The organism is Maridesulfovibrio zosterae DSM 11974 (assembly GCF_000425265.1).
Lineage (GTDB): Bacteria > Desulfobacterota > Desulfovibrionia > Desulfovibrionales > Desulfovibrionaceae > Maridesulfovibrio > Maridesulfovibrio zosterae.
In genome coordinates this window covers 1-50,298 of the sequence record NZ_KE384343.1, presented here as the reverse complement: position 1 = coordinate 50,298, position 50,298 = coordinate 1, and the positions used below count along the sequence as shown (strand labels likewise).

Sequence of the window (50,298 nt, the reverse complement as noted above, 5' to 3'; positions counted from 1 at the left end):
CCCACATAAATTGTGCCGTCGCTGCCTATCGCAGGGGAAGATTGTACAAAACCACCTGTTAGAAAACTCCATTTTGTACTGCCGTCTGGGTTTATTGCGTGTAATGACTTCGTATAAGATGCCCCTATATAAATTGTGCCGTCGCTGCCTATCGCAGGGCAAGCTGGTATATCTCCACCTAAAGTAACTACCCATTTTTCTTTCTTCAAAGCTGCCTCTGAGAAGGAATAATTTGAAAGTATTAAAAACATAGCGAAAATACAGAATAAAAATTTAAAAACAGATTTCATTTATATATCTCCGCAAAACATGATTTTATTTGTATATTACAATGAAGACGCTATTACACCTACAGTAACTACACACTCCCCCCTCTACTACTAGAACACAAATCAGTCAAACATAGTGTCACTAATTATCATTAAGAAGGTTGTTACGACAATTATATGCTGCATTCAGATAAAAAAATCCCCCTCCCTTGAATCAACAAGAGAGGGGGCAAATCCAATATTCTAAGAAAGTTCAAACGAACCTAAGCAACATGCTCCCGAAAAGCCTGAACAGTATTAATAAGTAACAGTGCAATAGTCATCGGCCCAACTCCACCGGGAACTGGAGTCATTGCGCTGGCAACATCTTTGCCGGGATCGACCAGCTCTAATCAACGCAGGCTATTGATGCATAAGTTTTAGTTTTAAGAAGAAATTTAAGAAAATATTAGTTGTAATGAGAAGTTACCTCTTTCGTTTGTTCGAAGGAGGGGATTTTTTGGATATGCGCTTAATAACGTTTCATAAATTTCTCATAAAAAGCTCAAAAAAAACGACTTAACAATGTTTTTTATTGCGAGATATTGACAGGGTTTATTATTTGAATAATATTACCGAAAACGTTTGCGGTTTCGTTTGCAAAACATATTTGCATTAAACTGAGGACTACTTTTACTACGAAGATATATTAACAGACCAAGACAGATGACTATGAATAACAAGCTTCAGGATCTACCTCATAAGCGTTTCAATCCTCTGACAGGTGAATGGGTACTGGTTTCTCCTCACCGGACAAAACGTCCATGGCAGGGTCGACAGGAAAAGGTGCTGATTCATACACTGCCGGAACATGATCCCGACTGTTATTTATGTCCCGGCAACACCCGCAATCAAGGTCTGATCAATCCAAAGTATACCGACGTTTTCGTTTTTGACAACGACTTCCCATCCCTACTTGATACATCTGTTAAGAAATCATGTGACAGCGACGACCTTTTTCGGGTTGAACCTGAAAGCGGAACCTGCCGCGTTATATGTTTTTCTCCACGCCATGATCTAACTCTGTCCCGCATGAAACCGAAAGCGGTACGTAAGGTAGTTGATATATGGTGTGATCAATTCACAGAACTCAGTGCTAGAAACGATATCGGCTACATCCAGATTTTTGAGAATAGGGGCGACATCATGGGATGTTCCAATCCACATCCCCATGGGCAGATCTGGGCTACCCGTTCAGTTCCGATGATCCCGGCTAAAGAAAATCTCAATCAGCAGGACTACCTCAAAGAAAAAGGTACATGTCTTCTCTGCCGCTATACTGAGCGAGAACTTGAGTCAGGTCAGCGAGTAATTTTTGAAAATGATTCGTTTGTTGCACTGGTTCCTTTCTGGGCTGTATGGCCTTTTGAAACTATGCTGCTGCCAAAAGTCCACATGGGCGCAATAACCGACATGAACGAAAAACAAAAAGATGATCTTGCAGAAGCACTGGTGCGAATGGGTATATGTTTTGATAATCTTTTTGAAACCTCGTTCCCCTATTCCATGGGCTTGCATCAGCGCCCTTCAACACACGAAAATTATGAACACTGGCATTGGCATATCCACTACTATCCACCACTTCTAAGATCAGCCAGTGTACGTAAATTCATGGTAGGTTATGAAATGATGGCTATGCCGCAACGTGATATGACAGCCGAGAACAGTGCCAGACGCCTGCGGAATGTACCAAAAACTCATTTTCAAGATAGGGTCTAGGAGTATGTTTTCTATTAAAGATCATCATAATTATCTTGCTGCAGGTGGCTTTGATACTGATCTTATTGCTATGCATTCACGATCCAGATTCGATGAGTCCCGTGCAAGAATCAGTAAGCTTCTGGACTGGATGAAAGACTCGTTCAACCCTGAAAAGGTGGGAATCGCAAGCGCACCGGGAAGAACAGAACTTGGCGGAAATCATACAGACCATAATAATGGAAGAGTTCTTGCTGCTGCGATTAATCTTGACTGTCTGGCTGTTTTTTCAGCATCAGCCTGCGAGAATGAGCAAACAGTAACTATTCTTTCTGAAAATTATAAGAATCCCATAGTTGTGGACCTTTCCGATACTTCTCCCCGCACTGCTGAAGAAGGAACCAGCGAAGCCATTGTTCGCGGAGTTGCAGACGGTTTACGTGAAGCCGGATTGAAAGTATCCGGCTTCAATGCCTGTATTTCAAGCACTATTCCTGCAGGTTCAGGTCTCAGCTCCTCAGCAGCTTTTGAAGTATTGGTAGGCCGAATATTCAGTGCTTTATTTAATGAATCCCAAATTGACCCTCTGACTATTGCCCGAGTTGCACGAAGAGCTGAAAACATTCACTTTGCTAAACCATGCGGTTTCATGGATCAGATGGCTTCCTCATTTGAAGGAATTTTGAGCATTGATTTCTATGAACCGGAAACCCCTGAGGTCACTCGTGTAAACTCCAGTTTCGGCAACGCTGATGATAGCGGATTCTATGGTACTGGATACCGTCTCTGTGTAGTTGATACAGGAGGCAGTCACGCTGACCTGACGCCTGAATATGCGGCAATTCGTCAGGAAATGCATATGGCGGCAAAGTGTTTCGGACGCAATGAAGCCCGTGATTTAAAGCTGTCTGATGTGCTGGAAAATATGGGAATGCTCCGAAAAGAAGCCGGAGACAGAGCGGCTCTCAGGTTACTCCATTTCATAGGAGAAGATGAACGAGCAGTTAGGCAGGCTGAAAAACTCAGTGCTGGAAAAATGAATGAATTTCTAAACCTTGTCTCTGAATCAGGGCGTTCATCCTGCCAACTGCTACAAAACTGCTACAGCACAACAGATCCATCTGAACAACCTATTCCGATGGCTCTTCATCTGACCGGTCTTCTTCTCGGATCAAAAGGAGTCGGACGGGTTCATGGCGGAGGATTTGCCGGAACCATACAAGTTTATGTTCAAGACTCCTGTTTTGATAAATACTGCCTGACAATGGAAAAACTTTTCGGCTCGGGTTCAGTAATTGAACTTTCTATTCGGCAGCCGGGGCATGATTTCCTGACTATTTCTGAAGCAAAGGCAGCAGAGAAATAATATGACACAGATAACCCTGAAAGACCTTGCCCGCAAATTGGGTATATCAGCTTCAACAGTATCCAGGGCTTTGCACAACCACCCAGATATTAGCATAAAAACAAAACAGTTAGTCATTAAAACCGCTGAAAAATATGGTTATCAGCCTAATCCCATTGCGCAGAGTCTAAAGAAAAAAAGCAGCAACACAATCGGGGTTATCGTACCGGAAATTCGCCATAATTTTTTTGCCACAGTTATCAGCGGTATTGAGGAAGTAGCCTATGATGCTGGCTATATTATCATGGTCTGCCAGTCCAACGAAACCCTGAGCCGTGAAATTATAAATACCAAGGCCCTTGCAGCTAATCGTGTTGCCGGAATCCTGATTGCTATCTCTCTGGAAACAACTCATTGCGATCACTTAAAAAGTGTTATTAAACAAGGTGTTCCAATTGTTCAATTTGACAGGATAGCAAATGACCTGAATACCAGCAAAGTAATTATCGATGACTTCCGCTCTGCTTATCGCATCGTTTCACATCTTGTTGACAGCGGGTACAAACGGATCGGCTTTCTTGCCGGACGTGAAGGAATTGCTTTGAACCGCCTGCGCTTCAATGGATATTTACAAGCCCTGAAAAATCACGGACTGCCATATTACCCGGAACTGCATGTAAACATAGCAGGATGTAGAGAAGAGGATGGACGCTTAGGGGCAGAGTCTTATCTCGAGATGTCCAGCCTTCCTGACGCCATTCTGGCAATAAATGATCCTGTTGCCGTAGGGGCATTCTCCCGTTTTCGTGAAGAAGGAGTCCGCATCCCGAAAGACGTTGCCCTTGCCGGTTTTTCTGGGTCACCCGAAGCATCTCTAATTGAACCGGCCTTGACCACTATCGCGCAACCGGCACTGGAGATGGGCCGTAAAGCAGCTTCACTGCTTCTTAAGGAGCTGGAAGATAAAGATCATTTTACCCCGAAAACAATCACTCTGGAAACAGACTTACTAATACGTGGCTCAAGTAAACCGGAGGATACGAAATGAGTCACAATAAAAAATGCTGGGGTACAACAGAACAAGGAGTGGATGTACACCTGCACACCATCAGCAACGAGGGAGGTTTTGAAGCCTGTGTTGCAACATATGGAGCGACCCTGACAAAGCTTAAAGTACCGATGTCAGAAGGCCGCAAACTTGATGTAGTTCTCGGGTTTGATCAACTTACCGGTTACCTGCAGGATAAAAACTATATTGGCTCAACTATAGGCAGAACCTCAAGCCGTATATCCGGTGCAACCTTTAACCTACTAGGTAAACAATATTTCCTCGACAGAAATGAAAGAGACAATCACCTGCATGGTGGAGAGAAAGGCTTCAACAGCCGCATATGGACAGAATCTACTACAACGGCATCAAGCAATCAGACTATTAAACTCAGCTATGAAAGTCCGGATTCAGAAGGTGGCTACCCGGGGAATCTGAAAGTATACGTAACTTACACTTTAATCGAAAATGGACTGCGCATTTCATATAAAGCAGAGACAGACAAGCCAACACCGGTGAACATGACCGCTCATCCTTATTTCAATCTGGACGGAGACGGAAAAGATGCCGGTAATCATGAACTGAAAATTTTTTCCGACCACATACTTTATTTTGATGAAAATCTCATCCCGAACGGTGAATTTATTCCTGTTGCCGGAACAAATGCGGATTTTTCTGAATTTTCTCCTTTGAATTGTTCAACGACAAACACTTCAGGGCATCCTGTTAAACATGACTGCTTTTATCCATTAAATTCTGGAAAAGATAAGCTATCGCTGGGCGCGTTAGCCAGAAGTCATTCTTCCGGACTGGAAATGGAAATTGCGACTACTCAGTGCGGGATACAATTGTATTCCGGAGACTATCTTTCTAAAAATACGGTTGGAAAACAGGGATGTATTTACGGACCTCGCTCAGGTTTCTGTCTTGAGCCGCAGACACATCCAGACGCCCTGAACAGGCCTGAATTCCCATCCATTATTTTACATCCCGGTAATATATACGAGCATATAACAGAGTACAGGTTCCGGAAATTCAGTAAACGGGACTAAAACAGATAGAGGCAGGAGAAACATGGCAAACGTAGAACTTAAAAATGTCATTAAGCGGTATGGCTCAGTTGAAGTCATCCACGGAGTTGATCTTTCTGTAAATGAAAACGAATTTATTGTTCTTGTCGGCCCTTCAGGATGCGGCAAATCCACCCTGCTGCGTATGGTGGCGGGGCTAGAAAATCTCAGTGGTGGTGAAATTCATATCGGAGATCGGGTGGTTAACAATGTTTCACCCAAAGATCGTAACGTAGCCATGGTTTTCCAGAACTATGCCCTGTATCCACATATGACTGTTGGCGAAAACATGGGTTTCTCACTCAAGATGCATAAAAGAAGCAAAGAGGAAATTGAATCCAGAGTTAATGAAGCTGCCAGAATACTCGAGCTTGAACCATATCTTCACCGCAAACCGGCTGAACTTTCCGGTGGTCAGCGTCAGCGTGTTGCCATGGGCAGAGCCATGGTCCGCAACCCTGATGTATTCCTCTTTGATGAACCTCTTTCAAATCTTGATGCTCAGCTCAGAACGCAAATGCGCATGGAACTCAGAAAAATGCATTTGCGACTTAGAACTACAACCATCTATGTCACCCACGACCAGATCGAAGCCATGACCCTTGCTGACCGCATCGTCATCCTTAAAGATGGATATATTCAGCAGGTAGGCAGTCCGGTTGAAGTCTTTGAAAAGCCTAATAATGTTTTTGTTGCTAAATTTATCGGAAATCCCCCCATGAACATTCTGGAAGGCGTATGCAAAGTAATTGACGGCAAACGCTATGTGGTTATCGGTAAAACAAGATTCCCTATTCAGGATGGAGTGGCAAAAAGCATTGTTGACGGATCTCCAGTACTTGCAGGACTCAGACCTGACTCTATCAAAATGGGACAGAACATAGAACGCCTTCCTAAAGACTGGTGGTGTCATGGTGAAGTTGTTGTTTCTGAAATTTTAGGAGCCCACTCCCTGCTTGAGATCGTCATTGACGGAGAAAACGAACTTATTGCTGAAGTTGAAGGACGAATTATTGCCCATCCAGGTGAAACCGTTCCTATTGGATTTGAATTTGACCGCATGGTCCTTTTTGACCCGCAAACGCAAGAGGCGCTTTATTAGAGTTAAATCTAACAAGCGACAGTTATAAACGGTGTGAGTGTGAGTAGATTGTTTAACACTTTAGGAGGAAACATGAAAATGTCCTTGGCAAAGTTATGCTTGGTTTTTGCCGCAGTCTTACTGCTGGCAGTTCCGCAGGTCTCACAGGCCAAAGAGCTTAGCGGCGATCTTGAAATTTTTTCCTGGTGGGCAGGCGATGAAGGTCCGGCTCTGCAGGCTTTGATCAAACAGTATAAAGCGCAGAACCCCAAAGTTAACGTTATCGACGCAACCGTCAGCGGTGGTTCCGGTGTTAACGCAAAAGCTGTTCTTAAAACTCGCATGCTCGGCAACGAACCTCCGGACAGTTTTCAGGTTCATTCAGGTCAGGAACTCATCGGTACATGGGTTAAAGCAGACCGTATGGAAGACCTTACTTTTCTATTCAAAGAACAGGGCTGGATGGATGTTTTTCCTGAAGGACTGATTAAACTCATCGGTACAGACGATGGAATCTGGTCAGTTCCTGTAAATGTACACCGCTCCAACGTTATGTGGTACATTCCTGCAAATCTTAAAAAATGGGGAGTTGAAGCTCCTAAAACATGGGCTGAATTTCTTAAAATTGCTCCCAAGCTTCAGAAAGAAGGCATAGTTCCTCTGGCACTGGCTCAAAACTGGACAGCAAACCACCTCTGGGAATCAGTTGCTCTGGCATCGTTAGGTTCTGACAAATGGAACGCTCTCTGGTCAGGTAAACTGAGATTCGACAGCCCTGATGTTGTAAAAGCATGGGAGCTTTTCGGCAAAGTTCTTAAATACACCAACTCCGACGCCTCTTCTCTGTCATGGCAGCAGGCTACTGACATGGTGATTGACGGTAAAGCAGCTTTTAACATCATGGGTGACTGGGCAGCAGGCTATATGTCCACAACCAAAAAGATGGTTCCGGGTAAAGACTTCGACTGGTCGGCATCTCCTGATACCACTGGTGAATTCATGTTCCTTGCAGACTCATTCGGCCTGCCCAAAGGAGCACCGAACCGTGACAACGCTATTGCATGGCTTAAAGTCCTAGGCTCTAAAGAAGGCAGTGATACTTTCAACCCCCTCAAGGGTTCGATCTCCGCACGCAAGGACTCTGATCTCAGTAAATACAATGTCTATCTTCAGTCCGCAGCTGCTGACTTCGGTAAAGACATCGTTGTTGGTTCTCTTGCTCACGGCGTAGCAGCGAATGAAACATTCATGGGCGGTTTTGCACAGGTCATGGAAATGTTCCTTAAAACCCATAATGCTAAAGCTGTTTCCAAAGCCTGCCAGCAGCTTGCTGACAAAGCTAAAATCGGTAAATAAAAATTGTCTGTAAAAGCTTAACCGCTTTTCTACAATCAGCTTAAGACAAAGGGAGCCGTGCTGAATTTTCAGTGCGGCCCCGATAAAGATAAGGTAGCGGGATATGAGGGAAGCTTCACGGGACAGACTGCAAGCATTTTTAACGCTTCTGCCTTCCATCATTTTAATCGGGATTTTTGTCTACGGTTTTATAGGCAACACCATCTGGATTTCCATGACCAACTGGGGCGGCGACGGAGCGCTTGCTCTTAATCCTGAGATGCAATTTGTCGGTCTGGAAAACTATATCGATCTTTTCACCGGTTTTTTATCCAGTGGATTCAGACAGGATCTGGTCAACGCCGTATATTACTCAATTATGCTGCTGGCCGGAGCCATAAGCCTTGGCATGTTTATCGCTATACTGTTGGACCAGAAACCAAAAGGTGAAGACCTGCTGCGCACCATTTTTCTGTATCCCATGTCTCTGTCCTTTATAGTATCAGGTACAATCTGGCGCTGGCTGCTGGCCCCTCAGGGAGGAGTTAATATCCTTCCCACATACATAGGGCTGCCGGCCCTTGATTTTAAGTGGACCTCCAGCACCAGGGCAGTGCTGGAATTCAACTGGCAGAACCTGCTGCAAATATTTCTATATATTGCCGCCTTTGCACTGATTCTCATCGGTCTATGGATTCTTAAAAGCAATCCGGATCGGGCAGTTAAACGCTGGCTTGGTCCGGGAGTAATAATAGGACTTTGCGCATGGCTGGGCGGCAGTCTTCTGCCGCAGGCTCTGTTCATGGAAGAAACCCATGGTTTCAACCTTGCAACACTTGGAATCATCATTGCCACAGTATGGCAGTACTCAGGTTACACTATGGCTCTATACCTTGCCGGATTTAATGGCATCTCGCAGGACCTTCGTGATGCGGCCATGCTGGACGGAGCAAGTGAAACGGCTTATTACCGCCACATAGCTATTCCCATGCTTAAACCTATCACCATCAGTGCTGTGATCATTCTTTCTCATATTTCATTAAAAATGTTTGATATTATCTTTGCCATGACAGGGCCGGACAATGCTCAGACCGGACATCCGGCTTTAAGCATGTACATGACAACTTTCAGGGCCAACGACTTTGCCAGAGGTGCGGCTATAGCCATAGTTTTGTTCATGGTTGCAGCCTTGTTCATTGTCCCTTACGTGGTCAGCCAGTACAGACAAAGGGCTAGAGGTTAATAATATGAACACTACGAACTCAACTAAAGCGGGAATAATAACACCCCGATCAGTTCTTCTCTATGGCCTCCTCTTTTTGATGGCTCTTTTCTTCCTCATGCCAGCATATATGGCAATAATTACAGCTCTTAAACCACCGGCAGAAATTAATCTCTCAACAGCTTGGGAGTTGCCTGCTAAGTTTCACTGGTCCAGCTTTCCAGAAGCACTTAGACTTTTGAAACCTAATATTGTCAGTTCCGTTATTCTGACTGTCTGTGCGACTGTCCTGTCAACGATTCTTGGATCATTAAACGGATATGTTTTTTCAAAATGGAAATTTAAAGGCAGTGAACTAATTTTTACTCTCTTTCTCTTTGGAATGTTCATTCCCTATCAAGTCATCCTGATCCCTCTTTTCCAGACTCTTAGAGCTATGAATCTATATGGAGGTCTGCCCGGTCTTATACTGGCTCACGTTGTATACGGACTGCCGATCACTTCGCTCATTTTCCGTAACTTCTATGCCCAGATCCCTACGGCGCTGGTTGAATCGGCAAGACTTGACGGGGCGGGATTCTTTTCCATTTATACCCGCATTGTTTTTCCTCTCTCCATACCGGGATTTGTAGTTACCAGCCTGTGGCAGGTCACTCAGATATGGAACGAATTTTTATGGGGAATATGTTTAACCCGCCATGCCGACAATCCCATTACAGTGGGGCTGGCCCAACTGGCCGGAGGACAGGCTGTAAGCTGGAATCTGCCTATGGCAGGATCAATCATGGCCGCAGCGCCGGTACTGGCAATTTATATTTTCCTTGGACGATACTTCATCCGAGGTCTTCTGGCAGGCTCTGTTAAGGAGTAAGAATTATGATTTGGGGTGGATTCAATTTTTAAAATTAATTTTTGGAACTTTCTACCGAAAAAGACAAAAAGAGTTCATTCTAAATTTTTAGGATGAACCCTATTTTCATTACCATGAGAATGCAAAATTATACCAGCATTGAATATTACCGCAAATTGAGCAAAAACAGCCGACTCGATTAAAAATTGCACATTCCGTAAAATTTTCTATAAAACCATATTTGGAAGATAAAATAAGAATACTCACAAAAAAGTAAATCAAGACTATTAAACCAGCAATCTGACTCCAGCTCTCCTGGCTACTCCACGAACATGTTCTTCCATTGCTTTACGGGCTTCAACAGATTTACGTTCGGCTATACACTTCATTATCATTTCATGTTCATCAACCGTTTCTTTCACACCGCTATCTTCAGTTTGCGGTATTTTCTGACTCTCAAAAAACAAACCTAGAAATGGAGCCATAGCTTCTATAAAAAACCTATTATTTGCAGCTTCTATCATTTGAGAATGAAAGGTGAAGTCAAGTTTAAAAAATCCAACAAAGTCCTCTTTCTCAATTGCTCTAACCATTGCTTCAACGACAACAGTCATATCCGCAATCTGAGCTTCAGTTGCATTAAGCGCAACAAGACTGGCAATTGCTGGTTCAATTGCATACCTAAATTGGTACATTTGTGAACCATGGCCGGAAAGCCCTGACCGCTCTACCATACGCTCCAAAGAAGGAGGTTTAACAACAGGAGTGGCACTGTGTCCTCCTGAAACGAAAACCCCCTTTCCGGGCTGAATCACCACGCTGCCCAAAGTCTCCATTGCCACAAGCGCCTCGCGCACTGTTGGGCGGCTGAACTCAAGCGTCTCAGCCAATGATCTCTGTGATGGCAGTTTATACCCTCCGCCCCAGCCATTATCCATAATCATGGAGGTAATGGCCTCGACCGCTTCATCTGTACGGGACATACGGCCACCAGTATTTTTTTGATAAGTAAACAAGGCACTTGAATTCATAAATAATCCTTAAAAAACAATTATAGCTGCAGATCAATAACATCAAAAAGGGTAGAATCACTTTCTAACTGGTCTTACCAGTACATTTATTTACCCCTAAAATCAACTTTGCTAGTAAGCATAAAAAACTGTCATATCTTTTTTAAATGACATTTTTGTACGACATTTATCAATTTTGTCATTTTTAAATTATTTAAATTTATTTTTTAGATTAGAGTTGACAATAAACGCAATTTATACCACCTAAAAACTTACCGGTATGACCGGACTGCCACTAAGCTGTAAACTTGCAACCCAATCAACTGGAGAAACCATGAAAAAAACTCTGAATTGTACATTACGGATTATCGCAACAGCTCTGATAATGAGCACACTGTTCATGACTACCATAGCCGGAGCAGATACAGACGTTCTGACTAAGATCAAAACAAGCGGAACTCTCAAGGTCGCTGTGCCTCAGGACTTCCCCCCTTTTGGATCAGTCGGACCGGACATGAACCCGGTAGGTTATGACATCGACATGGCTACACTCATTGCAAGCAAACTGGGTGTAAAAGTAAAGCTGGTCCCTGTAACCAGCACAAACAGAATTCCTTACCTGACTACTGGAAAGGTTGACCTTGTAATTTCTTCTCTCGGTAAGAATCCCAAAAGAGCTGCAGTAATAGATTTTGCTGATGCATACGCTCCATTCTTCAACGGAGTGTTCGGTCCTGCAGAATCTAAGGTATCAAAAGCCGCTGATCTTGCAGGCAAGAGCATTGCTGTAACACGCGGTTCTATTGAAGATCTTGAACTGACTAAAATTGCCCCCTCATCTACTTCAATCAAACGCTTTGAAGATAACAGCTCAACAATTGCCGCATACCTCTCAGGTCAGGTTGACCTCGTAGCAACAGGAAACGTTGTTGCTGCTTCCATCAATGAAAAAAAACCAAACAAAATGCTGGCTACAAAATTCATGGTTAAAGACTCTCCATGTTATGTAGGCCTTGCCAAAGAGCAGCCTAAATTGATGGCAAAAATTAACGAAATTATTGCCGCTGCCAAAAAAGACGGATCTCTTGAAGCTATTTCTGAAAAATGGCTCCATAACCCACTCCCCGCGACTCTGTAGTAATTTTAAGGGCGGACGTACCCCGTCCGCCCCATAAGGGCTGAACCATGGCATACGTATTTTCAATAGACCCCATTATAGACAACTGGGAGCTTTTTGCCCAAGGGGCGGCAATGACATTACTCCTAACAGCTCTAGGCTCCACGGTCGGTATAGCAACAGGTATTTTAGGAGCTGTTTCAAGAGCATGGAAACTTCCTATCCTAAGCCCCATTTATGCAATTTATGTAGAGTGCATCAGAAACACTCCATTTCTGGTCCAATTATACTTTATTTTTTTCGGATTGCCGAAAATGGGAATTAAACTGAGCGGAGGGGAAGCATCTTTTCTGGCAATGGCTCTAAACCTCGGAGCTTACTCAACTGAAATCATCCGCGCGGGAGTAATGTCCATCCCAAATGGACTTATCGAAGCAGCAGAATCACTGGCATTGAACAAACGACAGACATTCAGGCATGTTATTTTACGACCGGCACTTAAAAATGTCTGGCCGGCCCTTTGCAGCCAGATAATAATCGTTATGCTCGGCTCAGCTGTCTGCTCACAGGTGGCAACACAGGAACTTACCTATGTTGCAAACCTCATCCAGTCCCGTACTTTCAGGGCTTTTGAAATCTATGCTTTCAGTACTCTTATGTATCTTGTACTCGCAATAATTGTCCGCAAAGCACTCACTCTTTTCGGCCGCTATGTCATCGTAGGGAGGGCTTCATGATTGAATTCACTCTCTGGGATATTATCCATCATCTCCTTATTGGAGCAGGATGGACAATAATGCTGTCATCCATTGCATTTGTACTGGGAGGAATAGTCGGACTGCTGATACTGTTTGCCAGAATTTCATCCCGCCCGGCTCTGCCAACATTCGCAAAACTGTACATTGAATTTTTTCAGGACACCCCGTTGCTTATGCAGCTTTTTCTGATTTTCTTCGGTGTCGCACTGCTGGGAGTCGATATATCTCCACTACTGACTGCAACACTTGGACTTACCTTTTTCACCAGTGCGTATTTAGCTGAGATATGGCGAGGCTGTGTTGAGTCCATCTCTACAGGACAATGGGAAGCAGGTGAATGCCTGGCTCTCAGTCGCTGGCAGCAAATGCGCTTTGTAATTCTTCCGCAGGCAATGCGCATTGCCATCCCCCCCACTGTTGGCTTTTCAGTTCAGGTCGTTAAGGGGACGGCTGTCACATCAATTATCGGGTTTATGGAAATAACCAAAACAGGGTCCATGATCTCTAACGCAACTTTCAAACCTCTGCTGGTCTACTCGTTAGTTGCTCTTGGTTATTTTATAATATGTTTTCCACTGTCGGCTTTTGCCCGGCGAGTAGAAAGGAGGTTCCATGTCGCTGGTTCTCGTTAAAGATATCTGTAAAAGTTTTGGTGAACTTGAAGTTCTCAAAGGTGTAGATTTTAATGTTGAAAAAGGAGAAGTCGTTGCCATTATCGGACGAAGCGGCTCAGGTAAATCTACTCTCCTCCGCATATTGAACGGCCTTGAAAGTTTTGATTCAGGATTCATGGCTATAGAAGGAACAAGAGTCACCGGACTTGAACCTGATCTGCGCCCCTTACGTCTGAATGTCGGCATGGTGTTCCAGCAGTTCAATCTGTTCCCGCATTTAACTGCCGGAGAAAATGTCATGTTGGCACCGCAGCAGGTAAAAGGCGTTCCCAAAAAAGAAGTTAAGGATCTTGCTGTAAAAATGCTCTCCAAAGTAGGCCTTGCTGATAAATTTGAATCCTACCCGGACCAGTTATCTGGTGGACAGCAGCAAAGGGTAGCAATTGCCCGTTCGCTGGCTATGGAACCCAAAGTACTGCTTTGTGATGAAATAACCTCTGCTCTTGATCCGGAACTGGTCGGCGAAGTTCTTGAAGTTGTCCAAAGCCTTGCCGCAGATGGCATGACCCTTGTCATGGTTACGCATGAAATGCGCTTTGCCCGTGAAGTAGGAAGTAAACTTATCTTCATGCATGAAGGAAAAGTCCATGAAATGGGCAATCCTAAAGAGCTTTTCGCAAATCCATCAACACCTGAACTGACCTCATTTATCAGTTCCATTCACTAAACACCCAGCAGGTAGAACATAAAATGGAAAAACTTCACACTAACCCTGAAAGACTTAAAAAATTCTTAACAGAGATTGCTGTTTTCGGGGCAACAGAAAATAATGGGGTCAGTCGCCTTGCCCTCAGCGATGAAGATAAGGGAGCCCGTGACCAGCTTGCCAAATGGTTCAAAGAAGCAGGCTGTGAGATGGAAATTGACAGGATGGGAAACATGTTTTTTATCCGTCCGGGAAAAGACCGCTCTCTTCCTCCGGTCATGACCGGTTCTCATTGCGATTCTCAGCCTCAAGGAGGAAGATTTGATGGAATTCTAGGTATTATTACCGGACTGGAAACTGTTTGTGCATTAAATGATGCAGGAGTTCAGCTTGAACGGGATTTCATTGTCGTTAACTGGACTAACGAAGAAGGAAGCAGGTTCACTCCCGGTACCACGGGGTCCGGTGTCTTTGCCGGTGAACTGGACATGGAAGAAATGTATGCTCTGACTGATCGCAACGGATGTACTTTCGGTGAAGAACTAAAGCGCATAAACTATATGGGCAAAAAAGATTTCAACCCGCAGCCTCTGCATGCAAACTTTGAATGCCACATTGAGCAGGGTCCTGTTCTGGAAAATGTAGGCAAACCTATCGGTGTTCCCAAAGGGATTGTCTGCCTGCGCTGGTATGATGTTGAAATTCAGGGCGTACCAAATCATGTCGGCCCCACCCCCATGAATGACCGTAAAGACGCTCTTTATGCTTTTTCCTGCATGAACCAGAGGATATTCGAGCTGGGTCTGGCGGCAGGAAATGTTGTGGCGTCTGTGGGAGAAGTTCACGCAACTCCGAACTCACGCAACGTTATTCCCGGTCATGTGAAGTTCACTATTGATATCAGAGGATGGGATGAACCGCTGACAGATCAAGTCTGTACGGATATTGAAGAAGCCATAAATTCCATCAGCAAAAAATTGGGTATGAGCGTTAATATCCGCTGTGTATGGAAAGTCAGACGGGCTCCTTTCTCGCCGGAACTGGTCTCCATGATTCATGAGACTGCAAAAGAACTGAATCTTCCTGCACATGATATGGTTTCCGGAGCCTCTCATGACACAGTCTACATTAACCAGTTATCTCCAAGTGCCATGATTTTCGTTCCCAGCATCGGAGGCCGGAGCCACGCCGAAGTAGAAGAGACCTCTTGGGCGGACTGCGCTGCAGGAGCAGATGTACTTCTTAACTGCGTATACAAAACAGCCAATGATCCGGCAGGAACAGCCTACACTTTAGGCGAATAAATTTCCCACAAAAACTAAATAAGGATTTAATATGAGCAACATTGAATTTGAAAAGATCTATCGCGATGAAGATGTAGACATGTCAGTTCTTGACGGAAAAACTGTAGCTGTTATCGGGTACGGAAGTCAGGGCAGAGCACAAAGCATGAATATGCGTGAAAGCGGTGTAAAAGTTATCGTTGGAGCCGGAGACCGCACCCGTCATTCCAGCTGGGACAAGGCCGAAGCGGACGGGTTTGAAGTTTTTTCTATTGAAAAAGCCGTTGAGAAAGCGGATATCGTTCACATTCTGCTTCAGGATCCGGCGCAGCCTCCTGTTTACTATGAATCCATCCACGCCAACCTGCGTCCGGGGCAGACCTTAAGTTTTGCGCACGGTTTTGCTATTCTCTACGGGACCATTCGTCCTCCCAAAGATATCGATGTTGTACTCTTTGTTCCCAATGGACCGGGCCCGGTAACCCGTCAGAAATACAAAGACGGTTCCGGAATATGGGGCTGCGTAAGCGTTGATCAGGATGTCTCAGGTCATGCACAGGAAACCGCTCTGGCCATTGCCAAGGCAGTCGGTTCCACCAGAGTTGGAGCTGTTGCCATGACTTTTCAGCACGAGACCGAAGGTGACAATTACGAAGAACAGGTTCTATACGGCGGAACAATACATCTCATGCGTACCATGTATAATATTATGGTCAAAAACGGATACCCACGTTCTTTTGCATACGCTAAGGCAATCCGCTCCATCCGTTCCATCATTGATGATATAGATGAGGTGGGTATCGAATCTTATCTTACCAGTCGTGCCAGTCGAACATGTGAATTTGCTGTACGTCACAGTGGTCCTAGAGTTATCAACGAAGAAGAGATGGAAAAAATATTCGAAGAGACAGAAAGCGGAACATTTGCCAAAAACTGGCTTCAGGAATTTTCCCTTGGCATGCCGACCCTGAACAGAATCAGACGTACATGGGCTGAATCAGACATGGAACAGACAGGCAAAATCTGGCGTGAAAAATTTGGGAAATAGCTAACCGCTTCCCTATATTTAATGGTTGGTCTCGCAGAAAAACATTTTCCTCTATGTACTGCGGGACCGGCTATATTTAATTTTTATAATATTTTTCAGGAGAAAAATAATGCCTTATCCAGATGGTTTTCTAAAGAACCGTTCTGTTATTGAACCTCACAAATATGCAGTGATCACCCCTGAAGGCAGAGTTAACAATGTTATTCCAGGCATTGAAGACTGCCAAATGACTATTCTGGCCTCTCCTAAACTTGGAGCAGGTTTTGTGCAGATGGTCGGCACAGTGGGTAATGGTGGAAAAACAACAATTCCTTATGCGAAAGAAGAAAATATTGAATCACTTCTCTTTGTCATAGACGGTGAAGGTTCACTCACAGTCACTGTAGACGGACAGAAAGAAAAGCTTTCCCATGGCGGATACATTTACGCACCTCCCGGAAAGGGAATTGAGTTCATCTCAAGCGGTGAAGGAGAGGTTCGCATCCTTCTTTACAAGCAGAAATTTATTCCACATCCGGACCCGAAAATGGAAAAACCATGGATTGTTAAGGGCAGCATAAAAGAGATTGAAGAAAGCTTTTATGATGGCATGGACAATGTGTTTGTGCGGGACCTGCTTCCGGTTCATGAAGCCTTTGATATGAATTTCCATACGCTGGCCTTTCTTCCCGGTGGATGCCACCCATTCGTGGAAACTCATGTGCAGGAACACGGTGCTTATATCTATGAAGGCCAAGGTTTATACCTGCTCGACAACGAATGGATTCCTGTTGAAGCTGAAGACTTCATCTGGTTTGCTCCATTTTGTAAACAGGCATGCTATGGAACAGGCTTAGGCCGCATGGAATACATTTATTCCAAAGACTGCCACAGAGATGAACATCTGTAGCAATCATCAGTAAAGATTTCAAAAAAAAAGAAGGTCTTTGGTAGTTCGTACCAAAGACCTTTCTGCATTGATCGTCCAATTAAAACTTATCTGAATACCGCAAACTGTCAGTTATTCTTTTTCAGATATTTACTTACCGCCTGTCTGGTGACTCCTACCAACTGAGCAGCCGATGACTGGTTGCCATTAGTACGCCGCAGAGCTTCATCAATCAGTTTAGCCCGGGCCTCCTGCAAGGTGGGCAATCTGGCTCCGAAAGAAATACTCTCTCCGGAAGCGGCGATAGTTCCACTTGGAAAAAAATCTCCGGGGGCTGAGAGCAGTTTCTTAAAATGCTTAGGAGTCAAGTCACCATGACCGCAGATGCTGGCTCCATCATGGACCAGATTCTGCAATTCCCTGATATTTCCCGGAAAGGAATAATTATTCAAAAAATTAGCAATATCATGAATATTTACATTTAAATCCATGCCTGCTTCAGTCTGCACTTCATCTACAAAATGGGAAATCAAAAGAGGTAAATCCTCAGTGCGTTCACGAAGAGGAGGTATCTGAAGCATGTGACCTCTCAGCCTGAAAAAAAGGTCTTTACGAAACTTCCCCTGTTCCTGCATTACTGCAATAGACTGATGAGTTGCAGTAATAATTCGTGCACTTGAGCGCTTAGCCATATCAGACCCCAATGGCATAAATTCGTGTTCCTGCAAAAGGCGTAAAAGTTTAGTCTGCGACGTAGGACTGAGGTCTCCGATCTCATCAAGAAAAAGAGTTCCATTCTTAGCTTTTTCAACAAGGCCGACTCTTGCTTGTGTAGCACCGGTAAACGCGCCTTTCTTATGACCGAATAATGTATCTGAGAGAATATTATCATCCAGTCCGGCTATATTGACAGCAACAAAATCTCCCTTACGACCACTGGCATTATGTACTGCCCGCGCCACTAATTCTTTCCCCACTCCTGACTCTCCGGTAATGAGTACAGGACGTGCTGTTTCTGCTATGGCCTCGATATATTTAAAAATAGCCAGCATATCTTTGTGAGCGGTAATGATTTCAGAGAACAATCCAGGTCTATCAGGACCATTCATGAAAAAACTTTGCTGCAATGATGTGTTTTCATGACGCAACTCAAAAATTTCAATAGCATGCCGCACACCTGAAATAAGAGTATTACGTTCTTCTGTTTTTACAATAAAATCAAAGGCTCCTTTGCGGATACAATTTACCACGGCTTTTATTTCATTAAGACCTGAAATAACCAGTACTGGCAGCTCCGGATGTTCTTCCACAATCTTAGGTATCAGCTCTTCACCGGTTATTCCCGGCATTATCAAATCGACCGCCACAGCACAGAACTTCCGCTCTGCAAGAGTCTCCATAACCTTTGTGCCGTCATTCAAAAGCACTACATTATCGATCCCCTGTGAGCGTAAAGTTGCTTTAAAACTGTAAAGCCAAGAATCCTCATCATCAACCAGTAACAGTGGATATCTTGGTGTAAGACCTTTAGTCCTTTCCATTTCAAGCCTCACTTTCAGCTACAGGAATTGAAAATATGGCGATGGTTCCCCCGCCTGGATTGGCTGAAAATTTCAGATATCCACCATGTTCCTGAACAATTGTTGAGGACACGGACAATCCGAGTCCGGTTCCGCCGCATTCCCGCTTAGTTGTAAAAAAAGGATCCATTATCTTTTTAAGATGTTCTTCTGCAATGCCAACACCTTCATCACGGACAATTATTTCAATTTTCTTTTCAGACTCAATATACTCTGAAGAAAGAATTATTTTCTGATTTCGATCAGTCAGAGCTTCACAGGAATTAACCAATAAATTAATCAGTACCTGTGACAGACGCTGTGAATTACCAAGGACTGTCGGCAATGTCTCGGCAAGTTTCAACTCAAACTTGCTTGTTTTATGACTTATCAGATTTTCCAAAAGTCGTAATGAATTTTCAATTACATCAGTAACTTCAACTTCCCACATCAACTCTCCCGGCTGTAAACGGGAATAATCTTTAAGACTATTAACAATTCCACTGATACGACTGACACCCTCCTGCATTCTGGAAAGCAGATCCGGCATGAAAGACCTAAGCTCAGAATATTCAAGCCCCCCGGCTAAAAATTCTCCATTCTCGTGGTAGTAGTCATCTAAAATGGGACTGATATCACTCCAGATTTCTTCCACCAGAGGAAGATTCAGTGTCATGAAACTGTTTGGATTGTTAATCTCGTGAGCCATACCGGAAACCAGCACTCCGAGTGAAACCATTTTATCAGCCTGAATCAGCTGCTGTTCTTTTTCTTTTGCCTGCCGTTCTGATTCCACTCGCTCGGTAATGTCACGAATTGCGCACACCCCGACCTTCTCGCCCTGAAAAATAATATCACGCTGCTGAATTTCACACATAAGCATTCTGCCATCTCTGCAACGGAAACAGGCATAAAAACGAGCCATCATATTCTTAGAAGTATAAGTTTTTACATCTTCACGATAATCAGGATCAGCCAGATCATCGATATTAAGACAGTTAAACTCTTCATAGGAATAACCGAACATCAACTGACCGGCTTTGTTTGTCTCCAGAATTTTACCTTCATGATGAATAAAAATAGCTTCAAATGTAGCCTGCGAGAGTTGCCTAAATCTTTCCTCACTTTCTCTTAAAGCCAATTCGGCTATCTTTCTTCTGGCTATAGCCTGAGCTTGCAGAAAATTCTTTCTGGCTAAAATAGAAATCTGATTTGCAATGAGACAAAGGACATTACAGACACTCAAAAACTGTTCACGGGACATAACCGGAACTTCTTTGAGTGCATCCATAAATTCATCCTCATCTGCACCTATTTCACGGGCATATGATTTAATCCGCTCATCATTAATGGGTGGACAGCGAACCTGACCTATAATCCAGTTAGCAATATGACGATCGCCTACATAAAAACTGGTCCCCCCGTCCCACAGCCCACCGCTGAGGCAAGGACGCATAATTGGTTCCAGGGGACTCTTGGTACTGAAAGAAGCGTCAGACCGCATGCAGTTCTTAAGCCCCTTTGGAGTTTTACGAATCACATCATTGCAGAGTTTGCAAAAACGGCTGGGCCTGGTTATCGGCCTTCCGTCAAGATCGGTGATGATAGAAGACACTTTAGTTGCTTCGGAAAATGCATCCTGTATTTGCTGAATAGCATCCACATCGAAATAATCTTCAAACCGATGTCCTCTTTCCAAATGAGAAGATTCAGAAGAACCTGCGGAAAAATTACAGTCCCTACCAAAACCGCCGCAAGGCGTCCGTGATGCTTCCAGTTCTGCAACTCGCCCTCGTAAAGTATTTATCTCTTCAATTACATTTTCCGGACAGACATCCGCTTTATTTGAAATTTTTTTTCTTAAATCCATATTGCTTCTTATACATCCATTCTAATCAAATTTATGTTCGCACTAAATACAGATAAACACACGTACCTATTCCTATCTTTAAGCATGATCAATGCCACTTTCAGCATCACCATTCTTATGAAAAAAAGGATATCATGAAACTCTCAATAATCTTTTTCAATGTTATTACAGACTGATACAAATTACGCAAATCTCCAGCAGTTAATAACGGCCCCGAAAAGTCCAGTATTAAATAGAGTGTCACTTTAGAGATGACAACCTCTGTAAAGATTATGTCAACCAAATTAACATCACTTGCGAAATGACCGTTATTAAAGTCTTTATTCAGTAAACTTGCAGACTACAATATTAGAAATGTCAACTATTGCTGACAGTCATATTCTATTCGATTTAAACACCAATAGCTATAAAATCCAGTAAGCATCTGCAATACTTTACATAGTCATTCATGGCATACTTTTCTCTTAATGCTCTCAAAGCAGTAACAAAGTATGCGCGCTACGACAGTACTGCAGTAGGAAAAGATCACATATATGAATTACTTGCTTTAAGGACGTGGTGGTTATGGACACTTTCAGCAGACAATATTCATTATGTACTTTTCAAAATATGATGGTCGATCTCAGGATGAATTTTTCATTTATAATTGCGGGCTGATGGTTTTGACTGAACGTGAGAAGTACTGACAGCGATAATGTGGACACTCAAAGTAGTGCTGTCAGTCAACTTTCCAGCAATCAGCCATCGGTAAATAAAAGGAAGTTTTATGCCAGTAACAGCAAAGATAGCGCAGCAGATGATTGCTGCAGCGGAGAAGAAAGCAAACGAAATTGGAGTTCCCATGGTCATTGCTGTGGTTGATCAGGGAGCCAACCTTGTAGCTCAGTTGCGACAGGACGACGCCCTGCTGGTCAGTATAGATCTGGCCTGGAACAAAGCATACACTGCCGTAGCTGTAAAAATGTCTACAGAAACACTGGGCACTGTATCACAGCCGGGCGGACCTCTTTATGGTATTCATACTGCACATAATGGACGGGTTGTCATTTTCGGTGGAGGTCTTCCCATTGAAGAAAATGGAACTGTCATCGGCGGCATAGGAGTCAGTGGCGGCAGTGTTGAGCAGGACATAGCTTGTGCGGAAGCCGGTCTTGCTGCTTACAACCAATAAGTTCTTTAAATAAACTTTCAAAAAAAGGAATGGAACAATGACCAAGAACAAACCTAGTGTAGAAATCCCCAAAACAGTTAGTGCCTCAAAACGTGTTGAAAAAACTCTTGAACGTTTTCTGGAAACGACTCCGGCAGTCTGCGCTGAGCGTGCCGTGCTGATCACTGATTCATATAAAGAAACTGAAGGGCTGCCTATGCCCATACGCCGTGCCAAAGCTCTGGAAAAAATTCTTTCAAACATGTCGATTTTCATTCAAGATGATGAGCTAATTGTCGGTAACCAGTGCTCTATGCCTCGATCCGCTCCTATTTTCCCTGAATTTTCCTGCAAATGGGTGGAAGAAGAACTTGATCGTCTGGAAAAAAGAACTTCTGATGTTTTCCTTATCTCTGAAGATGTTAAAGAAAAACTCCGCACTGCTTTCTCCTACTGGGATGGAAAAACAGTAAACGAAATTGCCAGTGCAATGATGCCTCCTGAATCACTCGAAGCACACAACGAAGTCGTATATACCGTTGGTAACTACTTCTTTAATGGTGTCGGTCACATCTCAGCTGACTACAGCAAAGTCCTCAATCAGGGCTTAAATGCTGTTATTGCTCATGCTGAAGAAAAACTTTCTGAAATAGACTTTTCTGATGCTTCCCAGCTCAACAAAATGCATTTCCTAAAATCAGTAATTATGGCGAACAAATCAGTTATCGCCTTTGCAGAGCGTTTTGCAGAACTGGCCGAAAAACTTGCTGTCGCGTGTGAAGATTCCACCCGCAAAGCAGAACTCAATGAAATTGCACGTATATGCCGCAAAGTTCCTGCACAGCCGGCAGAAACATTTCAGGAAGCACTGCAGTCTTTCTGGCTCATCCATCTGGTTATTCAGATTGAATCAAATGGTCACTCCATCTCCCCAATGCGCTTTGACCAATACATAAATCCATTCCTGCAGAAAGACTCCATCTCAGTCGAAGCAGCTCAGGAAATGCTGGATATGCTCTGGATCAAATTCTCTGAACTCAACAAAGTTCGTGACGAAAATTCATCCATGGCTTTTGCAGGATATCCGATGTTCATGAACCTGATCGTTGGCGGTCAGAAACGTGATGGTTCAGATGCAACCAACACTATGTCATATATGGTTCTGCAAGCCAGCGCCAACACCAAACTTTATGCTCCTTCACTCTCAATCCGTATCCATGAAGGAACACCCGATCCTCTTTATAAAAAAGCTGCTGAACTCAGCCGTATGGGAATGGGATATCCTGCATACTATAATGACCGTGTAATCGTTCCTGCCCTGCTTGCTCGCGGCCTAGAACGCGAAGATGCTCGTGACTACGGTATAATCGGTTGTGTTGAACCTCAGGTTGGCGGTAAAACCGAAGGCTGGCATGATGCAGCATTCTACAACATGGCAAAAATTATTGAGCTCTGCCTTAATGACGGTGTAGACCTGCGCACAGGAAAACAGCTCGGCCCTAAGAGCGGAAGTATGAAGACCTTCAAAACCTTTGAAGATGTCATGGATTCATACACTCAGCAGACTGCTTATTTCGTAAAACTTATGGCTGCCGCAGATAACGCAGTAGACATGACTCACGGTAAACATTGTCCACTTCCATTCCTTTCATCTCTTGTTGACGATTGTATTTCCGATGGTCTGTCCTTGCAGGAAGGTGGAGCGCACTACAACTTCACAGGTCCTCAGGGTGTTGGAGTTGCAAACGCAGGTGACTCTCTTACCGCAATCAAAAAAATAGTCTTTGATGAGAAGTCACTGACTCTTGAGCAGCTTCAGGAGGCACTTGCCAATGACTTCGAAGGTCAGGAAGATCTTCGCCAGATGCTGGTAAACCGCGCACCTAAGTACGGTAATGATGATGATTATGCTGACGATATTGCTAAAGAAGCAGCGCTCATTTATTGCAACGAAGTTAACAAGTACACCAACCCCCGCGGCGGTAAATTCCAGCCGGGCCTGTATCCTGCTTCTGCTAACGTTCCTTTAGGTTCAGTTGTCACAGCAACTCCTGACGGAAGAAAAGCATGGACACCTCTGGCAGACGGCGTTTCCCCAATATCCGGTTACGATTCATGCGGTCCAACTGCATCAGTACTTTCAGTTGCTAAACTGGATCACGAAATTGCATCCAATGGAACTCTGCTTAACCAGAAATTCCACCCATCCGCCATTGAAGGCGAAAAAGGATTGGAAAACCTTAAAGCAGTTACTGAAGCATACTTCCAGAATGGCGGATTCCACGTGCAGTATAATGTCATCAGCCGTGATACCCTTCTGGATGCTCAGGCCAACCCTGACAAGTACAAAGGGTTGGTTGTCCGTGTTGCAGGATACAGCGCATTCTTCACAGCGCTCGACAAATCCCTGCAGGACGATATCCTTGCCCGTACTGAACAAAAATTCTAAGACTTGCATATGATTGAGGCCTTCGGCATTTAGCCGGAGGCCTTTTTACTAAAGAGGTTACGGTCTTCAAACAACCAGAGAATCATTTTGAAAAAATTCTCCAGCCTCTCATTAACTTTTCATATGCTGCGCATTCTTCGAAGTAAGTATTCAGTAGACGGAAGTTAGAGCTTTTACGCAGGATTAAATACATTTTCAGCCAAACCAGTTTTGCCATATGAGCACTGCATAGAACAAATAAGTGAGTTATAAAGATGAGATGGAAGGAACGTCAGCATAAGTTCAGTTTAGATGATAAGGACAAGGATCCGCTCACCGGACTGGTATTTGATATTCAGCGTTTTGCGGTCCACGATGGCGGCGGCATCCGCACTCTAGTTTTCCTTAAAGGCTGTCCACTACGCTGTAAATGGTGTCAGAATCCTGAATCAATGAGCACCAAGCCTGAAATTATGCGCATTCCCCACCACTGCATAAGCTGTGTAAAGTGCGCAACTCTCTGTCCAGAACAGGCGATTGCAATTAAAGAAGATTTCAAAGTCGAGATCGATCGCGACAAATGTACGTATTGTGGCGAGTGCATTGAAAAATGTTACGCTGGCTCTATGACCATTGTTGGTCGCTATATGACCGTTAATGAAGTTATTGATGAGGTAGAGAGAGATAGGGCATTCTACCATACCTCTAATGGAGGCGTAACTTTTTCAGGAGGCGAACCGACCCTGCAATCCAGCTTTCTTATCGCTGCTTTGAAAAAAGCTCATAAGAATGGGCTGCATACAGCAATAGAAAGCTGTTGTCTTTGTAAGAAAGAAACATTTGCCGAAGTTCTAGAACATACCGATCTTGTACTGACCGACATCAAGCACATGGATTCTAAAAAGCACGAAGAGCTTACAGGTTCTCCTAATGAGCTGATTTTGAGCAATATAAAAATGGCAGCTGAAATGGGTAAAACCCTGCGTATCAGGATTCCACTGATCCCGGGATGTAATGATTCAGATGAAAACATCACTGCTACAGCCAAATTTGTAGCGTCTTTAGGCAATGCGGTTGAAGGACTTGATATCCTGCCGTATCACCGTTTAGGTGAACCGAAATGGGAACAACTTGACAGAGAATATACTCTGCATGGTGTGAATCCACCTGATCGTGGACATGTTTTGGCTCTGAAAGATCTGGTTTTACCTTATTGTCCTGAGGTCTCGGTCGGGGGATAATCAACTTGCTCCTTCTGCTATGCAGAATTACTTGATCTGATAAATCCAAATAGCTTTCATGCAGACTTGCATGAAAGCTATTTTTCATTTTAATGAAAATTGATCATTGAAATGGACTCAGTATGGATATGAAGTTATGTAGTTAATATACTTAATATGGAAGGCAGCCATTTTCTTCAGTACATATAGTAAAAATGAAAACTGAACACTGTTTATGAAATGAACCTAAATAATATATAACCATCCCCCTACCTTAAAAACAAAGGACAGATAATAATGATTCAGCCGGTAATTCTTTGTGGAGGAAAGGGCAGTCGTTTATGGCCTCTTTCGCGTGAATCATACCCAAAACAGTTTTTAACTGTCGGAAGTGAAAAAACTCTATTCCAGGAAACAGTATTGCGGGCTGCCGCTCTTGGCAACATGGCCCCCCCTGTTGCCATGTGCGGCGAGGAGTTGCGTTTTTTAGTTGCAGAGCAACTGCTTGAGCTTGAGGTAAAAGGAGACATTGTTTTAGAACCGGAAAGCAAAAATACAGCTCCGGCAGTGGCAATAAGCGCCTTGCTAAAAAAAGATAAAGACCCTCTGCTTTTGGTTATGCCGGCAGATCACATCATCAAGGACAAAGTAGCCTTTAAAAATTCTTTCACTAAAGCCGTTAAACTAGCGGAAAAAAACTTTCTCGTTACCTTCGGGATAATTCCTGATCATCCGGAAACCGCCTTTGGATACTTACACCGGGGAACACCTGTTGATGAAGGTTTTCAGGTTCTTCGGTTTGAGGAAAAACCTACTGCTGAAGTTGCAGCTCAGTATTATGATTCCGGTGAATATTTCTGGAACAGTGGTATATTCCTTTTCCGCGCCTCTGCTTTTCTGCGTGAACTTGAAAAATATGCTCCGGGCATGCTCACCGTATGTGAAAAAACTCTTGCAGAGAGTTTGCATGATTTAGATTTTTTCAGACTGAGTCCTTCAGAGTTTGCAAAATGCCCGGAAGATTCTATAGATTATGCAGTTATGGAAAAAACTGACAAGTGCGTTATGGTAGAACTGGACGCAGGATGGAATGATCTTGGAACATGGTCATCACTTTATCTCGCAAGCCAAAAAGATGAGAATAATAACGTTCTTCATGGAGATGTCATATCCAGTGACACACAAAACTGCTACCTTCACTCTGAGAACAGACTGCTTGCAGCAATTGGTCTAAAAGATATTGTTGCCGTTGAAACATCTGACGCTGTCTTTGTGGCTCACATGGACAAAGCCCAAGATGTCAAGAAAATGGTTGAATCATTAACTGCGAAAAAACGCCACGAAGTAATCCACCACCGCAAAGTATACCGCCCTTGGGGGACATACGAAAGCACCGATACAGGCTTACGTTATCAAGTGAAATGCATCACCGTTAACCCGGGACAAATTCTTTCATTGCAGATGCATCACCACCGCGCAGAACATTGGGTTGTGGTGCATGGAACAGCTAAGATAACGAATGGTGAAAAAGAATTCATGCTAACAGAGGACCAGTCCACATATATTCCTGTAGGAACAAAGCACAGACTTGAAAACCCCGGAAAAATACCATTAGAATTAATTGAAATCCAGACAGGGGCCTACTTAGGGGAAGATGATATAGTTCGATTTGAGGATCTGTATGGACGCTATGAGAGCTAAAAAGTTTAAAAAAACTGTTTAATAAAATACCACAGCTAGTTTCATAAAAAAGCTGATTCTGGGCTCAATTATAACTTAATCCTGCTGCATGGCTTTCGAGGATTAAATTATATTTTCATTATACGGATCCAGATCGTGATGCTTTAATTAATACTTCAGTTACGAACTTTGCATCGTTGCGAGTGGTCCAGTAGTCAGTTACATACCTTTCATATGATTGTTTACTTAAGTTATAAGCATTATTAACTGCCCAGCGGCGCATTTTATCATAAGTAGAGTGAATGCTTTCATGAGGCCCTATGTGATAGCAGGAAGCCATCATTTCCCCCCCAAAACGATAAGTATTTTCATCGCTGCATGATAGAATTGTTTTTTGCAGCATCTTAATTTCCTGCTCGTTATTCTCCAGCCGGTCATCTATAGATGAAAAATTGATAATTACAGGACCTGTGATCTCATTATTCAAGTCTTCTACATGCTTAGTAAATTCAAGGTTGATAATTGAATCTCTGATATCATTTTTATAAATCTGATCCTGGAAGAGAAGATCGGCTGAATCTATAAACTTTATGGAAACATCGCGAATATCGTTGTCGATAGCCATTTCTGCTTCAAGAATAAGTTCATACCAATCCCTGACAGATACATGTTTCCTGCGTATCTTTTCTTGCTCTTCTTCAAGTTCATGTATTTTGGTGAGAAACGATTTTTGAATAGATTTAAAAACGTTAGTGCCGCTACCTTCAATGAATTCTTTCATCTCATCAAGGGTAAAGCCCATTTGTTTATAATATTTTATTACTGGGACAGTCAGAAGAGCATCGTATGTATAATATCTGTAATTATTGTAATCGTGTCTATGAGAAGGAATAAGATTAATCTTGTCGTAGTAGCGAAGAGCCTTCTTTGAGAGATTACAGATCTTGCTCATGTCTCCTATGAAATACCTGTTTTTATACTCCATAGTGATTTCCTCCTGTGAGCCTTTCAAAATTTTATATATCCCTGCCCCTCACAAGCAATAACCAGAAACAACCTATACAAAACTGGGGAGCGCCTCATAGTGAGGCTGCTCCCCATATAGCGATGTGTTTCTGTCAGGTCAATTCTTGATATATTTATTAATAGTTTCGGCTCCTTCTTCATGAGCTCTGTAATAAACTCTCAGCTCTTGGTTGGAGTCCATATCAAACCTTGATTCTTCAAGAAGTCCGTTGGCTTCTGCAGTCATAAGCGCATTGACTATAGAATGCTTTTTAAAAGCCTTAAAGTGACCGTACTGTGCTTTAAGAGCATCCATAACGCAATCAGCGCATGCTTCATCAGTAGTAGTGAAGAATTTCAGAATTGCATAGTTAAGAGGGATCATGCTGCCTCCTGATCATTTTTTTTGAACATATCCAAAGGATTCATTGCGATGATAAAAATACCTATAACCATAACAACTGCTGCAGCCCAGGCGATAGGAGGCATGGACCAACCTTCAAATCCAAAAACAACACCCAGAATAATCCAGCAGCAGAATGGTCCCCAGAAGGAGAAGGTTCCGTTGCAGGACATACCAAGAGCAGCTCCGCACATGGCATTACCTTTATACCAATACATGAATGCGCCATATGCACTCAGCCCAGCCAAAGCAAACCAAAGAATAGCTTCACTGTCAGTAAAGGACTGAACTACCATTGTGAAGCTGTCAACATGAGCGATCATGCCGAAAAGGGGAACCAGAATAAGAAGATTTGAAAGTCCGGCTGTGACCTGACGGATGGTAATACCTATTTCAGGGTCAATCATAGAAGTTCCGTATCCGCATACGCATCCTTCAAGTCCCCAGAATAAAGCTGCGATGAAACCAAAGAAAAGGCCTAAAAGCAAATTGTCGGGGACATTGTCTCCAAGACCGGTACTGCCGATCATAAAACTGGCGATAAAACATATAGCGATCCCGAGCACCATGCGCGAATTCAGTTCCTGCTTAAAAAGAATGCGCCCCAGAATTGCGCCAATGGCAGGACAAAGAGCAGCAATCGGAACTACAAGAGAACCGGCAAGCTGAAGACCTACTACATATGCGGTACTGGCCAGCGGACCACCAATAATTGCAGCAGCAACCATGACGAGGCCGGGTTTTGTTTTGATGCAACGGAGGAAATCGGTAAAACGTCCTCTTACTCCTGCAATACTTACAGCCCAAAGAGCACTGCAGGTATCAGTTGTTGCTGCACCTACTGCACTAAGCAGGTACATAACAGCAAAAGCAGACAATCCTGAGTTCTCGCCATACCACTCAACCCAAACGCCTTTGGACATTCCAAGAGTCATAAAAGCGGTATAAAACCCATAACATAGCCCAGAAAATAGTGCGATAAGAATACCCTGTCTGCGAAAATTAGCAGCCAGTTTTTTCTTAGCAGCGACGGCTGTCGGGTTAAGTGCAACAGATGCTTGCCCCATTGTTGTCTCCTTAAACTTTAAATGATGATTATAAAAAAATTACACACTTTCCCTATAAAAAACAGCTTGGATACAGAACACTAATAGTTAACGTTGCATCCTTTCCCTTAGGGTAAGGTCCTCTGTACAATTTTATATCCTTTCCCTTAAGGGGAAGGTCAATGTGAAATTTTTAATTAAGTTTAAAGACAGCATTACAACAGATGGTCAGGAGACATATGTAACTGTTTATATGGTCATTTTAGGTGGTTATGCTTTACTAAAAATAACACCAGCACCCTCTCCTCTTCTTTCTTGATTCATAAATCAAGAGTGTAGAAATCTGCATTCATACAAAACTACTCCTCTAACAAACTAGTTTATCCATACAGGGACACTTTTTTCACATGCCACTGATGCCTTCTGATTTCACATTCGTTATAAGAAAACAAACTGAACCCCCATTCAATAATTAAAACTGACATAATATATTTTTTATAGGCTTGATAGATAAAACAATTACTATAAAAAATTATCGTTACTATTAACACTGACTATTTACAAATACGTGCAACAACAAAACACATAAAAACAATCACTTATAATATAAAATCTAATTTATTACAAAAGTGTATTGACCTTCCCCCTTGGGTCAGGGACTAGGCTGGAGCTCGGATGTGGAAAAGGTTGATTCTTAAGTTTTTCCATTCCGGAATGTCAGAAGTCACATGTTTTGTACTGAAGCACCAGCTCAATGGAGATCTCATGAGATATCAAGGCGAAGAGGCTCTCGGCCTCATCGAAACACTCGGAATGGTCCCGGCCATAGGCGGCGCGGACCAGATGCTTAAAACTGCTGATGTTAGATTAGTTTCATATGAGAACATCGGCTCAACACTGGTTGCAGTCATGGTCAAAGGTGATGTGGCTGCAGTTCAGGCTTCTGTTGAAGCTGGAGCAGCAGCCGCAGAAGAAATCGGAAAGCTGACAGCGAAAAATGTCATGCCCCGTCCCATCCGTGGAGTCGGTGACATTGTATCCGTTCACGCCGTGGAGGGCGGAGACGAATCCAATGTAGGCGGCCCCAGACCTAAAGCCATGGGTCTTATTGAAACATTCGGTATTGTTTTCGTTCTCGAAGCAGCTGATGCCATGATGAAGGCAGCTGATGTCGAACTCATCGGCTATGAAAATGTTGCATCCGGATACATATCTGTTCTTGTACAGGGCGATGTAGCCGCATGTAAATCAGCAGTGGAAGCCGGCATAAAAGCTGTGGAAGCCATGCATGCTGAAGTATACAGCTCTCTGGTTATTCCAACGCCCCACCATGATCTTGAAAAAATCACCCAAATATACTCACTCGACAACCTGCTTCCTTAGTGAATTACAGGATTGAAAAGTAGAGGCAACCGGACTTGATATTTATGCACAGGTAAAGGGGTCAGTGATGATTGTTGACAATGACTTACTCTCAATTCAGCAGGCCAGAATTCTGGCTGAAAACGCATTTGAGGCGCAGAAGAAACTTGCAGGCTTTCCTCAGGAAAAACTGGACAGTATTGTCGAGCTTTTGGCTGATACAGTGGAAAAGTACGCAAAAGAACTTGCGCTCTTGTCTCATCATGAGACCGACAGCGGTAAATGGGAAGACAAGCTAGTCAAGAACCTGTTTGTTTGTAGACAAGTCAGGAGCCATTTAAAGGGCATGCGCTGTGTGGGTGTTATCAGTGAAGATCCACAGGAACAAATTACCGATATCGGTGTTCCTGTTGGAGTCATCATTGCGCTTTGTCCTGAAACCAGCCCGGTTTCGACGACTGTCTATAACACCCTGATTGCAATCAAGTCGGGTAACGCCATCGTTTTTTCCCCTCATCCTGAAGCAGCCCGATGCACCAGCCGTGTTCTCGATATAATGATCGAAGCAGCTGAGAGTCACGGATTGCCTGAAGGCAGTCTTTCCTATCTGGAAACAGTTACTGAAAGTGGAACTGTAGAACTGATGAACCATCGATCAGCATCGCTGATCATGGTAACCGGAGTCCCGGAAATGCTGCAGGCTGCCTATGAAGCTGGAAAACCAGTCATATATGGGGGAACAGGTAACGGTCCGGCATTCATTGAGCGCTCTGCTGATATTAAGCAGGCCGTTAAAGATATCATTACAAGCAAGACCTTTGACAACGGGATTGCTCCATCTGCGGAGCAATCCATTGTTGTCGATTCCTGTATTGCACAGGAAGTCAGGCAGCATTTGCAATGTTACGGCGGCTACTTCATGTCTGAGTGTGAAGCACAGAAACTAGCTGAACTCTTCTTCGGCAGCAATGGCCAGCGTAAGAAGGGAATGTCAGGACAATCTGCTGAGGTTCTTGCCCGCAGAGCTGGATTCAACATACCTGAAAACACGACTGTACTTGTGGCAGAACGCAAATTCGTTTGTGAGACAGACCCTTACTACAAGGAATTTCTTGCACCTGTTCTTGCTTTATACGTGGAGAATGACTGGATGCACGCCTGTGAAAAATGCATCGAACTGCTGCTCCATGAGAAGAATGCCCATTCTTTGGTAATTCACTCCAATGATAAAGAAGTGATCTATCAGTTTGCTCTGAAGAAACCTGTGGGCAGACTGCTGGTCAATACTCCGGCTACGTTCGGAGGTATGGGTGCAACAACAAATCTTTTTCCGTCCATGACCCTTGGCAGCTCGTCTGCAGGACGGGGCATTACATCAGACAATGTATCCCCCATGAACCTTATCTACATCAGGAAGGTCGGATACGGAGTCAGGCAGATGGAAGGTGCTGCGTCAGCAGAATACGCTCCCAGCACTGAAGGCAGTAAAAACAAAGAATACAATGATTCAAGCGTAGCGGAAGTTATCCGCTTAATCTTGAAAAAGGCAATTGAAGCCATAGATGATCCTGCGGATCGTTCATAAATACAATCCCTTAAACGGAGGAAGCAAGGTGGATCTTCAAAGTTTTTCAAATAAGTTAGCCGAGGCAACTAAGAATCTTACTCCCGATGACCGGGCCTCATTGAAGAAAATTTTCGAGGGCGTATCCGCAGAGATTTTCCAGAAGAAAATCGAGGCCCCTGTAGCGGCAGCCGAAACAACAGGTATCCCTGAAGGTCCTACGGAACGCCATGTAAAACTGAAAGAACTTTTTCTGAAACATGTTCCAAGTGTTACCACTCACCGTGCTCGCGCAATCACAAAGATTGCTAAAGAGAACCCCGGAATGCCAAAGGCGTTGATACGCGGTAAGAGTTTCCGCTATTGCTGCGAAACAGCGCCTTTGGTTATTCAGGAAGGTGAACTTATCGTAGGTGCTCCTAACGGTGCTCCGCGTGCAGGTGCATTCTCACCTGATATCGCCTGGCGTTGGATGAAAGATGAAATTGACACCATCGGAACCCGTCCTCAGGACCCTTTTTATATTTCTGATGAAGATAAAAAGATCATGCAGGAAGAATTGTTTCCTTTCTGGGAAGCTCAGTCTGTCGATGAATACTGCGAAGGCCAGTACCGTGAAGCAGGATTATGGGAACTTTCCGGAGAATCTTTTGTTTCCGACTGCTCTTATCACGCAGTAAACGGTGGGGGAGACTCCAACCCTGGTTATGATGTTATTCTTATGAAGAAAGGCATGCTCGATATCGTCAAAGACGCTGAAGAGCATCTTGCACATCTGGATTACGAAAACCCAGATGATATTGATAAAATTTATTTTTATAAATCCGTCATCGATACAGCTGAAGGCGTAATGATCTACGCCAAGCGTATTTCTGAATACGCCGCAGAACTTGCAGCAAAAGAAGCTGACCCCAAACGCAAAGCTGAACTTTTGAAAATCTCAGAAGTTAACGCCCGCGTACCGGCTCATAAGCCCGAAACTTTCTGGGAAGCAATTCAGGCTGTATGGACCATTGAGTCTCTGCTTGTTGTTGAAGAGAACCAGACAGGTATGTCCATAGGACGTGTCGACCAGTATATGTATTCTTTTTTCAAGGCAGACCTTGAAGCAGGACGCATGACTGAATACGAAGCATTTGATCTTGCCGGTTGTATGCTTATTAAAATGTCTGAAATGATGTGGATTACCAGTGAAGGCGGCTCCAAATTCTTTGCAGGTTATCAGCCATTCGTTAATATGTGCGTTGGCGGTGTAACCCGTGAAGGTCTCGATGCAACAAATGACCTGACATATCTGCTGATGGATGCAGTACGCCACGTGCGCATCTACCAGCCTTCTCTGGCAACACGTGTACACGTCAAATCTCCTCAGAAATATCTTGAGAAGATTGTTGAAGTCATCCGTTCAGGCATGGGCTTTCCGGCAGTTCACTTTGATGATGCTCATATCAAGATGATGCTGGCTAAAGGCGTAAGTATCGAAGATGCTCGTGATTATTGTCTCATGGGGTGTGTTGAGCCTCAGAAATCCGGCCGTCTGTATCAGTGGACATCCACCGCTTACACTCAGTGGCCTATATGCATCGAACTGGTTCTCAACAACGGTGTTCCACTCTGGTATGAAAAGAAAGTGTGTCCAGACATGGGCCCCATCGAATCTTTCGACACCTATGAGAAGTTTGAAGCTGCTGTAAAAGAACAGATCAAATACATCACCAAGTGGTCCAGCGTGGCTACTGTGATTTCGCAGCGTATCCATCGTGACCATGCTCCGAAACCCCTCATGTCCCTCATGTATGAAGGCTGCATGGAGACCGGTACTGACGTCTCCGCAGGTGGTGCAATGTACAATTTCGGCCCCGGCGTTGTCTGGTCCGGACTCGCAACCTACGTAGACTCCATGGCTGCTATCAAAAAGCTTGTTTACGATGACAAGAAATACACTCTTGCTCAGCTGAATGACGCTCTTAAAGCTGACTTCAAAGGATACGATCAGATCAAAGCCGACTGCCTTGCTGCACCTAAATACGGTAACGACGATGACTATGCCGACCTTATTGCAGCAGAACTGGTCCACTTTACCGAAACTGAGCACCGCAAATACAAAACTCTGTACTCCGTACTCAGTCACGGCACATTGTCCATTTCCAACAACACTCCTTTCGGCCAGCTGCTCGGCGCATCAGCAAACGGGCGCAGCGCATGGATGCCTCTGTCTGACGGCATAAGCCCAACTCAGGGTGCAGACTACAAAGGCCCCACAGCCATTATCAAGTCTGTTTCCAAGATGGCTAACGACAGCATGAATATCGGTATGGTTCATAACTTCAAACTTATGTCCGGTCTTCTTGAAACCCCTGAAGGTAAGAACGGTATCATTTCTCTTATCCGCACAGCATGCATGCTTGGCAACGGTGAAATGCAGTTCAACTACCTTGACAATGATACTCTCCTTGACGCTCAGAAGCACCCAGAGAACTACCGTGACCTAGTTGTCCGTGTAGCTGGATACAGTGCTTTCTTTGTTGAGCTCTGCAAGGACGTTCAGGATGAAATCATCAGCAGAACTATGCTGCATGAACTATAAGAATTATTAAGCTTCGCGCTTATTTCTTTGAAATTAAAGTTGATTATCACCTTTAATTTTCCTGATTACCGTAACTGATGCCCCGGGATTTGAGTTCCTTAAACAGTAGAGAAAGACCTTGATTGAAAGAAAAGCACAAATATTCAACATACAGAAATACAACATGTATGATGGTCCTGGAGTGAGAACTCTGGTGTTCTTCCAAGGATGCCCTCTTCGCTGCGAATGGTGCTCAAATCCTGAGGGGCAATTAAAGAAATTTCAGGTTCTTTTTAAGAAAGACGCCTGCATCAACTGCGGAGCATGCGTACCGGTTTGCCCTGTCGGTCTTCATCAAATGACTGCCGACGGAAAGACTCACAAAGTCGACCGCAATATTGAGTGTATAGGTTGCCGTAAATGTGAGTCCGCGTGTTTCCAAAAAGCTCTGGCTATCGTCGGGGAGACAAAGACAATCTCCGAACTTATAGACGTAATTGAAGAAGACCGCGCCTTTTACGACACGTCTGGTGGGGGCGTAACTCTTGGCGGCGGTGAAGTCCTTGCCCAGCCTCAGGCGGCAGCAAGTCTTTTACAGGTCTGCAAGCAGCGCGGCATAACCACTGCAATTGAAACCTGCGGCTATGCACGTCCTGAAGTCATCAAGAAAGTAGCTCCCTTTGTTGATAACTTTCTTTACGACGTAAAACATATGAATTCAGAGCGTCATCTGGAACTCACTGGTGTTCGCAATGAAATGATTCTGGATAATCTCATCTGGCTTCTTGAAAACAAGCACAATGTAAAAATCAGAATCCCTCTGCTCAAAGGCGTCAATGATGGAGAGAATGATATTCTTCAGCTTATTGAGCTCCTGAAGCCTTATCAGGATTTTAAAAATTTCAAAGGGGTGGACCTACTTCCATATCACAAGATGGGTGTGAATAAATACAAACAGCTTGACTGGGAATATCCCGTGACAGGTGATCCCAAACTCAGTGACGCAGATCTTGAGTCAATTGAGAACAATATCAAGAAATACGATTTTCCTGTTTATGTGGTCAGACATTAGATTGAGGAGAACTAAGCGATGTCAGCACTTGGATTCATAGAAACAAAAGGACTTTTAGCAGCAATTGAAGGGGCAGATGCAATGCTCAAAGCTGCTGATGTAACTCTTTTGGAAAAAAATCTCGTGGGCGGCGGCCTTGTTACCATCACCGTAGCAGGGGAAGTTTCCGCAGTTGAAGCGTCTGTAGATGCAGGAATTACAGCAATTAAACGTATAAGCGGTTCTGTGCTGCACTCACATAATGTCATCGCACGTCATTATGATGAACTTGAACGCATCATTACCACTTGCGTGCCTGTTCCTGAAACTGGAGGAGTTGAAGCAACAGAACAAACCGATCTGGAAGCTAAAACTAAAGTTGAGGAAGTACCCGAAAGCGAAAGTTCTACGCAGACTGAAGAAGTTGAATCAGCTCCGAAGGTTGCGCCGATAGCACCTGTGAAAACAGAAGCTCCAGAATACAAAATTTCAGAACTTAAAAAGATGAAAATCAGCAGAATCAGGCAGATTGCCAGAAACTTGAGCGGAATTTACTTGACTCACGACGAGATCAAGAAAGCCCCCAAGAAGACTCTGATTGAAATTATTACAAATGTTACTAGGCAGATAGAGGAGTAATCCAATGGTAGACAAAGATTTATTGTCCATTCAGGAAGCCCGTTCACTGGTTCGTGCTGCTAAAAAAGCTCAAGCTACATTAGCAGACCTTGATCAGGAACGCATCGACAGCATTGTTAAAGCTATTGCCGTAGCCACTAAGGCACAGGCTGAGTCTCTTGCTGTTTTGGCAGTTGAAGAAACCGGTTTCGGTAAAGTTCAGGACAAGAAGGCTAAAAATATTCTTGCCAGTGAGCAGCTTTTCGAAGCGATCAAAGACATGAAGACCTTCGGTGTTCTTAATGATGACAAAGAAAAAAAGGTTATCGAGATTGCAGTGCCTATGGGTGTTATTGCAGGGATTGTTCCCTCAACCAACCCCACATCCACGACTATCTACAAATCAATCATCTCTTTGAAATCAGGTAACGCCATTGTTTTCACTCCGCACCCCAGTGCAAAAAAATGCATTGGCAAAACAGTAGATATTATTCGCGGCGTTCTGCACGACTGCGGAGTATCTGAAGATCTGGTCAGCGTCATGAGTGTTCCCACCATTCAGGGTAGCGGTGAACTTATGAAAGTTGCAGACCTTATCTTGGCAACAGGTGGTCCGGGAATGGTTAAAGCAGCATACAGCTCCGGAACTCCAGCTCTTGGAGTCGGCGCCGGTAACGTACCTGCATACATTGAAAGAAGTGCTGATATCGAAGATGCAGTCAGCAAAATCTTCATGAGTAAAACCTTTGATAACGGTACGATCTGCGCTTCTGAACAGTCAATTGTTACTGAATCATGCATTGCTGAAAAAGTTAAAGCTTCCGTCATCGCACATGGTGGATACTTTCTCTACGGTGAAGAACTTACTAAAGTTAAAAACCTCATGGAACGCGGCAACGGTTCAATGAACCCTGCTATCGTAGGCCGTGATGCCGGATATATTGCAAAACTTGCTGGTATCAGCATTCCTGCAGGAACCCGCATTCTTATCTCTGATGAAAATGGTGTCGGACCGAAATATCCTTTCTCAAAAGAAAAACTAACCTCTCTTCTGGGTTTCTATGTTGTAGAAGACTGCAACGAAGCTTGTGAAATCTGCCATGCTCTTCTTGAAAACGGCGGTGTAGGTCACTCTCTTGCAATTCACTCTCAAAATGCAGAAGTCATCCGTGAGTTCGGTCTCAAAAAACCGGTATCCAGAATGCTGGTCAACACACCATCCACTCACGGCGCAGTTGGACTTTCTACTTCCTTGTTCCCATCCTTCACTCTGGGCTGCGGAACAGTCGGCGGAAGTGCAACTTCTGACAACGTAACTCCGCTTAATCTGATGAACATCAGAAGAGTTGCATATGACCTCGGAACCACTCCCTGCTCAACTGAGCATGCGAAATGCGAATCCGATTCTATTGACGTAGAGGCAATTACTGCCATGATCGTCAACCAGCTTAAACAAATGGTATAGCAGGAGGCTTTAAAGCATCCTGTTTTAAAATAGTACGTCATTCCCTTCCGGGGAGTAGCACCGGCCAAGTAAGCCGATAAAAACATTTAAAGGAGAATTAATATGTCTTCAAATGCACTGGGTATGATTGAAACTAAAGGTCTCGTAGGCGCAGTAGAAGCAGCAGACGCAATGGTTAAAGCAGCGAACGTAACTCTGGTCGGCAAGACTCAGGTTGGCGGCGGTCTGGTTACTGTTATGGTCCGCGGCGATGTTGGAGCTGTAAAAGCAGCAACCGACGCTGGCGCAGCTGCAGCACAGAACGTAGGTGAACTTATCAGCGTTCATGTTATCCCCCGCCCTCATAGCGAAGTTGAAATCATCCTTCCGAAGGCTGAAGGTTAACTAAAACTGCAAGTCACGAGGAGACTATTATCCTATGACTTTCGAAAGCGGAGGGGGACATTAATCTGACTCCCTCCGCTGCCCTGCAGCTAAATGTGTTTTTGGAAAAGCTGTACCGCACAAGCAGTACAATGCATGAATAAAATTGACCATATTTGTAAGTGAAAAGAGCATGAACGAAAAAGCCATTAATGAAATCATGGAAGGGGTCATTAAAAACGTCATTGAACAGCTAAGTGACAAAGCTCCGCATATTTCTGTGTACGAAGGTACAAGCGAGACCATTCCTGTAGAGCTGTCCGCGCGTCATGTTCATTTGAGTGAGAAAGACGCCCTTGAACTTTTCGGCGGTCCATTGACCCCTAAACGGGAACTTTCCCAGCCGGGACAGTTTCTATGTGAAGAACGCGTCAGACTCATCGGCCCCAAAGGCGTTATGGACAACGTTGCAGTGCTCGGCCCTGCTCGATCCTCATCTCAGGTAGAAATTTCTAAAACCGAAGCACGCACTCTAGGTGTTGATGCTCCGGTCAGACAGTCAGGCGATATAGCTGGTACTCCCGGCATTATCCTGGCCTCACAAACCGGCATAGTAGGACTGGAAGAAGGAGTCATCGTAGCCTCCAGACACATCCACATGTCCTCAACAGATGCAGCTAAATTCGGTGTTGTAGATAATGAGAAAGTAAGCGTCCGTCTTGAAAGTGAACGTCCGGTAATACTTGAAGAAGTTATTGTCCGTGTTAATGATGATTTTAAACTGGCTATGCATATAGACCCTGACGAAGGGAACAGTGCAGGCTGGAACAAGAGTGTGAAAGGTAAATTGGTGTCTAAATCCAACGGAGCAGGCAATGGACTTCTCAGCCATTGATGAGCAGATACGCACTCTTGAAAGCTGTATTGAAAATACAGGTGAAATCAGTGCTGACGAAAAACTTTTCGTCGGAGTTGATCTCGGAACAGCCTATATTGTCATAGTAGTTTTAAACAGTAAAAAAGAACCTGTGGCCTGTGCAATGGAATTTGCGCAGGTCATCAAAGACGGTCTGGTTGTAGATTATATGGGAGCTTCCCGTATTGTCCGCAAGCTTGTTGCTCAACTTGAAGAGCGTCTTGGCCGTAAATTGACCCACGCCGCAATTGCAGTTCCCCCCGGAACAGGAAAAAAAGACTGCACTACCCACCAATACGTGGTTGAGGGTGCAGGACTGGAAGTGACCGCCATTTTGGATGAACCCACTGCCGCTAACGCTGTACTGGGTGTTGCCAATGGTGTGATTGTTGATATCGGCGGCGGAACAACCGGCCTTTCTGTGCTGGAAGACGGTAAAGTTACATACGTTGCTGACGAAGCGACCGGCGGAACTCATCTGACACTGGTTATTTCCGGTAACCGCAGAGTAAATTTTGAAGAAGCTGAAAAACTGAAAAAACAGAAAGATCTTCAGGATGAAATTCTACCTGTAGTTCGCCCTGTAATTCAAAAGATGGCCTCAATCGTTAACAGTCATATTGATGGTCGGAATATTTCAGCCATCTATCTTGTGGGCGGCACCTGCTGTTTGAAAAATATGGAACAGGTGATGGAAAAAGAGATTGGAAAACCGGTCTACAAACCAGCAAATCCGTTTCTGGTAACACCGCTTGGTATTGCCCTTAATTGCTAGACAGTTCACTTGGAATACGGGGCCTTAGGACCTCTGCTCTTTCTGAACAGAATTTGTTGAAGATAAAGAACAGTGTGCAGGTTGGGAGATTCATATGGGTGTAGATGTAAATGAACTGGTCCGTTCCATTGCAGCTGAAGTTTTAAAACAACTTCAGGGAGATGAAACTAAGGATTGTGTCATGATCCTCGCGGAAAGAGACTGCGTTTTAGCCTCCAAGATTGAAAAAAAGCTTGGTCAAGACGTAGAATTGATATTTTTCGGTGAAGAAACGATGAATCGAAATATTTCTCGATACATCATTCCCTCCATGTGTGTTTGCGAAATGTCCGACCTTGCCATTGGTAAAGCACATGGTCCGATAATGACCGAAGTTCTCAAACTTCTGCTTCTGGGAAATACTGTTGAAACCTTTGAATTCGGTCATCGCGCATACAGTGAAACAGCTCCGGGGCCTTTATACAGTCTGTACGAATCCTATGTAAAAACACTGGCCGGGTTCGGTTTAAAGCTGTTCCAGGCTAAAGCTCCGGATGCAATCAGATTTCGTGAAGGACTAGTTACTGAAAAGGTTGTCAGCAATACTGGTGCGCAGGGAGCTTCGACTCTCATGGTTCCCGTAAATGCTCAGGTAACTCCTCTGGCGGTGGAAACTGCCCAGAACCTTAACATCAATATACAAAAATGTTTGTGAGGACGGTCATATGTTGATTTGCAAAGTGATCGGTAATGTCTGGGCTACTCGTAAAGAAGAAACCTTAAGCGGTGAAAAGCTGATGGTTGTTCAGCGCATGGATCTTGATGAAAAAGTCAGCGATGAAATTTTCATAGCCATAGACTGTGTTGGAGCAGGTATTGGTGAGCAGGTTCTGGTTACAACAGGAAGCTCCGCCCGCATGGCCCTTCGCAATAAAAATGCACCAGTTGACGCCTCAATAGTCGGAATAATTGACGAAGTTCAGGCACAGACCAAGAGCTAAGTTATGGATACACTGGGTATAGTGGAAAGCAAAAGCATCGCAGCCGGAGTAGAACTGGCGGACGCAATGATGAAAGCCGCCTCTGTTAAACTTGTGCGAGCTTCCACAATATGTTCCGGCAGATACCTTATTTATATTTCCGGTGACCGTGAAGCAGTGGCAACCGGCGTAAGAGTCGCAGAAGAATCAGGACGCAAACTTATGGGCAGTTATGTCATCTCACAGATTTCACCTGATGTTATGGCGGTGCTCAGAAAAGATGTTCCTATTGAGCAAGTGCAGTCTATGGGCATAATTGAATGCCGTAACGTATCTTCCGGAATAGTTGCTGCTGATGCAGTAGTTAAACGTACTGATGTGCAACTTGCACGCCTTGTTTCAGGACAGGGAATTAATGGCAAATCATATTTCGTGATGAGCGGTGATGTGGCTTCAGTTGAAGAAGCTGCAGAAGCAGCCCGCTCTGTTTTAGGAAAAAATCTTGTTGAGGCAGTGGTAATTCCAAGACCAGATGCTTCGGTCGTAAGAGCTCTTATCAAAGAGGTAAGGTAAATATGAAAAAGAAACTTATAGAAGTAGGCAACCTTGATTCATTTCTCTGCCCGGACAGTTGTACGATCTACGTAGACAATACAATGATCCTCACTCCCGGAGCAAAGGATGAACTCAGAAAAAGAAAAATTTCTATTGCCCGTGTAGCAGATGCTAAATCCATGAAAGACCGTATGTATGAGCAGGACTCTTCCGATTGCAAATATACAAACAGTTGTGAAAAAGCTGAATGCGATGAATGCGAAAGTCTGGTTATGGGTATAGCTGTCATGCTTAAGGAAGAATACGGAATCACTGACCTTACGCAGCTGAAAGAAATGAGTTTTCAGCTTGCTGAAATCGTTAAAGAAAATATTTAATTTGCACCTTAAAGGAGAAAAACTATGTCATCACTTAACGCACTCGGTATGATTGAAACCAAAGGACTCGTCGGAGCTGTTGAAGCTGCTGATGCCATGGTAAAATCCGCAAACGTTGAACTTGTCGGCCGTGAACAGGTTGGCGGCGGTCTGGTAACTGTTATGGTCCGCGGAGATGTAGGTGCTGTAAAGGCTGCTACCGATGCAGGCGCGGCGGCGGCTGCAAAAGTTGGTGAGCTGATAAGTGTTCATGTAATTCCCCGCCCTCATGGCGAAGTGGAATTGATTCTGCCCAAATGTTCCGCAAAATAGGGCAAAAACGGGACACAGGCACACTCACCCCAAATAAGCCTGTGTCCCTATTCTTCACTCTAACACACTAACATTATTCTGATTTACTGGAGATACGGGTGACACAATTTTACGGAAAAACAAAGATCTGCTACGGCGAAAATGCTCTTGATAATCTTGAGATGATTCCTGCGAAGCATGCTTTTATTGTAACTGATCCCTTTATGGTAAAGACTGGTTTTGCTGACCGCGTCAAAAGTCACCTCGACCGCAAGGGAGTGCCGCATATCACTTTTGACGAAGTGGAACCCGACCCATCCCTGGAAACAGTGACCAAGGGAGCTAAAACTTTCCTTGAAAATAAGGCTGACCTCATAATCGCATTAGGTGGAGGATCACCTATTGATGCAGCCAAAGCTATAGCATTTTTCGCATACAAAGCCACAGATGAAAAGGTCAAGCCGACACTGGTTGCAATTCCGACAACCAGCGGAACAGGTGCGGAAGTTACAAGCATTGCCGTGGTTACCGACAAGGTCAATGAGATTAAAATACCTCTTAATGACGAAATGCTCATCCCGGACATGGCTATTCTTGATGCCCGCTTCACCCGTACCCTTCCTGCACATGTTACTGCAGCAACCGGTATGGACGTGCTGACCCATGCGATAGAAGCTTATACTTCAAGACAAGCCAATGCCTTTACTTCCATCTACGCCAAATACGCCATTCGCTATGTATTTAAATATCTCAGGCGTGCCTACCTGAACGGTGATGATATGGAAGCAAGAGAAAATATGCTTCTCGGATCCTGCATGGCCGGTATGGCATTTAATAACAGCGGTCTGGGAATCACTCACAGTATTGCACACAGCCTCGGTGGAATTTTTCATGTTCCTCACGGTCTGGCAAACGCAGTTGTTCTGCCCCACGCCATCAGATTTAACAGCTTTGATGTAGGCATCCGCTATCACGAAATTGCACAGATGCTGAAGCTACCTGCCAATACTGTAGAAGAAGGAACTAAAAGCCTTATTAAGGCAGTATGCGAAATGAATGAATCCATGGGCATTCCCAACAACATCGGGTCATTGAAGATCGATGAGAAGGTTTTCAATGATAGTATGGGAACCATCGCCCGTAATGTGCTCGACGATATCTGCACTGACGGCAACCCCAGAAGACCGTCCCGCGAAGATGTAAAAGAGCTTCTAAAGCTGGCATGGTAGGCCGTTTTAAATTTTAAGTGCTGTCAATAAATAGAAAGCATTATCTGGAAAGGGAAAGACAATGGGTGCAAGTATAGTTGAAAAAATAAGGGAAACAGGAGTTGTCGGAGCCGGCGGTGCCGGACTTCCCACTCATGTTAAAGCTGAAGCGACAGTTGACACAGTTCTTGTGAACGGAGCCTCCTGTGAACCGCTGCTAATGAGCGATCCATACCTCATGGAAGCCGAAATCGATGTCGTGATTCGTGGCCTTGAAGCAATTCTGGACTGCACAGGTGCTAAAAAAGGTATTATCTGCCTTAAAGGCAAACATCATAAGGCACTTGTTTCGGTAAAAGAAGCAGTAGCAAAAGATACTTCAGGCAGACTGGAATACTTTGAACTCAAAGATTTCTACCCAGCCGGTGATGAGCATGTTCTGGTACATGAAGTTTTAGGAAGAACTGTTCCTGAGCGTGGTATTCCCCTTCAAGTTGGAGCTGTTGTCAGCAATGTTGAGTCTCTGCTTAACGTGGCTTATGCCATGGAAGATATTCCGGTTACCCACCGCTATCTAACAGTTGCAGGAGAAATTAAAACTCCTATGGTGGTCAAAGTCCCGGTTGGAACTCTTGTTTCTGACGTGCTGAATTTTGCAGGAGGACCACTTATTTCCGACTATAAAGTCGTTGACGGCGGTCCTATGATGGGACGTGTACTGCCTGACATTAATCAGTCCGTGACCAAAACTACCAGCGGACTCCTTGTTCTGCCTCCTGATCACACTGTTGTGGCCGGTAAAATAAAAGACCCTGAAAAAATCAGACGTATCACTAATACTGTATGCTGCCAGTGTTCACGCTGTACGGATCTCTGTCCCAGAAATTTACTTGGACATTCCCTTCATCCTCACAAATTAATGCGTGTGCTTGATTCACAAGTTCTGAACAGCGAGATAGCCAAGGAAGCGTTGCTTTGTTCTGAGTGCGGAATTTGCGAAAAATTTGCCTGTCCAATGATGATCTCTCCCAGAGAGGTCAACGCCCAGATCAAGAAAGTCCTCATGCAGGAACGTATTACCTGGGAATCAAAAGGGGAACCACTGGTTGCAAATCCTTTCAGAGACTGTCGAAGCGTCCCCACTAAGCGACTGATACAGCGCCTCAACCTGAATAAATATGATGGTCACCCAGATTATGCCGGTGAATATACTCCTTCAGTCGTAAACATCGCACTACGTCAGCATATAGGTGCTCCTGCCACATGTTGTGTTTCCGCAGGTGATATGGTGGCTAAAGGAGATCTCATTGGTGAAATTCCCGAAGGCGCTATGGGCGCACGTGTACACGCCAGCATTGACGGTGTAGTAGAAAGTGTGGCCGACGGTAAGGTAACAATCAGGAAGTCTTAAGGTATTTGTAACTGTAAGCCATCCTTCAAAAGCGCACAGCGCGTCATATTTTCTTTAGGGAGATATAAAAATGAATTTACGTACAATCGGTTGCGTTGAGCTGAATAGCGTAGCTCTTGGCATGCACACCGCAGATGAAATGCTTAAAGCGGCACAGGTTGAGTTGGTTATGGCTCGCCCCACTTGTCCGGGAAGATATATTGTAGTTGTGACCGGAGATACCGGATCAGTTAACAGCTCTGTCGAAGTAGGCCGTGAAATAGGTGCAGATATGGTTGTTGACTGGTTCACCATTCCAAGCGTGCATTTCGATGTAATCCCGGCTCTTAGCGGGACTTCAATAGTGCCAACCATTGATGCTCTCGGTGTTATTGAAACATGTACAGCAGCCTCCTGTATTGTTGCTGCCGACGCGGCAGCAAAAGCCGGTAATGTCAGCCTCATTGAAATTCGCATGGCGGCAGGTCTTGCAGGTAAGGCTTATGTTACCATGACTGGTGATGTAGGCTCAGTAAATGCTTCCGTTGATGCCGGAGTTGAAGGAGTCGGTGACGGTGGCCCTGTTCTCAGCCATGTTGTTATCCCCTCTCCCAGTGATGGACTTAAAGCACAATTATTTTAGCAGGCCCAGCCTGTTTGTCAGTACGTGCGGCCCTTACCGCATGTACTGACTCATATTTCAGGAGACCTATTGATGAATAATTCAAGTGAAACCAAACAGCGTATTATTCAAGAGTATGTGCCGGGTAAACAGGTCACACTCGCACACCTGATAGCCAGTCCGCATAAGGATATATACCTTAAATTGGGGCTTGATACAGATGCAGCAGGAGCTATCGGCATTATGACCATAACCCCCAGTGAAGGTGTTATCATCGCTTCCGATGTTGCAACGAAGGCAGCTGCCGTTGAAATAGGGTTTCTGGACAGGTTCGGCGGTTCTCTGCTCCTGCTGGGTGATGTTGCCAGCGTGGAAGCTTCTTTACGCGCCGTGCTCGATTACTTTGAAAATATACTTCACTATTCATCTGTTGAGTTGACACGTTCTTAAAGAGCACTGCCACTATGAAAAAAATGATGCTCGTAGGTGAAACCCGTTCGGGCAAAAGTTCCATAATTCAGGCTCTCTCAGATGAACTATTTACCCCCCGCAGAGCTATGGCGATCCAATATTGCGGGCAATTCATCAATACCCCCGGTGAATTTCTGGAAAACAGCCGTTTCTATCACGCCTTGATCACCTCCTCTGCCGATTGCCATGTTCTGGCGATGATTCAGGACGCAACCCGCAACTACAGCCTTTTCCCTCCATTATTTGCCTCAATGTTCAATCGTAAAGTAATCGGCATAGTAACTAAATCTGAAGCCCCATCGGCCAACACTGCCCGTGCTGAATTATTTTTAAAAAGTGCAGGGGTCAAAGAAATTTTCCATTTAGATATATCGGCAAAAGAAGGCATAGACTCCCTTAAAAGAATGCTGAAATAAGATATCGCTTATACTTTAGGTACTAGTTAAATGATGTAATCACTCCCCAAAGAAATCCTTGCTCTAAAATTTTAAAACAGAAGCCGTATAACACTCGCTGAAAAGTTGCCTTTATCCTGCAATATGTTACTATTCATGCAAAACATCTTAATCGTTTAGATACATCCTGCATGCATTCTAGATAGTTACATTCAGGAGGGGGACAATGTTTGAACAAGTTGAATTGCTGACTTTAACAGGAGGGATTGGAGTATTGGTATTTGTTTTTTGGAACAAAGTAATCCTGCCACTTCTTCCCAACCACGTCCTTCTTCTCATAGCGTACAGTTGTTTCTTATTGGCTTGGTTCTTTACTGTTTTAGAAGCCTTTGTACTGCCCGAACTCTCCAACTTAGCAGAACATGCTCTTTATGCTGTGGGCAGTATTCTACTATGCAAATGGTGCTACTTATCACTCAGCAGTATAGGTAATAACTGTGATTAGCCCTATTGCCATACTTGATTTTATAGCTTTGGGAGCAATCATATGCGCTTTGGTCATCAGCGCATTTCTCCCGGCTAAACAAGTCGCGGGGCAGGTGTTCAATTCATTCCTATTGCTTCTAATCGTTCTTGCCACATACGAATTCTTAATTCTTATTGAATGGCTGGGTATATCAAGCCGGCTTGACTTTCTCGAAGACTATACAGGGGCATTGCTACCGTTATGCTGGCTTTTTGCTTTATACGTAATGGCACAATCAACCATTACAAAAGAGCTTACAGAAAGTGAACGACGTTTCTCATATGCGATGGAGGCTACGAGTGATGGTCTCTGGGACTGGGATATTTCAAGCGGAAAAGTATTTTTTAGCCCGCACTGGTTCACAATGCTCGGATATAAAGCGAAAGAATTCCCTTCTGCCTATGAAACATGGCGTAAGCTGGTACATCCTGAAGATCTTCATCGAGCAGAATATGTGATTCAGCAACATATTGGTATTGATGAGCCATTTAAAATTGAATTCAGAATGAAAACAAAAAGCGGAGAATGGCTCTGGGTTCTTGCAAGAGGAAAAGTTGTAGAAAAATCACCTGAAGGAGAACCGCAACGAGTGGTTGGCACTCATGTGGATATAAGCCTCCGCAAACAGCGAGAAGTCCATATTAAAAAATTACAGCAATATCTTTCAAACATTGTAGACTCCATGCCATCTGTACTTATAGGAGTTGATTCCCAGCTCAGCGTGACCCTATGGAACTACCAAGCAATGGTTGAAACCGGAATCTCATCAGAAGATGCGATGGGGAAGCCCCTGAAAGATGTATTCCCAACAATGACAAAGGACTCTGAGCTTATTAAACTGGCGATCCAAAGCGGACAGACTCAACGAGACAGTCACCGAATACGTTTAAAAAATGGCTGCGAACACTATGAAGATCTTACTGTTTATCCCTTGAAAACCACTGATCTGGAAGGAACTGTTATCAGGCTTGATGACATTACTGAAAAGAATCAAATGGAGGAGATGATTATACAATCTGAAAAGATGCTTTCTCTAGGAGGACTTGCTGCAGGCATGGCTCACGAAATAAACTCCCCTTTAAGTGGTATAGCCAGCTCCGCATATAATCTTAAACGCCGCCTTCTTGAAGACCTTCATAGCAATACGCAGATGGCTGATGAATGTGATACCCTATTAGAAAAAATACATTGCTACATGGATAAACGCGGCATCTCAAAAATGATAGACTCTATCACGGAAGCCAGTACGCGAACCTCAAAACTAGTCAATAATATACTCAGCTTCAGCCGGAAAAGCGCACGTAAAATGGAACCGACCTGTTTAGTTGAACTTTTAGAAAACACATACGAACTGGCTCAAAATGCTTACCATACATCAAAGCTAGGACTGGCAGAGATAACAGTTGAACGGGAGTATTCCCATACTATACCAAAACTAATATGTGATGCCAGCATGCTGCAACAAGTTCTGTTCAATATTTTCAGAAATGGTCTGGAAGCAATGGCAGAAAAAGAATATGTGGAAGATCAACCCCATTTTCTTTTTAAGATATATTCTGAGAAAGATTTTGTCGTCTTGGAAATTGAAGACAACGGCCCCGGCATGGATGATCAGGTAAAAGATAAAATATTTAATGCATTTTTCACCACCAAGAAAGACGGAGCAGGGACTGGACTTGGATTATCCATTTCATACTTCATCATAACCGAACTTCATAATGGAAGCATGGAAGTATTCTCAACTCCTGAATTATTTACACGTTTCGTAATAAAACTTCCTTTAAACAAAGATGGAATGTGAATAGACTTGATATGACCTATAAATTGATCAAATTTCCTACCAAAGAAAGGAGATCAATCTATGGGTCAAATCCTAATAGGTCTACAAGAGTTTGCAATCAAAACGGTGATATCATATTTGCCGATAATTCTTGAAGTAGAATGGGCAGGCACTGCTGTTTGTCCACTATGCAGAAGTTCTTCTTTTCGGATTAAGGACACTTTCAGGCGGTTCATCAAAAGTATCCCGCACACGGGACAAGCATCGATTTTGCGGGTGAAATGGCACAAGCATCATTGCAAGGATTGCGGCAGATACGACAACACCCGTATGGCTGGGATTAAAAAGTGGAGTAGATCAACAGAGCAGCTCAAACGCGAAGTTTTTCGGCAGTATGAAAACGGCTCGTGTAATAAAAATGTTGCCAATGAAAACGGTGTCGTCGTTTCTAGTGTGAAAAGATTTTACCATTAGGTAATCAAGGCAAAAGTCCGGCAGCGCAGCAACTGGAAATGCCCTCGTTATTTCGGGATTGATGAAGAAAATATTTCTTATGGTCACGGTGGAATTATGAGAGCAATGCTCTGTCGGCAGGACCGTTTGTCCGACAAAAGGAAAGACCTTTTAGCTGATTATTTTCAGGCACAACCAGCCATCGAAAGTATCTATCATTTTTGCAATGAGCTAAATGGTCTTCTTAGGACTAGAACTCAAAACCATATAAATTGCAAAAAATACATTTTCGAATTGCTTGATAAAATCAAGCAACTTCAGCAGAGTCCTTTTGCTCCGCTTCGGACACTGGGCAGAACTCTGAACAGCTGGAAAGAAGAAGTGGCCCGCATGTTTCGCTACACAAAAAACAACGGGATAACGGAAGGGTTTCATCGTAAAATGAAACTCATTCAACGACGGGCATACTGGTTCAGAAACTTTGAAAATTATCGGCTGCGTGTGCGGTTTTGTGCGGGTAGTCGAGAGTAGAATCAACGGTTGGAAGTTTGATCATTCGGGCTTGTGCCCCTTTGTTTGGTGTAGACCCCCTATTCCCCTCACTCCTAACCTATTTTCTTAAACGCAAAAGAGCCCCGTACACGTAGTTGTACGGGGCTTGGCTGCCCTTTTTACAGGGCGAAAAAAAGTCCTTGCGACGACCTACTTTCCCACTAGCTACCTAGCAGTATCATTGGCGATGGAGGGCTTAACTTCCGAGTTCGGAATGGGGTCGGGTGTGGCCCCTCCTCAATGGTCGCAAGGACAAATTCCTTGGTCAAAAACTTTGGACCGTGCGTGGTCCTTGGTTATTAACTATAAATATATAG

48 protein-coding genes, 1 rRNA gene and 2 pseudogenes are annotated in these 50,298 nt (G+C 44.1%); 42 read left to right on the top strand and 9 right to left on the bottom strand.

All coding sequences use genetic code 11. The features are described from left to right. A pseudogene (locus tag H589_RS20010) lies at window positions 1-290 on the bottom strand (hypothetical protein); the annotation flags it as partial. A 242-nt stretch (window positions 291-532) separates the two neighbouring features. Then, a pseudogene (locus H589_RS20705) lies at window positions 533-637 on the bottom strand (bifunctional 5,10-methylene-tetrahydrofolate dehydrogenase/5,10-methylene-tetrahydrofolate cyclohydrolase); the annotation flags it as partial. Window positions 638-980: 343 nt separating this feature from the next. Here H589_RS20705 and H589_RS0116485 point away from each other — a divergent pair. The 8 genes from H589_RS0116485 to H589_RS0116450 all read left to right on the top strand — a co-directional run bounded on the left by H589_RS0116485 (window position 981) and on the right by H589_RS0116450 (window position 9,978). Beyond that, a complete protein-coding gene (locus H589_RS0116485; protein ID WP_027723042.1) occupies window positions 981-2,027 on the top strand; it encodes a UDP-glucose--hexose-1-phosphate uridylyltransferase in 1,047 nt (348 codons plus the stop codon). Window positions 2,028-2,031: 4 nt separating this feature from the next. After that, entirely contained in the window at window positions 2,032-3,372 is a 1,341-nt protein-coding gene (locus H589_RS20005; RefSeq protein WP_051249792.1) for a galactokinase, read from the top strand. A gap of 1 nt (window position 3,373) precedes the next feature. Then, window positions 3,374-4,399: a LacI family DNA-binding transcriptional regulator gene (locus H589_RS0116475; protein WP_027723041.1), complete on the top strand. Its 1,026-nt coding sequence runs from the start codon at window positions 3,374-3,376 to the stop codon at window positions 4,397-4,399. Beyond that, a complete protein-coding gene (locus H589_RS0116470; protein WP_027723040.1) occupies window positions 4,396-5,451 on the top strand; it encodes an aldose epimerase family protein in 1,056 nt (351 codons plus the stop codon). Before H589_RS0116475 ends, H589_RS0116470 begins: the two co-directional genes overlap by 4 nt. Window positions 5,452-5,473: 22 nt before the next feature. Beyond that, the gene (locus H589_RS0116465) at window positions 5,474-6,571 is read left to right on the top strand and encodes an ABC transporter ATP-binding protein (RefSeq protein WP_027723039.1); all 1,098 of its coding nucleotides are present in this window, start codon (window positions 5,474-5,476) and stop codon (window positions 6,569-6,571) included. Window positions 6,572-6,643: 72 nt separating this feature from the next. Continuing rightward, complete coding sequence (locus H589_RS0116460) at window positions 6,644-7,906, top strand: ABC transporter substrate-binding protein (RefSeq protein WP_027723038.1); 1,263 nt, start codon at window positions 6,644-6,646, stop codon at window positions 7,904-7,906. A 103-nt stretch (window positions 7,907-8,009) separates the two neighbouring features. Beyond that, on the top strand, window positions 8,010-9,128 hold the full coding sequence (locus tag H589_RS0116455; protein ID WP_027723037.1) for a carbohydrate ABC transporter permease: 1,119 nt from the start codon (window positions 8,010-8,012) through the stop codon (window positions 9,126-9,128). Window positions 9,129-9,132: 4 nt separating this feature from the next. Further along, a complete protein-coding gene (locus H589_RS0116450; protein ID WP_027723036.1) occupies window positions 9,133-9,978 on the top strand; it encodes a carbohydrate ABC transporter permease in 846 nt (281 codons plus the stop codon). Between the two features lie 266 nt (window positions 9,979-10,244). Here H589_RS0116450 and H589_RS0116445 read toward each other — a convergent pair whose 3' ends face one another. Beyond that, entirely contained in the window at window positions 10,245-10,988 is a 744-nt protein-coding gene (locus H589_RS0116445; RefSeq protein WP_027723035.1) for a FadR/GntR family transcriptional regulator, read from the bottom strand. A 313-nt stretch (window positions 10,989-11,301) separates the two neighbouring features. Here H589_RS0116445 and H589_RS0116440 point away from each other — a divergent pair, with 313 nt between their 5' ends. The 7 genes from H589_RS0116440 (at window position 11,302) to allE (ending at window position 17,382) form a co-directional block, all read left to right on the top strand. Beyond that, window positions 11,302-12,105, top strand: coding sequence for a transporter substrate-binding domain-containing protein (locus H589_RS0116440; RefSeq protein ID WP_027723034.1), 804 nt, complete (start codon window positions 11,302-11,304; stop codon window positions 12,103-12,105). Window positions 12,106-12,152: 47 nt separating this feature from the next. After that, a complete protein-coding gene (locus H589_RS0116435) occupies window positions 12,153-12,821 on the top strand; it encodes an amino acid ABC transporter permease (protein ID WP_027723033.1) in 669 nt (222 codons plus the stop codon). Beyond that, a complete protein-coding gene (locus H589_RS0116430; RefSeq protein WP_035076510.1) occupies window positions 12,818-13,474 on the top strand; it encodes an amino acid ABC transporter permease in 657 nt (218 codons plus the stop codon). Before H589_RS0116435 ends, H589_RS0116430 begins: the two co-directional genes overlap by 4 nt. Further along, window positions 13,455-14,183: an amino acid ABC transporter ATP-binding protein gene (locus H589_RS0116425; protein WP_027723031.1), complete on the top strand. Its 729-nt coding sequence runs from the start codon at window positions 13,455-13,457 to the stop codon at window positions 14,181-14,183. Before H589_RS0116430 ends, H589_RS0116425 begins: the two co-directional genes overlap by 20 nt. A 23-nt stretch (window positions 14,184-14,206) precedes the next feature. Beyond that, window positions 14,207-15,466: a Zn-dependent hydrolase gene (locus H589_RS0116420; protein WP_027723030.1), complete on the top strand. Its 1,260-nt coding sequence runs from the start codon at window positions 14,207-14,209 to the stop codon at window positions 15,464-15,466. Window positions 15,467-15,497: 31 nt separating this feature from the next. Continuing rightward, entirely contained in the window at window positions 15,498-16,493 is a 996-nt protein-coding gene (ilvC, locus tag H589_RS0116415) for a ketol-acid reductoisomerase (protein ID WP_027723029.1), read from the top strand. Window positions 16,494-16,602: 109 nt separating this feature from the next. Continuing rightward, a complete protein-coding gene (gene allE, locus H589_RS0116410; RefSeq protein WP_027723028.1) occupies window positions 16,603-17,382 on the top strand; it encodes a (S)-ureidoglycine aminohydrolase in 780 nt (259 codons plus the stop codon). A gap of 107 nt (window positions 17,383-17,489) precedes the next feature. Here the strand turns inward: allE and H589_RS0116405 are convergent, their stop codons facing one another. Both H589_RS0116405 and H589_RS0116400 read right to left on the bottom strand, forming a co-directional pair. After that, on the bottom strand, window positions 17,490-18,902 hold the full coding sequence (locus tag H589_RS0116405; protein ID WP_027723027.1) for a sigma-54-dependent transcriptional regulator: 1,413 nt from the start codon (window positions 18,900-18,902) through the stop codon (window positions 17,490-17,492). A gap of 1 nt (window position 18,903) precedes the next feature. Beyond that, window positions 18,904-20,790, bottom strand: coding sequence for a PocR ligand-binding domain-containing protein (locus tag H589_RS0116400; protein WP_027723026.1), 1,887 nt, complete (start codon window positions 20,788-20,790; stop codon window positions 18,904-18,906). Window positions 20,791-21,556: 766 nt separating this feature from the next. Between H589_RS0116400 and H589_RS0116395 the strand changes: the two genes are divergently transcribed. From H589_RS0116395 to H589_RS0116375, 4 genes are all read left to right on the top strand, one after another. Further along, window positions 21,557-21,961 (top strand): GlcG/HbpS family heme-binding protein, encoded by a 405-nt coding sequence (locus tag H589_RS0116395; RefSeq protein WP_027723025.1) that lies wholly within the window; start codon window positions 21,557-21,559, stop codon window positions 21,959-21,961. 37 nt (window positions 21,962-21,998) lie between these two features. Then, a complete protein-coding gene (locus H589_RS0116390; RefSeq protein ID WP_035076505.1) occupies window positions 21,999-24,389 on the top strand; it encodes a glycyl radical protein in 2,391 nt (796 codons plus the stop codon). 254 nt (window positions 24,390-24,643) lie between these two features. Continuing rightward, complete coding sequence (locus H589_RS0116380; RefSeq protein ID WP_027723023.1) at window positions 24,644-25,609, top strand: glycyl-radical enzyme activating protein; 966 nt, start codon at window positions 24,644-24,646, stop codon at window positions 25,607-25,609. Between the two features lie 276 nt (window positions 25,610-25,885). After that, window positions 25,886-27,289 carry a mannose-1-phosphate guanylyltransferase/mannose-6-phosphate isomerase gene (locus H589_RS0116375; protein WP_035076502.1) on the top strand — a complete coding sequence of 468 codons (1,404 nt, stop codon included), beginning with the start codon at window positions 25,886-25,888 and terminating at the stop codon, window positions 27,287-27,289. Window positions 27,290-27,407: 118 nt separating this feature from the next. Here H589_RS0116375 and H589_RS0116370 read toward each other — a convergent pair whose 3' ends face one another. The 3 genes from H589_RS0116370 to H589_RS0116360 form a co-directional block, all read right to left on the bottom strand. Next, the gene (locus H589_RS0116370) at window positions 27,408-28,253 is read right to left on the bottom strand and encodes a choline utilization transcriptional activator (protein ID WP_027723021.1); all 846 of its coding nucleotides are present in this window, start codon (window positions 28,251-28,253) and stop codon (window positions 27,408-27,410) included. 138 nt (window positions 28,254-28,391) lie between these two features. Beyond that, window positions 28,392-28,658, bottom strand: coding sequence for a hypothetical protein (locus H589_RS0116365; RefSeq protein WP_027723020.1), 267 nt, complete (start codon window positions 28,656-28,658; stop codon window positions 28,392-28,394). Continuing rightward, window positions 28,655-29,743 carry a membrane protein gene (locus tag H589_RS0116360; RefSeq protein ID WP_027723019.1) on the bottom strand — a complete coding sequence of 363 codons (1,089 nt, stop codon included), beginning with the start codon at window positions 29,741-29,743 and terminating at the stop codon, window positions 28,655-28,657. The genes H589_RS0116365 and H589_RS0116360 overlap by 4 nt, the downstream gene beginning before the upstream one ends. Before the next feature lie 744 nt (window positions 29,744-30,487). On the opposite strand from H589_RS0116360, the gene H589_RS21280 reads away from it, so the two are divergent. The 23 genes from H589_RS21280 to H589_RS0116240 all read left to right on the top strand — a co-directional run bounded on the left by H589_RS21280 (window position 30,488) and on the right by H589_RS0116240 (window position 49,960). Further along, window positions 30,488-31,105, top strand: a complete 618-nt coding sequence (locus H589_RS21280) for a BMC-T shell protein (protein ID WP_027723018.1) — start codon at window positions 30,488-30,490, stop codon at window positions 31,103-31,105. 67 nt (window positions 31,106-31,172) lie between these two features. Beyond that, a complete protein-coding gene (locus tag H589_RS19990) occupies window positions 31,173-32,669 on the top strand; it encodes an aldehyde dehydrogenase family protein (RefSeq protein WP_051249791.1) in 1,497 nt (498 codons plus the stop codon). Between the two features lie 28 nt (window positions 32,670-32,697). Then, the gene (gene cutC / locus H589_RS0116340) at window positions 32,698-35,235 is read left to right on the top strand and encodes a choline trimethylamine-lyase (RefSeq protein ID WP_027723017.1); all 2,538 of its coding nucleotides are present in this window, start codon (window positions 32,698-32,700) and stop codon (window positions 35,233-35,235) included. Between the two features lie 118 nt (window positions 35,236-35,353). Further along, window positions 35,354-36,286, top strand: coding sequence for a choline TMA-lyase-activating enzyme (cutD, locus tag H589_RS0116335; protein ID WP_027723016.1), 933 nt, complete (start codon window positions 35,354-35,356; stop codon window positions 36,284-36,286). A gap of 18 nt (window positions 36,287-36,304) precedes the next feature. Continuing rightward, window positions 36,305-36,904: a BMC domain-containing protein gene (locus H589_RS21155; protein ID WP_027723015.1), complete on the top strand. Its 600-nt coding sequence runs from the start codon at window positions 36,305-36,307 to the stop codon at window positions 36,902-36,904. A 4-nt stretch (window positions 36,905-36,908) separates the two neighbouring features. Then, on the top strand, window positions 36,909-38,348 hold the full coding sequence (locus H589_RS0116325; protein WP_027723014.1) for an acetaldehyde dehydrogenase (acetylating): 1,440 nt from the start codon (window positions 36,909-36,911) through the stop codon (window positions 38,346-38,348). Window positions 38,349-38,450: 102 nt separating this feature from the next. Further along, a complete protein-coding gene (gene eutM, locus H589_RS0116320) occupies window positions 38,451-38,732 on the top strand; it encodes an ethanolamine utilization microcompartment protein EutM (protein WP_027723013.1) in 282 nt (93 codons plus the stop codon). 172 nt (window positions 38,733-38,904) lie between these two features. Then, window positions 38,905-39,606 (top strand): phosphate propanoyltransferase, encoded by a 702-nt coding sequence (locus tag H589_RS0116315; protein WP_027723012.1) that lies wholly within the window; start codon window positions 38,905-38,907, stop codon window positions 39,604-39,606. Then, window positions 39,587-40,402: an ethanolamine utilization protein EutJ gene (gene eutJ, locus H589_RS0116310; protein WP_027723011.1), complete on the top strand. Its 816-nt coding sequence runs from the start codon at window positions 39,587-39,589 to the stop codon at window positions 40,400-40,402. The genes H589_RS0116315 and eutJ overlap by 20 nt, the downstream gene beginning before the upstream one ends. A gap of 94 nt (window positions 40,403-40,496) precedes the next feature. Then, the gene (locus H589_RS0116305) at window positions 40,497-41,096 is read left to right on the top strand and encodes a hypothetical protein (protein WP_027723010.1); all 600 of its coding nucleotides are present in this window, start codon (window positions 40,497-40,499) and stop codon (window positions 41,094-41,096) included. Between the two features lie 10 nt (window positions 41,097-41,106). Next, a complete protein-coding gene (locus H589_RS0116300) occupies window positions 41,107-41,382 on the top strand; it encodes a EutN/CcmL family microcompartment protein (RefSeq protein ID WP_027723009.1) in 276 nt (91 codons plus the stop codon). A 3-nt stretch (window positions 41,383-41,385) separates the two neighbouring features. Next, window positions 41,386-41,934 carry a BMC domain-containing protein gene (locus H589_RS0116295; protein WP_027723008.1) on the top strand — a complete coding sequence of 183 codons (549 nt, stop codon included), beginning with the start codon at window positions 41,386-41,388 and terminating at the stop codon, window positions 41,932-41,934. A 2-nt stretch (window positions 41,935-41,936) separates the two neighbouring features. Next, a complete protein-coding gene (locus H589_RS0116290) occupies window positions 41,937-42,293 on the top strand; it encodes a hypothetical protein (RefSeq protein ID WP_027723007.1) in 357 nt (118 codons plus the stop codon). A 24-nt stretch (window positions 42,294-42,317) separates the two neighbouring features. Continuing rightward, the gene (locus H589_RS0116285) at window positions 42,318-42,605 is read left to right on the top strand and encodes a BMC domain-containing protein (RefSeq protein ID WP_027723006.1); all 288 of its coding nucleotides are present in this window, start codon (window positions 42,318-42,320) and stop codon (window positions 42,603-42,605) included. Between the two features lie 98 nt (window positions 42,606-42,703). Further along, entirely contained in the window at window positions 42,704-43,813 is a 1,110-nt protein-coding gene (locus H589_RS0116280) for a 1-propanol dehydrogenase PduQ (RefSeq protein ID WP_027723005.1), read from the top strand. Between the two features lie 61 nt (window positions 43,814-43,874). Further along, window positions 43,875-45,203 carry a 4Fe-4S dicluster domain-containing protein gene (locus H589_RS0116275; RefSeq protein WP_027723004.1) on the top strand — a complete coding sequence of 443 codons (1,329 nt, stop codon included), beginning with the start codon at window positions 43,875-43,877 and terminating at the stop codon, window positions 45,201-45,203. A 70-nt stretch (window positions 45,204-45,273) separates the two neighbouring features. Then, window positions 45,274-45,825 carry a BMC domain-containing protein gene (locus H589_RS0116270; protein WP_027723003.1) on the top strand — a complete coding sequence of 184 codons (552 nt, stop codon included), beginning with the start codon at window positions 45,274-45,276 and terminating at the stop codon, window positions 45,823-45,825. A gap of 72 nt (window positions 45,826-45,897) precedes the next feature. Continuing rightward, the gene (locus tag H589_RS0116265; RefSeq protein ID WP_035076498.1) at window positions 45,898-46,254 is read left to right on the top strand and encodes a BMC domain-containing protein; all 357 of its coding nucleotides are present in this window, start codon (window positions 45,898-45,900) and stop codon (window positions 46,252-46,254) included. A gap of 14 nt (window positions 46,255-46,268) precedes the next feature. Next, a complete protein-coding gene (locus H589_RS0116260; protein WP_027723001.1) occupies window positions 46,269-46,691 on the top strand; it encodes a EutP/PduV family microcompartment system protein in 423 nt (140 codons plus the stop codon). A 205-nt stretch (window positions 46,692-46,896) separates the two neighbouring features. Further along, window positions 46,897-47,175, top strand: coding sequence for a hypothetical protein (locus H589_RS0116255; RefSeq protein ID WP_027723000.1), 279 nt, complete (start codon window positions 46,897-46,899; stop codon window positions 47,173-47,175). Continuing rightward, complete coding sequence (locus H589_RS19985) at window positions 47,168-48,997, top strand: PAS domain-containing sensor histidine kinase (protein WP_051249790.1); 1,830 nt, start codon at window positions 47,168-47,170, stop codon at window positions 48,995-48,997. Before H589_RS0116255 ends, H589_RS19985 begins: the two co-directional genes overlap by 8 nt. 60 nt (window positions 48,998-49,057) lie before the next feature. Continuing rightward, a complete protein-coding gene (locus H589_RS0116245) occupies window positions 49,058-49,450 on the top strand; it encodes a hypothetical protein (RefSeq protein WP_027722999.1) in 393 nt (130 codons plus the stop codon). Window positions 49,451-49,453: 3 nt separating this feature from the next. After that, window positions 49,454-49,960 carry a transposase gene (locus tag H589_RS0116240; protein ID WP_342664916.1) on the top strand — a complete coding sequence of 169 codons (507 nt, stop codon included), beginning with the start codon at window positions 49,454-49,456 and terminating at the stop codon, window positions 49,958-49,960. Window positions 49,961-50,118: 158 nt separating this feature from the next. Here H589_RS0116240 and rrf read toward each other — a convergent pair. Continuing rightward, a 5S ribosomal RNA gene (gene rrf, locus H589_RS0116235) occupies window positions 50,119-50,233 on the bottom strand. Between the last annotated feature and the right edge of the window lie 65 nt (window positions 50,234-50,298).

Bases quoted from the DNA above. Each gene is read 5' to 3' on its own strand.
- ilvC (WP_027723029.1), top strand. From the start codon at position 15,498: ATGAGCAACATTGAATTTGAAAAGATCTATCGCGATGAAGATGTAGAC.
- H589_RS0116390 (WP_035076505.1), top strand. From the start codon at position 21,999: ATGACCAAGAACAAACCTAGTGTAGAAATCCCCAAAACAGTTAGTGCC.
- H589_RS0116315 (WP_027723012.1), top strand. From the start codon at position 38,905: ATGAACGAAAAAGCCATTAATGAAATCATGGAAGGGGTCATTAAAAAC.
- H589_RS0116270 (WP_027723003.1), top strand. From the start codon at position 45,274: ATGAATTTACGTACAATCGGTTGCGTTGAGCTGAATAGCGTAGCTCTT.
- H589_RS0116255 (WP_027723000.1), top strand. From the start codon at position 46,897: ATGTTTGAACAAGTTGAATTGCTGACTTTAACAGGAGGGATTGGAGTA.
- H589_RS0116460 (WP_027723038.1), top strand. From the start codon at position 6,644: ATGAAAATGTCCTTGGCAAAGTTATGCTTGGTTTTTGCCGCAGTCTTA.
- H589_RS0116295 (WP_027723008.1), top strand. From the start codon at position 41,386: ATGGATACACTGGGTATAGTGGAAAGCAAAAGCATCGCAGCCGGAGTA.
- eutM (WP_027723013.1), top strand. From the start codon at position 38,451: ATGTCTTCAAATGCACTGGGTATGATTGAAACTAAAGGTCTCGTAGGC.
- H589_RS0116300 (WP_027723009.1), top strand. From the start codon at position 41,107: ATGTTGATTTGCAAAGTGATCGGTAATGTCTGGGCTACTCGTAAAGAA.
- H589_RS0116475 (WP_027723041.1), top strand. From the start codon at position 3,374: ATGACACAGATAACCCTGAAAGACCTTGCCCGCAAATTGGGTATATCA.
- H589_RS0116365 (WP_027723020.1), bottom strand. From the start codon at position 28,658: ATGATCCCTCTTAACTATGCAATTCTGAAATTCTTCACTACTACTGAT.
- H589_RS0116400 (WP_027723026.1), bottom strand. From the start codon at position 20,790: ATGGATTTAAGAAAAAAAATTTCAAATAAAGCGGATGTCTGTCCGGAA.
- H589_RS21280 (WP_027723018.1), top strand. From the start codon at position 30,488: ATGAGATATCAAGGCGAAGAGGCTCTCGGCCTCATCGAAACACTCGGA.
- H589_RS0116450 (WP_027723036.1), top strand. From the start codon at position 9,133: ATGAACACTACGAACTCAACTAAAGCGGGAATAATAACACCCCGATCA.
- H589_RS0116360 (WP_027723019.1), bottom strand. From the start codon at position 29,743: ATGGGGCAAGCATCTGTTGCACTTAACCCGACAGCCGTCGCTGCTAAG.
- H589_RS0116370 (WP_027723021.1), bottom strand. From the start codon at position 28,253: ATGGAGTATAAAAACAGGTATTTCATAGGAGACATGAGCAAGATCTGT.
- H589_RS0116305 (WP_027723010.1), top strand. From the start codon at position 40,497: ATGGGTGTAGATGTAAATGAACTGGTCCGTTCCATTGCAGCTGAAGTT.
- eutJ (WP_027723011.1), top strand. From the start codon at position 39,587: ATGGACTTCTCAGCCATTGATGAGCAGATACGCACTCTTGAAAGCTGT.
- H589_RS0116285 (WP_027723006.1), top strand. From the start codon at position 42,318: ATGTCATCACTTAACGCACTCGGTATGATTGAAACCAAAGGACTCGTC.
- H589_RS0116395 (WP_027723025.1), top strand. From the start codon at position 21,557: ATGCCAGTAACAGCAAAGATAGCGCAGCAGATGATTGCTGCAGCGGAG.
- H589_RS0116440 (WP_027723034.1), top strand. From the start codon at position 11,302: ATGAAAAAAACTCTGAATTGTACATTACGGATTATCGCAACAGCTCTG.
- H589_RS0116275 (WP_027723004.1), top strand. From the start codon at position 43,875: ATGGGTGCAAGTATAGTTGAAAAAATAAGGGAAACAGGAGTTGTCGGA.
- H589_RS0116430 (WP_035076510.1), top strand. From the start codon at position 12,818: ATGATTGAATTCACTCTCTGGGATATTATCCATCATCTCCTTATTGGA.
- H589_RS0116380 (WP_027723023.1), top strand. From the start codon at position 24,644: ATGAGATGGAAGGAACGTCAGCATAAGTTCAGTTTAGATGATAAGGAC.
- H589_RS0116290 (WP_027723007.1), top strand. From the start codon at position 41,937: ATGAAAAAGAAACTTATAGAAGTAGGCAACCTTGATTCATTTCTCTGC.
- H589_RS19990 (WP_051249791.1), top strand. From the start codon at position 31,173: ATGATTGTTGACAATGACTTACTCTCAATTCAGCAGGCCAGAATTCTG.
- H589_RS0116245 (WP_027722999.1), top strand. From the start codon at position 49,058: ATGGGTCAAATCCTAATAGGTCTACAAGAGTTTGCAATCAAAACGGTG.
- H589_RS0116375 (WP_035076502.1), top strand. From the start codon at position 25,886: ATGATTCAGCCGGTAATTCTTTGTGGAGGAAAGGGCAGTCGTTTATGG.
- H589_RS0116325 (WP_027723014.1), top strand. From the start codon at position 36,909: ATGGTAGACAAAGATTTATTGTCCATTCAGGAAGCCCGTTCACTGGTT.
- H589_RS0116435 (WP_027723033.1), top strand. From the start codon at position 12,153: ATGGCATACGTATTTTCAATAGACCCCATTATAGACAACTGGGAGCTT.
- H589_RS20005 (WP_051249792.1), top strand. From the start codon at position 2,032: ATGTTTTCTATTAAAGATCATCATAATTATCTTGCTGCAGGTGGCTTT.
- H589_RS0116405 (WP_027723027.1), bottom strand. From the start codon at position 18,902: ATGGAAAGGACTAAAGGTCTTACACCAAGATATCCACTGTTACTGGTT.
- H589_RS0116260 (WP_027723001.1), top strand. From the start codon at position 46,269: ATGAAAAAAATGATGCTCGTAGGTGAAACCCGTTCGGGCAAAAGTTCC.
- H589_RS0116455 (WP_027723037.1), top strand. From the start codon at position 8,010: ATGAGGGAAGCTTCACGGGACAGACTGCAAGCATTTTTAACGCTTCTG.
- H589_RS0116485 (WP_027723042.1), top strand. From the start codon at position 981: ATGAATAACAAGCTTCAGGATCTACCTCATAAGCGTTTCAATCCTCTG.
- H589_RS0116445 (WP_027723035.1), bottom strand. From the start codon at position 10,988: ATGAATTCAAGTGCCTTGTTTACTTATCAAAAAAATACTGGTGGCCGT.
- H589_RS0116420 (WP_027723030.1), top strand. From the start codon at position 14,207: ATGGAAAAACTTCACACTAACCCTGAAAGACTTAAAAAATTCTTAACA.
- H589_RS0116470 (WP_027723040.1), top strand. From the start codon at position 4,396: ATGAGTCACAATAAAAAATGCTGGGGTACAACAGAACAAGGAGTGGAT.
- H589_RS0116465 (WP_027723039.1), top strand. From the start codon at position 5,474: ATGGCAAACGTAGAACTTAAAAATGTCATTAAGCGGTATGGCTCAGTT.
- H589_RS0116425 (WP_027723031.1), top strand. From the start codon at position 13,455: ATGTCGCTGGTTCTCGTTAAAGATATCTGTAAAAGTTTTGGTGAACTT.
- H589_RS21155 (WP_027723015.1), top strand. From the start codon at position 36,305: ATGTCAGCACTTGGATTCATAGAAACAAAAGGACTTTTAGCAGCAATT.
- H589_RS0116265 (WP_035076498.1), top strand. From the start codon at position 45,898: ATGAATAATTCAAGTGAAACCAAACAGCGTATTATTCAAGAGTATGTG.
- allE (WP_027723028.1), top strand. From the start codon at position 16,603: ATGCCTTATCCAGATGGTTTTCTAAAGAACCGTTCTGTTATTGAACCT.